41 protein-coding genes (1 of these 41 cut by a window edge) are annotated in these 46,476 nt (G+C 54.2%); 17 read left to right on the forward strand and 24 right to left on the reverse strand.

The genetic code is table 11. The features are described from left to right. Positions 1-418: the end of a helix-turn-helix domain-containing protein gene (locus tag AC2FF7_RS18885; protein WP_170754265.1), read on the forward strand. Its footprint begins 656 nt before the window's first position; the window shows 418 of its 1,074 coding nt (coding positions 657-1,074); its start codon lies beyond the left edge, outside the window; it ends in the stop codon at positions 416-418. On the opposite strand, the gene AC2FF7_RS18890 is transcribed toward AC2FF7_RS18885, so the two are convergent. After that, positions 391-1,281 carry a LysR family transcriptional regulator gene (locus AC2FF7_RS18890; RefSeq protein WP_170754263.1) on the reverse strand — a complete coding sequence of 297 codons (891 nt, stop codon included), beginning with the start codon at positions 1,279-1,281 and terminating at the stop codon, positions 391-393. The two genes, AC2FF7_RS18885 and AC2FF7_RS18890, sit on opposite strands and share 28 nt — an antisense overlap. Before the next feature lie 104 nt (positions 1,282-1,385). Here AC2FF7_RS18890 and AC2FF7_RS18895 point away from each other — a divergent pair, with 104 nt between their 5' ends. Next, positions 1,386-2,270 (forward strand): phytanoyl-CoA dioxygenase family protein, encoded by an 885-nt coding sequence (locus AC2FF7_RS18895; protein ID WP_496906141.1) that lies wholly within the window; start codon positions 1,386-1,388, stop codon positions 2,268-2,270. 8 nt (positions 2,271-2,278) lie between these two features. Here AC2FF7_RS18895 and AC2FF7_RS18900 read toward each other — a convergent pair whose 3' ends face one another. Further along, positions 2,279-3,583, reverse strand: coding sequence for a UDP-glucose dehydrogenase family protein (locus AC2FF7_RS18900; protein WP_170355198.1), 1,305 nt, complete (start codon positions 3,581-3,583; stop codon positions 2,279-2,281). A 158-nt stretch (positions 3,584-3,741) separates the two neighbouring features. Between AC2FF7_RS18900 and gmd the strand changes: the two genes are divergently transcribed. Next, positions 3,742-4,866 carry a GDP-mannose 4,6-dehydratase gene (gmd, locus tag AC2FF7_RS18905; RefSeq protein WP_170754257.1) on the forward strand — a complete coding sequence of 375 codons (1,125 nt, stop codon included), beginning with the start codon at positions 3,742-3,744 and terminating at the stop codon, positions 4,864-4,866. Between the two features lie 10 nt (positions 4,867-4,876). Then, positions 4,877-5,854 carry a GDP-L-fucose synthase gene (fcl, locus tag AC2FF7_RS18910; protein WP_480868429.1) on the forward strand — a complete coding sequence of 326 codons (978 nt, stop codon included), beginning with the start codon at positions 4,877-4,879 and terminating at the stop codon, positions 5,852-5,854. Between the two features lie 23 nt (positions 5,855-5,877). On the opposite strand, the gene AC2FF7_RS18915 is transcribed toward fcl, so the two are convergent. The 7 genes from AC2FF7_RS18915 to AC2FF7_RS18945 all read right to left on the reverse strand — a co-directional run bounded on the left by AC2FF7_RS18915 (position 5,878) and on the right by AC2FF7_RS18945 (position 15,349). Next, positions 5,878-6,954, reverse strand: coding sequence for a DUF2793 domain-containing protein (locus tag AC2FF7_RS18915; protein ID WP_496906142.1), 1,077 nt, complete (start codon positions 6,952-6,954; stop codon positions 5,878-5,880). A gap of 189 nt (positions 6,955-7,143) precedes the next feature. Further along, entirely contained in the window at positions 7,144-8,037 is an 894-nt protein-coding gene (gene galU / locus AC2FF7_RS18920) for a UTP--glucose-1-phosphate uridylyltransferase GalU (RefSeq protein WP_496906143.1), read from the reverse strand. 308 nt (positions 8,038-8,345) lie between these two features. Then, on the reverse strand, positions 8,346-10,151 hold the full coding sequence (locus tag AC2FF7_RS18925) for an ABC transporter ATP-binding protein (protein WP_480868426.1): 1,806 nt from the start codon (positions 10,149-10,151) through the stop codon (positions 8,346-8,348). Between the two features lies 1 nt (position 10,152). Further along, positions 10,153-11,082: an ABC transporter permease subunit gene (locus tag AC2FF7_RS18930; protein WP_170355192.1), complete on the reverse strand. Its 930-nt coding sequence runs from the start codon at positions 11,080-11,082 to the stop codon at positions 10,153-10,155. Between the two features lie 10 nt (positions 11,083-11,092). Beyond that, the gene (gene oppB, locus AC2FF7_RS18935) at positions 11,093-12,016 is read right to left on the reverse strand and encodes an oligopeptide ABC transporter permease OppB (RefSeq protein ID WP_209196323.1); all 924 of its coding nucleotides are present in this window, start codon (positions 12,014-12,016) and stop codon (positions 11,093-11,095) included. A 67-nt stretch (positions 12,017-12,083) separates the two neighbouring features. Continuing rightward, positions 12,084-13,712 (reverse strand): peptide ABC transporter substrate-binding protein, encoded by a 1,629-nt coding sequence (locus AC2FF7_RS18940; RefSeq protein WP_170754247.1) that lies wholly within the window; start codon positions 13,710-13,712, stop codon positions 12,084-12,086. A gap of 401 nt (positions 13,713-14,113) precedes the next feature. Beyond that, positions 14,114-15,349, reverse strand: a complete 1,236-nt coding sequence (locus AC2FF7_RS18945; protein WP_496906144.1) for a lytic murein transglycosylase — start codon at positions 15,347-15,349, stop codon at positions 14,114-14,116. A 171-nt stretch (positions 15,350-15,520) separates the two neighbouring features. On the opposite strand from AC2FF7_RS18945, the gene AC2FF7_RS18950 reads away from it, so the two are divergent. From AC2FF7_RS18950 to AC2FF7_RS18965, 4 genes are read left to right on the forward strand one after another with little or no spacing between them, the layout of a single operon-like run. Further along, positions 15,521-16,483: a cytochrome ubiquinol oxidase subunit II family protein gene (locus tag AC2FF7_RS18950; protein ID WP_496906145.1), complete on the forward strand. Its 963-nt coding sequence runs from the start codon at positions 15,521-15,523 to the stop codon at positions 16,481-16,483. Further along, positions 16,480-18,570: a cbb3-type cytochrome c oxidase subunit I gene (locus tag AC2FF7_RS18955; protein ID WP_496906146.1), complete on the forward strand. Its 2,091-nt coding sequence runs from the start codon at positions 16,480-16,482 to the stop codon at positions 18,568-18,570. Before AC2FF7_RS18950 ends, AC2FF7_RS18955 begins: the two co-directional genes overlap by 4 nt. After that, positions 18,567-19,199, forward strand: coding sequence for a cytochrome c oxidase subunit 3 (locus tag AC2FF7_RS18960; protein WP_170754238.1), 633 nt, complete (start codon positions 18,567-18,569; stop codon positions 19,197-19,199). Before AC2FF7_RS18955 ends, AC2FF7_RS18960 begins: the two co-directional genes overlap by 4 nt. Continuing rightward, positions 19,192-19,518 (forward strand): cytochrome o ubiquinol oxidase subunit IV, encoded by a 327-nt coding sequence (locus tag AC2FF7_RS18965; RefSeq protein ID WP_234899478.1) that lies wholly within the window; start codon positions 19,192-19,194, stop codon positions 19,516-19,518. The genes AC2FF7_RS18960 and AC2FF7_RS18965 overlap by 8 nt, the downstream gene beginning before the upstream one ends. 32 nt (positions 19,519-19,550) lie before the next feature. On the opposite strand, the gene AC2FF7_RS18970 is transcribed toward AC2FF7_RS18965, so the two are convergent. Next, positions 19,551-19,916 carry a fluoride efflux transporter FluC gene (locus AC2FF7_RS18970; protein ID WP_170754236.1) on the reverse strand — a complete coding sequence of 122 codons (366 nt, stop codon included), beginning with the start codon at positions 19,914-19,916 and terminating at the stop codon, positions 19,551-19,553. Next, entirely contained in the window at positions 19,913-20,281 is a 369-nt protein-coding gene (locus AC2FF7_RS18975) for a fluoride efflux transporter FluC (RefSeq protein WP_170754413.1), read from the reverse strand. Before AC2FF7_RS18975 ends, AC2FF7_RS18970 begins: the two co-directional genes overlap by 4 nt. 336 nt (positions 20,282-20,617) lie before the next feature. Between AC2FF7_RS18975 and AC2FF7_RS18980 the strand changes: the two genes are divergently transcribed. The 3 genes from AC2FF7_RS18980 to AC2FF7_RS18990 all read left to right on the forward strand — a co-directional run bounded on the left by AC2FF7_RS18980 (position 20,618) and on the right by AC2FF7_RS18990 (position 24,628). Next, entirely contained in the window at positions 20,618-22,093 is a 1,476-nt protein-coding gene (locus tag AC2FF7_RS18980; RefSeq protein ID WP_480868418.1) for an FMN-binding glutamate synthase family protein, read from the forward strand. Between the two features lie 61 nt (positions 22,094-22,154). Next, complete coding sequence (locus AC2FF7_RS18985; protein ID WP_480868416.1) at positions 22,155-22,694, forward strand: RNA polymerase sigma factor; 540 nt, start codon at positions 22,155-22,157, stop codon at positions 22,692-22,694. Continuing rightward, positions 22,691-24,628 (forward strand): vWA domain-containing protein, encoded by a 1,938-nt coding sequence (locus AC2FF7_RS18990; RefSeq protein ID WP_496906147.1) that lies wholly within the window; start codon positions 22,691-22,693, stop codon positions 24,626-24,628. Before AC2FF7_RS18985 ends, AC2FF7_RS18990 begins: the two co-directional genes overlap by 4 nt. A gap of 41 nt (positions 24,629-24,669) precedes the next feature. Here the strand turns inward: AC2FF7_RS18990 and AC2FF7_RS18995 are convergent, their stop codons facing one another. From AC2FF7_RS18995 to AC2FF7_RS19010, 4 genes are read right to left on the reverse strand one after another with little or no spacing between them, the layout of a single operon-like run. Continuing rightward, positions 24,670-25,320, reverse strand: coding sequence for an ABC-type transport auxiliary lipoprotein family protein (locus AC2FF7_RS18995; protein ID WP_170754228.1), 651 nt, complete (start codon positions 25,318-25,320; stop codon positions 24,670-24,672). Then, positions 25,317-26,633: an MlaD family protein gene (locus tag AC2FF7_RS19000; protein WP_496906148.1), complete on the reverse strand. Its 1,317-nt coding sequence runs from the start codon at positions 26,631-26,633 to the stop codon at positions 25,317-25,319. The genes AC2FF7_RS18995 and AC2FF7_RS19000 overlap by 4 nt, the downstream gene beginning before the upstream one ends. A 4-nt stretch (positions 26,634-26,637) precedes the next feature. Next, a complete protein-coding gene (locus AC2FF7_RS19005) occupies positions 26,638-27,453 on the reverse strand; it encodes an ABC transporter ATP-binding protein (RefSeq protein WP_480868412.1) in 816 nt (271 codons plus the stop codon). 1 nt (position 27,454) lies between these two features. After that, positions 27,455-28,579, reverse strand: a complete 1,125-nt coding sequence (locus AC2FF7_RS19010) for an ABC transporter permease (RefSeq protein WP_480868410.1) — start codon at positions 28,577-28,579, stop codon at positions 27,455-27,457. Positions 28,580-28,820: 241 nt separating this feature from the next. On the opposite strand from AC2FF7_RS19010, the gene AC2FF7_RS19015 reads away from it, so the two are divergent. From AC2FF7_RS19015 to AC2FF7_RS19025, 3 genes are all read left to right on the forward strand, one after another. Beyond that, complete coding sequence (locus AC2FF7_RS19015) at positions 28,821-30,353, forward strand: alkaline phosphatase family protein (protein ID WP_496906149.1); 1,533 nt, start codon at positions 28,821-28,823, stop codon at positions 30,351-30,353. A 114-nt stretch (positions 30,354-30,467) separates the two neighbouring features. Next, on the forward strand, positions 30,468-32,333 hold the full coding sequence (locus tag AC2FF7_RS19020; RefSeq protein ID WP_480868536.1) for a PAS-domain containing protein: 1,866 nt from the start codon (positions 30,468-30,470) through the stop codon (positions 32,331-32,333). Then, the gene (locus AC2FF7_RS19025; protein ID WP_209196309.1) at positions 32,333-33,034 is read left to right on the forward strand and encodes a response regulator transcription factor; all 702 of its coding nucleotides are present in this window, start codon (positions 32,333-32,335) and stop codon (positions 33,032-33,034) included. The genes AC2FF7_RS19020 and AC2FF7_RS19025 overlap by 1 nt, the downstream gene beginning before the upstream one ends. A gap of 86 nt (positions 33,035-33,120) precedes the next feature. Here AC2FF7_RS19025 and AC2FF7_RS19030 read toward each other — a convergent pair whose 3' ends face one another. Genes AC2FF7_RS19030 through AC2FF7_RS19055 form a run of 6 tightly spaced genes read right to left on the reverse strand, consistent with a single transcriptional unit; the run spans position 33,121 to position 39,214 of the window. After that, positions 33,121-34,431 carry an HlyD family type I secretion periplasmic adaptor subunit gene (locus AC2FF7_RS19030; RefSeq protein ID WP_496906150.1) on the reverse strand — a complete coding sequence of 437 codons (1,311 nt, stop codon included), beginning with the start codon at positions 34,429-34,431 and terminating at the stop codon, positions 33,121-33,123. Next, positions 34,415-34,993 carry an ATP-binding cassette domain-containing protein gene (locus AC2FF7_RS19035; protein ID WP_496906151.1) on the reverse strand — a complete coding sequence of 193 codons (579 nt, stop codon included), beginning with the start codon at positions 34,991-34,993 and terminating at the stop codon, positions 34,415-34,417. Before AC2FF7_RS19035 ends, AC2FF7_RS19030 begins: the two co-directional genes overlap by 17 nt. Continuing rightward, positions 34,957-36,561 (reverse strand): ABC transporter transmembrane domain-containing protein, encoded by a 1,605-nt coding sequence (locus tag AC2FF7_RS19040; RefSeq protein ID WP_496906152.1) that lies wholly within the window; start codon positions 36,559-36,561, stop codon positions 34,957-34,959. The genes AC2FF7_RS19035 and AC2FF7_RS19040 overlap by 37 nt, the downstream gene beginning before the upstream one ends. Then, positions 36,558-37,898: a TolC family protein gene (locus AC2FF7_RS19045; protein WP_480868402.1), complete on the reverse strand. Its 1,341-nt coding sequence runs from the start codon at positions 37,896-37,898 to the stop codon at positions 36,558-36,560. The genes AC2FF7_RS19040 and AC2FF7_RS19045 overlap by 4 nt, the downstream gene beginning before the upstream one ends. A gap of 6 nt (positions 37,899-37,904) precedes the next feature. Next, positions 37,905-38,711 (reverse strand): SapC family protein, encoded by an 807-nt coding sequence (locus AC2FF7_RS19050; RefSeq protein WP_480868400.1) that lies wholly within the window; start codon positions 38,709-38,711, stop codon positions 37,905-37,907. 59 nt (positions 38,712-38,770) lie between these two features. Then, entirely contained in the window at positions 38,771-39,214 is a 444-nt protein-coding gene (locus AC2FF7_RS19055; protein ID WP_496906153.1) for a hypothetical protein, read from the reverse strand. 111 nt (positions 39,215-39,325) lie between these two features. Between AC2FF7_RS19055 and AC2FF7_RS19060 the strand changes: the two genes are divergently transcribed. Continuing rightward, positions 39,326-40,204, forward strand: coding sequence for a dockerin type I domain-containing protein (locus AC2FF7_RS19060; RefSeq protein ID WP_496906154.1), 879 nt, complete (start codon positions 39,326-39,328; stop codon positions 40,202-40,204). 13 nt (positions 40,205-40,217) lie between these two features. On the opposite strand, the gene AC2FF7_RS19065 is transcribed toward AC2FF7_RS19060, so the two are convergent. The 3 genes from AC2FF7_RS19065 to AC2FF7_RS19075 form a co-directional block, all read right to left on the reverse strand. Beyond that, positions 40,218-41,534, reverse strand: coding sequence for an HlyD family type I secretion periplasmic adaptor subunit (locus AC2FF7_RS19065; RefSeq protein WP_480868393.1), 1,317 nt, complete (start codon positions 41,532-41,534; stop codon positions 40,218-40,220). After that, positions 41,534-43,300 carry a type I secretion system permease/ATPase gene (locus AC2FF7_RS19070; protein WP_496906155.1) on the reverse strand — a complete coding sequence of 589 codons (1,767 nt, stop codon included), beginning with the start codon at positions 43,298-43,300 and terminating at the stop codon, positions 41,534-41,536. Before AC2FF7_RS19070 ends, AC2FF7_RS19065 begins: the two co-directional genes overlap by 1 nt. 143 nt (positions 43,301-43,443) lie before the next feature. After that, positions 43,444-44,307 carry a LysR substrate-binding domain-containing protein gene (locus AC2FF7_RS19075; protein ID WP_480868389.1) on the reverse strand — a complete coding sequence of 288 codons (864 nt, stop codon included), beginning with the start codon at positions 44,305-44,307 and terminating at the stop codon, positions 43,444-43,446. Positions 44,308-44,556: 249 nt separating this feature from the next. Here AC2FF7_RS19075 and AC2FF7_RS19080 point away from each other — a divergent pair, with 249 nt between their 5' ends. Then, positions 44,557-45,813, forward strand: coding sequence for an SWIM zinc finger family protein (locus tag AC2FF7_RS19080; RefSeq protein WP_496906156.1), 1,257 nt, complete (start codon positions 44,557-44,559; stop codon positions 45,811-45,813). Then, positions 45,810-46,442 (forward strand): hypothetical protein, encoded by a 633-nt coding sequence (locus AC2FF7_RS19085; protein ID WP_496906157.1) that lies wholly within the window; start codon positions 45,810-45,812, stop codon positions 46,440-46,442. Before AC2FF7_RS19080 ends, AC2FF7_RS19085 begins: the two co-directional genes overlap by 4 nt. Positions 46,443-46,476: the final 34 nt, after the last annotated feature.

Raw genomic sequence — 46,476 nt, forward strand, 5'->3', positions numbered from 1 at the left:
GGCTGCGGTCATTGCCGCCCGACACGCGGCAACGATGGGCCGGGGAGGCGCCCTTTTCATGCCGGTTGCACTGTCTGGACCGGGTGCTTTACGTGGGGTTGGAGAGGTCAACGATAAGCTAAGTGCATGGATCAAGGGGTTAGGTCAGGCCGTTTTGGCTGCATTGCTTCACTTGGACCGTGTCAGCGCGTGGGAACTCCGTGCTCGGGATCTGACGTCCGATCTGAGTGGGAAAACCCCGCCAATGCTGGTTGATGTGCTAGCCGCGTGGCCAATGGTTTCGGTTCCTTTGGCTGAAGAATTGACCAAGGCGTCACGAGCGACCGCGCAGCGTAACATTGACCTTTTCACGTCGCGCGGTTTGATCCGCGAGGTGACAGGGCAGGGACGTTACCGTGTCTGGACCGCAGCACTGTAATCCATGATCCAGTTGCGAAAGTCGCGGGCGGGGGGTCGCAAAGCAGATTTGGACGGGTAAATCAGGTGATAGGCTTCTTGCCCCGCAACGTCGATGCCGGGCAGGCAGGGCACAAGGCCCGACAGGGCCATGACCCGGTCAGATGCAGGGGCACGCGCCAAGGCAATACCGCCTCGGTTGGCGGATAGCTCAGCCGCCATTATGGAATTGTCGGCAAAGAAAAACCGGGCCCGCCCAGCTGGAAGGCGCAGTGTTTCGAACAGATGAAGCCAGCTGGCGCGATGGGTTGAAACTTCGATGAGGGTGAACTGAAACAGGTCCTCAGGGCTATGGATGCGATCCGCGATATCTGGCGGAGCGACGGGGTAAAGGCGTTCGCGCAACAATTCGTCGCCCTCAGTGCCGAAAAGTGTCGGGTTTCCGAAAACGATTTGAAGATCGGTAAATCGATTGGCAAAGTCTGCCGTCAGATTACCGGTCGTCAAAGACAGGTTGATCCTGGGGTACAGGTCCTGAAACGTTGGCAACCCGCTGGCCAGAATACCATGCGCAAACAAAAGCACCGACTGAACGTACAAGCGTTGCCCGCGCGTTTCGCCAAAAAGACCCGTGGTCGACGTTTCCAGCATCAAAAGCGATTGCTGGACCGAAGGCAAATAGGCGCGACCTGCCTCGGTCAGTGTCACAGAGTGGGCATGGCGATGGAACAGGGGCGTTCCCAGTTGATTTTCCAGGGCTTTGACTTGCTGACTGACGGCGGCTGAAGACATGTTCAACTGCCCAGCCGCGCGCGCAAAGCTTTCGGTGCGGGCCGCAGCCTCGAAGACACGAAGCCAATTGAGGGATGGGATGCGGGACGACATGAATTCAGGCTAAGCTCAACTTATCCTCACGGGCAAGACACAACATTCTGCCTTACTTCGGATAACGTCTAAGCTTTGAAGACATGCCTGAGAAGGAGACACGCATGTCTGCATTGAATTCCGCGCCGATTGGCAGTCTGACGCCTGAGCAGATAGAAAGCTATTGGGAGGACGGATATCTTTACCCGCTCACTACGTTTTCGGAACAGGAAACGTCCGAGATCAGGGCAGAGTTCGAACAGATCGAGAAAGACTGGCTTGGCGCAGATCTTCCGCTACCCCTGAATACCTATAAACGGGTCAACGCACATCTTGTTATGCCGCTGGCAGCGCGTGTTGCAACGGACCCTCGGGTGCTGGATATCGTTCAGGGTATTCTGGGGCCGGATATCATGGTTTGGTCGGCCGAGTTTTTTGTTAAGGAACCGCACACCCGCCAAACAGTCGGTATGCATCAGGATCTGACCTATTGGGGGATGGGCGAAACGCCGGATCAGGTGACCGCGTGGATCGCGCTGTCTCCTGCAACGTGTGACAGCGGATGTATGGATTTCGTAAGCGCCAGCCACAAGAACCCGATCCTTCCGCATAACGACACCTATTCGGATACGAATTTATTGTCGCGCGGGCAGGAGATCGCGGTAGAGGTCGCGGATGAGGATAAAACCCATATCGAGCTGGCACCGGGTCAGATGTCGCTGCACCACGGGTTGACCATCCACGGCTCCGGACCAAACCGCTCGGATGACCGGCGGATTGGTCTGGCCATCCGCTATCTGAACCCGAATGCAGAGCAATTGGTGGCCGAACGCGATTATGCCCTGTTGGCACGGGGCGAAGATACGCAAAGCAATTTCGTGCCGGTACCTGCGCCAGAAACGCTGTTTTCACCCGAGGCGTTGGCGCTTTACGAGCGGGTACGGCAAGATCAGAGCAAGGCCCTGGCCGAGGGAGCAGACAGTTCTGTGCCGCTGTACGCCAATTCTTAAAGCGGCGGTCAGCGGCCCACACCGATATAGGTTTCGAATCCCGATTTCCGGGCAGCCGATTTCGAATAGATGTTTCGTAGATCCACCATCCGGGGGGACTTCATTGAACGTGCCATGTCCGACAGGTTCAGGGCGCGGAACTCATTCCATTCGGTCAGCAATACGACCGCATCCGCATCGGTGGTTGCGGTATAAGGGTCGTCGCACCATTCCACGCCCGGCAACAAGGCTAATCCTTCGGCCCGACCCTGCGGATCCACAACCCGAACCGTTGCGCCTCCGCCGATCAGTGCGGGGACAATGGTCAACGACGGGGCATCACGCATATCATCTGTGTTGGGTTTGAACGTAACACCCAGAACCGCGATGGTCTTACCGTTGAAGCTGTCATCGCATACGTCGCGAATTTTCTCGATCATGCGGTGTTTGACGCCGTCATTCACGCGCATAACCGTTTCGGTGATCTGCATCGGATAAGCGTGTTCCTGACCAATCCTCGCCAAAGCAGCGGTATCTTTAGGAAAGCATGAGCCACCATAACCCGGACCAGCATGCAGGAACTTGTTGCCGATACGACCATCCAGACCAATGCCGCGCGCGACTTCTTTGACATCACCGCCCACACGTTCGCACAGGCCGGCGATTTCGTTGATGAAAGTAATCTTGGTCGCAAGAAACGCGTTTGCCGCGTATTTTATCATCTCGGCGCTTTCCAGATCCGTCGTCAGGATAGGGAAGTCTCGCAGATAAAGCGGCCGGTAAATCTCGGCCATAACTTCGGCGGCGCGGTCGCTTTCAACGCCAACGACAACGCGATCGGGGCGCATGAAATCGTCAATCGCCGCCCCTTCGCGCAGGAATTCAGGATTTGAAGCGACGTCAAAATCTGCATCCGCATTGGCCTCAAGAACAGCCTCGTGCACCTTTCTGTTGGTGCCGACGGGCACGGTCGATTTGGTGACGATCACGGTGTAGTCGGTGACCGACTGAGCAATCTCTTGCGCGGCGGCCATCACGTAGGTCAGATCAGCGTGCCCGTCGCCGCGCCGGGTTGGGGTTCCAACGGCAATGAAAACTGCGTCTGCACCGTCCACGGCAGCAGCCAGATCGGTCGTGAAACTCAACCGCCCCGCTGCTACATTCTTGGCCATCAGGACATCAAGTCCCGGTTCGTAGATGGGAACTTGGCCGGCTTGCAACATCTCGATTTTCTTTTCGGCTTTGTCGACGCAAATAACGTCATGGCCAAAATCCGAGAAGCAAACGCCCGACACAAGGCCAACATAACCTGTGCCGATCATCGCTATCCGCATTTTTCAATGTCCTTCAACAAAAGACTGTTTAACGCGCGCCAGCATTTCGCAAAGTTCAACGGGTTTCAATGCCGTTTCCTGCCGCCGGGTTGCATTCTGGGTGTTCTTGCTGTTTCTGAGAGTCCTACCAGCCAGATTGAGTTTTGTGGAACGAGACAATGACAAAAACTGCTTTAATAACCGGCATTACAGGGCAAGACGGATCGTATCTGGCCGAGTTTCTCTTGGAGAAAGGGTATGAAGTTCACGGAATCAAGCGCCGCGCCTCGTCGTTTAATACGCAACGCATTGATCATATCTATCAGGATCCGCACGATCCGAACCCTCAACTCCACTTGCACTATGGTGATCTCAGCGACACGTCCAACCTGACTCGAATCATTCAGGAAGTTCAGCCGGATGAGGTCTATAACCTCGGCGCGCAATCCCATGTTGCCGTCAGCTTTGAATCGCCGGAATACACAGCGGATGTCGATGCGATTGGGACGCTGCGATTGCTGGAAGCGATACGGTTTTTAGGCCTGGAAAAGAAGACACGTTTCTATCAGGCGTCCACTTCCGAGTTATATGGCTTGGTGCAGGAAATTCCTCAGAAAGAAACCACACCGTTCCACCCCCGGTCCCCATATGCCGTGGCCAAACTTTATTCATACTGGATTACTGTGAATTACCGTGAGGCGTACGGGATGTATGCGTGCAACGGAATTCTGTTCAACCACGAAAGCCCGCGCCGGGGTGAAACCTTCGTGACGCGGAAAATAACACGGGGTCTTGCGAATATTGCGCAGGGGCTTGAGGAGTGCCTGTACATGGGCAACATCGACAGTCTGCGCGATTGGGGGCACGCGAAAGACTATGTGCGGATGCAATGGCTAATGCTGCAGCAGGATGCGCCAGAAGACTTCGTTATCGCGACAGGCGTACAGTACTCCGTCCGTCAGTTTATCGAGTGGTCGGCTGCGGAACTGGGTGTTACGCTGGAGTTCTCGGGTGAAGGCGTTCAGGAAGTTGCGACTGTCAAAGCGGTCAAGGGCGAAAATGCGCCCGCGCTTAAGCCCGGGGACGTCGTCATGCGTATCGATCCGCAATACTTCCGGCCCGCCGAGGTCGAGACCCTGTTGGGCGACCCTTCGAAGGCCAAAACCAAACTTGGATGGGTGCCGGAACTGACCGTTCAGGAAATGTGTTCTGAAATGGTAAGCGAAGACCTCAAGACCGCCAAACGTCATGCCTTGCTGAAAGAGCACGGCTTCGATTTGCCAGTAAGCCTGGAAAATGGCTGAGGTGGGCGCAATGCGGAAAATCTATGTTGCCGGTCATCGTGGTATGGTCGGTGCGGCCATACTACGGCAGTTGCAAGATCGTGGGGCGGCAGGTGAGGCACTGACCATTGTAACCCGCACTCATGCGGAACTGGATTTGACTGATCAGTCCGCAGTTCGGCACTTCATGGAGACCGAACGGCCCGATGTTGTCGTTTTGGCGGCAGCCAAGGTCGGAGGTATTCACGCGAACAATACATACCCGGCAGATTTCATTTACGAAAACCTGATGATCGAATGCAACGTTATCCATCAGGCGTTTTCAGTGGGAGTCCAGCGCCTGCTGCAACTTGGCAGCTCATGCATCTATCCCAAGGCTGTACCGCAACCGATGCGAGAAGATGCTCTGCTGACTGGAGTGCTTGAGCCGACAAATGAGCCGTACGCAGTTGCCAAGATTGCAGGTATCAAGCTGTGCGAAAGCTACAACCGGCAGCACGGCGTTGACTATCGCTCAGTTATGCCAACCAATCTGTACGGCCCAGGTGATAACTTTCACCCTGAAAACAGCCATGTTCTGCCGGCTTTGATCCGTCGTTTTCACGAAGCCAAGCGGGACGGTCTGGACGAGGTGGTCATCTGGGGAACCGGTAAGCCTCGCCGAGAGTTTCTGCACGTAGACGATATGGCCAAAGCGTCTCTGTTTGTGCTCGATCTGCCACGCGATGTTTATGAAGCCAACACAGAACCCATGCTGAGCCATATCAACGTCGGCTGTGGCGAGGATATCTCGATCGCGGAGCTTGCAACTCTGGTGGCCCGCACGGTGGGTTACACCGGGCGGATCACTCAGGATGTCAGCAAACCAGATGGCACAATGCGTAAGCTCATGGATGTGTCACGATTGGCGGATATGGGTTGGCGTGCGCGGATCACCTTGCAAGACGGCATCCACGAAACCTATGCGTGGTTTCTGGAACAGTCAGATGCTGAATTGCGGGCAAAGTAAAGCTCAGATCACAAAACCTCTGATCAGAACCAGCGTCCTGTGGCGGTTGCGGTCGGAGCGACAGGCGCAGGGTCAGAAACCGTTGATAGTACTTGGTAGGACACATTTGTGGCTGCCGGCGCATCAAACCCGAAAAATCGCGAGACCGATCCACCGCTGCCGCTTAGGGCAGGTTTGGTCCCAGAGGCAAAGGCAATTGGAAAGGTCCAACTGTTTTGCCCGCTTGAAAAAATCGCGCCTTCGCCGATGGTGCAGCCTACTGCGCTCAGATTGACTGTACAGATTTGAGTGCCGTCTGCGAAACGAACAAATTCACCATTTGCGTTCGAGCCCCGCTCGATCACTGCGCCTGTCGGCGTGCCTGATGTTTGTGACACAGATCCCAGCACGTTGCCGGGGCTATAGCCAAAATCCGCCCGCATCAAACGACCCGCAGTTACGTCCGAAGCACTGCTTTGAATCGCTGCACCAGTTGCAATTGCAGTTGTCGGATCGAAAACAAGGGCATCTGTCCATGTGTTCCCATCTGCCGAAACCTTGATTGAAAAACCAGTTGAGCCTGCCAGTCCCATTTCGGCGTGACCGGTCCAGTTGGATTGAAACAAAAGCGAAGCGGTATCCCCCGCGCTTGCCTTGTTGATCTTTAACTGGTGGCTATTGCCCTCATGGCTTAGCAATGTGGCAGAAGAACGAACCGAGAGGCGGTTTGTTGCGTCCCAGGTCGTTGCGACGCCTATCCCGTCCAGATTCTGCGTTGCCCCTGCCGGCACAACCCAATTCGAGCCTGTCCAGACTTTCACACGCCCGGCGCTGATGTCCCACGCTCTCCAGCCAATATCTGGCGCTACAAAGTGCCACGCATTATCCAACCATGCCGCAAGCATGTTTTCCTGACCTGACCATTCACCAATCGGAGCTTCACCTACGGCATGAACTTCACCCTGCGCTGGGGCCACTGGTGGGTTTGATGCATCGGTTGCCACGACGCTTAATTGAACAATCACATCCAGTTGCCTTAAGGCTTCGTTATGAGTGACGTGCTTTTGTGCTTGCGAGGGTTGAATGAATGGTAAATCCAAGCGGGGTGAAACTTGTGGCATTGGGGCGTGTCCTCCTGAAGATGCTGGTCCGACAATTGATTTGCGCGCCAAACTGCCATCAAATGGATGAATTCACGCTAAGCGGGCAGAACGCGTCCAAAAGGAAGTGGTAAGTTTTCTGTCATGTTGCCCGAAAAAGAAAAGGCACCCAAAACCGGGTGCCTTTGTACTGAGATTATGGGGCGGAAATTATTGGGCTGCTTGGTCAGTCGCCATCGTATCGTGCAGATATTCCCGCAGGTCGTCGCGCAGATCGGGTCGGGCCAATGCAAAAGCCACGGTTGCTTGTAGAAATCCAGCCTTCGAGCCGCAGTCGAAACGTTGTCCTTCGAACTTGTGCCCAAATACCGGCACACCATTCCCGATATCCTCGGCAATCGCGTCCGTCAGCTGAATCTCACCACCGCTGCCTTTTTTCTTCTGGTTCAGATTATACAGAACCGATGGGCCCAGAATGTAGCGACCGATCACTGCGAGGTTTGAAGGCGCCTCATCCGGTTTGGGCTTTTCCACCATGCCACGAGCCCGGACAACTTGTCCGATATTCTCACCTACGTCCAAAACACCATAGGAGCTGGTTTTTTCTTGGGGAACCTCCATCGCAGCCACCATGTTTCCGCCGGTTTCCTCATAGGCTTCGACCATTTGCTGCAAGCATGGTTTGTCCGCGGCGATGACGTCATCAGGCAACATGACGGCAAAGGGCTCATCCCCGATCAATCGGCGAGCACACCACACAGCATGGCCCAGCCCCAAGGCTTTGTGCTGCCTGATATACGCGATTGCGCCACTTTCCATGTTGGTTTCATCCAGCACTTCAAGCAGCTCGTCTTTGCCCTTGGCCTTGAGTTCTTGCTCCAGAGTATGGTTGTGATCAAAATAGTCCTCAAGCGCGGATTTGCCGCGCGATGTGACAAAGATGAATTCCTTGATGCCAGCCGCACGCGCTTCGTCAATTGCGTATTGGACCAGCGGACGATCGACCAGAGTCATAATCTCTTTGGGGACGGATTTCGTCGCAGGCAGAAAGCGGGTACCCAGTCCCGCAACCGGGAAAATCGCTTTGGTAACCTTGCGTACCATTGTACCTCTCAGTTTTTAAAATTTGCACCGAAGTCCAGAGGCTTCGGAACGTTGTCTTAGGCCGTGAACCCGGAATGTTCAATGACCTCGCGGAGACCGCTAGGGAAACAGGAGAAATCGTGCCATCCCAATACAGGGAAGTCAAAACGATCCATTGTCACATGCGAATGAAACCTTACCTTTCGTGCTATATTAGGAAACTAATTTATATTTTAGAGTGAGATAGTTTCCAAAAAAGCGCCTAATCGATGGAAAAACAGGCAGGTTGGTTAATACCTCAAAGCCAGAATCTGGCTTTGAGGTTTGTACTATGCATTGGCCACAATGCTTTCTAGTGGATCATGTTCCGCAACGAAGTGATCGGGCTTAATTTCGTTAAGTTGCGGGACATAGTCCTCTTGGCCAGCGAACAGGCGACTGGGGAGAAACCGCAGGGCAGCCTTCGGATCCATCGGCGAGGGAAGCTCACCGGGGATTTTCAGCCTTTGGCGGCTCCGTTCCACATCTGGGTCAGGGATCGGAACAGCCGATATCAGAGACTTGGTATAGGGATGGATCGGATCAGAGCAGATCACCTCGCCATCCCCCAGCTCCACGATCCGACCCAGGTACAACACCATTATCCGGTTCGACACGGCACGTACTACCGACAGATCGTGGCTGATGAAGATCATCGAAAGGCCGAACTCCTGCTGCAACTCGCGCAGCAATTCAACGATCTGCGCCTGAATGGACACGTCCAAGGCAGAGACCGCCTCGTCGCAGATGATCAGCTTGGGTTTGTTGATCATCGCGCGCGCGATGCCGACCCGTTGGTTCTGACCGCCTGACAACTCGTGCGGATAACGGTTGATCATGTTGGCGTTTAAGCCCACACGCTCCATCATTTCGCTGACCATCTGCTTGCGCTCGCGGTCCGTCAGATCAGGGCGGTAGGTCTTGAGCGGCTCGGCGATCGAAGCCGAGATTGTCATGCGCGGATCGAGGCTGGCCAATGGGTCTTGAAAGACGATCTGCAAGTCCTTGCGGTACTTGTTCAGCTCGGCGCGTTTGAGACCCACAATAGGATGGCCCAACCAGCTGACATTTCCGCCACTGGGTTCTATCAGTTGCAACACGGCGCGCGCCAGCGTGGACTTGCCGCAGCCGGATTCGCCCACAACGCCCAGAGTTTCACCCTTGCGGATGTCAAAGCTTACGCCATCGACGGCTTTGAGTGGCACTTTGCGCCCGAACAGCCCGCCTTTGACGTTGATCGGGAAATGCACCTTGACGTCATCGACCTTGAGCAGCGGTTCTTCGACCTTCTCCAACGCCTTGGGCGCATCGCCCGCATCAATGCGTGGCATCGCCTCGAGAAGGGTGCGGGTATAGTCGTGCTGCGGGTTGCGGAAAATTTCGCGGGTGTCTCCGGCCTCAACAAATTCGCCCATGCGCATGACTTGAATGCGGTCGCACATACGAGCGACTACGCCCATATCATGGGTGATCAGGGCAATCGCGGTGCCTTCGTCCTTTTGCAGGCGCACCATCAGGTCAAGAATGTCGGCCTGAACGGTCACATCCAGCGCCGTGGTCGGCTCATCCGCGATCAGCAGTTTGGGGTTGCACAGCATCGACATGGCGATCATCACGCGCTGACGCATCCCGCCCGACAGCTCGTGCGGGTATTGATCCAGCCGCCGCGCGGCTTCGGGGATGCGGACGCGGTTCAGCCAGTCCAGACAGCGAGCCCGCGCTTTGGAACCCTGCAGCCCCTCATGCACCTGAAGAACCTCGCGCATTTGCTGGCCGATGCGCAGATGCGGGGTCAGCGCGGTCAATGGGTCCTGAAAGATCATGCCCACGTCTGAGCCACGGATCTTGTTCAGGCGGTTGATGGGCAGGTTCAGGACTTCGGTGCCGTTCAATTTGGCTGACCCAAGCGCCCGACCAGCAGGTGGCAGCAAGCCCATCGCCGCCATGAAGGTTTGGCTTTTGCCCGACCCGCTTTCACCCACGATGCCAAGGCATTCGCCGGGGTTGATGTCGAAACTGATGCCTTTGACGGCCTCGACCACGCCATCGGGCGTGTCGAACTGGACCTTCAGGTCTTTTACGGAAAACAGACTCATATCAGCGATCCTTTGGGTCCAGAGCGTCACGCAAACCATCCCCGATGAAGAACATCGTGATGATGATGGCGACGTAGAATGTCAGCGGGAACATCAATTGCCACAGGGTGCCATACCCCATGGTTCCCGCCCCTTCCGCGATCAGACGTCCAAGCGAGGTGTAAGGTTCTGAAATCCCCAGCCCAAGGAACGAGATAAAGCTCTCGGTCAGGATCATTTCAGGCACCAGAAGCGAGGCATAGACGATCACCACGCCCAGCAAGTTGGGCAGGATATGGCGGTACATGATCGTGAATTCGCTGACGCCTGCGGCGCGGGCGGCCTCGATAAACTCACGGTTTTTCAGGGTCAGGGTTTGACCCCGTACGATCCGCGCCATGGTCAGCCAGCCGACCGCGCCAAGTGCGATGAACAGCATGAAGAAGGATCGACCTGCCACGACTAGCAGCAGAATAATCACCAGAGTTGCCGGGATCGCCAGCAAGATGTCGACAAAGCGCATCATGACGCTGTCAGTCCGGCCACCGATATAGCCTGCGGCGATACCATAGCAGGTGCCCACGATTAGCGCCGTGGCCGCCCCGATCAGACCGACTAACAGCGATGTGGTGGTGGCCTGTATGACGCGGCTGTACAGATCGCGCCCTAGATCATCGACGCCAAAAAAATGCCCCGTCTCAACCGAGGGCATCCCCATGCCACGAACGTCACCCATGACGTTCCAGTCGATCTCTTCATTGTTCCAGACCGCGAAATAGGGACCGATGATGGTGAACAGAACGATCAGCGCTAGAATGACTAGGCTGGCCATCGCAGCCTTATTGCGCACAAAACGCATCCGCGCGTCCTGCCAAAGTGAACGCCCCTGAATGACCGTGTAATCGGTGATATCTTCGGCCAGGTGGGCGGCTTTTTGAGATTTTCCAAGCATGGTTCGCCCCTTAGTACCGGATTTTCGGATCGAACCAGGCATAGGCCAGGTCGGTCAAAAGGTTCACGACGACGGTCAGCGCGCCATAGAGGATCGTGACCCCCAAAAGTACCGCGTAGTCGCGTGAAAGGGCCGAGCCGACATAGGCTTGCCCCAGACCTCCGGTCGAGAAATAGATGTCCACGAAGACCGAACCGGTCAGAACATAGACGAAGACCGGGCCCAAATAGGAGACGACGGGCAAGAGCGTCGGTTTCAACGCATGGCGCCAGATCACGGTTCTGGTCGGCAGGCCCTTGGCCCGCGCGGTGCGGATGAAGTTCGAGTTCAGAACCTCAAGCATCGACGAGCGTGTGATCCGCGCGATCGAGCCGACATATGAGGTCGCGAGCGCGATGACGGGCATGATCAGGTATGGCCATTGCCCCCCATTCCAGCCACCGCCCGGCAACCAGCCCAACCACAGGGTAAAGGTCAGGATCAGGATCGGGCCCATGATGAAGTTCGGCAGCGCCTGAGCTGCAATGCCCAGACCGACAGCGAAATAGTCGATCCAGCTATTGTGCTTGATGGCTGCCGCAATCCCCAGGCCTACGCCAATCGTGGTAGCAAACAGGAACGACAGCGATCCATAAGTCAGCGAGATCGGGAAACCTTGGGCGATGATGTCGTTTACATCGCGGTCCTTGAACTTGAAGGATGGCCCGAAATCGAAATGCACCACGATGTTATAAAGATAGTCCCAGAGCTGTTTCCACAGCGGCTGGTCCAGCCCATAGCGTGCCTCGATATTGGCCAGAACCGCAGGCGGCAGAGGCCGTTCCGAGGTGAAAGGCCCACCGGGCGCGAAGTGCATCAAAAAGAAACAAGCGACGATCAACAACAAGATCGTCGGAACGGCGACCAACAGCCGCCGGATGATATAGGCAAGCATTTCATGCCCCCAATTATTGGCTGTGCCCCAAAAGCGGTTCTTGGGGCACAGCGGGATCTAAAGGTGATTACTCGGCTGTTTTGTAGAGGTTTTTGGAGTACCAGTTCTGCTCTACGTTATTGACCGGCCAGTTCCCCACATCGCTGTCCATCATGTAGACGCCAGCATAGTGATAGATCGGGATGACGGGGGTCTCTTGCGCGATGATACGCTCGACCTCGGTATAAAGCGGCGCGGCATCGTCCGCGGTTTTGGCAGAGGCCAGCAGTTCATCAACTTTGGCGTTGTTATACTTGCCGTCGTTATAGCCCGAATCCGACTGCAACAGGTCCAGGAAGGTCGAGGCTTCGTTGTAGTCGCCACACCATGCGCCACGGGCCAGATCGAAGTTCTGGTTACCGCGCTCTTCCAAGAACACTTTCCATTCCATGTTGGCCAGCTCGGCGTTCACGCCCAGTTTCTGTTTCCACATCTGGCTCAGCGCCACGGCAACTTTCTTGTGGGCCTCTGACGTGTTGTAGACCATCTCGAAGCTCAGCGGATTGTCTGCGCCATAACCGGCCTCGGCCAGTAGTTCCTTGGCCAGTTCGTCCCGTTCGGCTTGCGACATCGACGCCATTTCGACGTCCGGAACGGTGAAGCCTGCGGTTGCTTCGGGCGCGAAAGTATATGCCTGCGGCTGACCGCCTGCCATGATGTTCTCGGTGATGATCTTACGATCTACGGCAAGCGACAGGGCCTGACGGACATTCGGGTCTTTGAACGCTTCCGGACCACCTTCGGACAGGTTGAACGTGTAGTAATAGTTGCACAGACGCGGGAAGCTGATCGCCTCTTCCGGGTGCTCTTTTTGCAGGCGCGGGAACTGGCCTGCGGGAACTTCCGTGCGGTCCAGTTCACCGGCCAGATAGCGGGTCAGGGCCACGTTTTCATCGTTGATGACCAAGGCCACTACCTTTTCGATGATCGTGTTGTCATTGTCCCAGTACATCTCGTTGCGCTCGCGGACCGAGCGTTCCTGCGGCAGATGCTCGGTAAGAACATAAGCACCGTTCGACACGATGTTGCCGGGCTTGGTCCAGGCGTCGCCGAACTCCTCAATCACTTTCTGCGGGGCAGGGAAGGTGGTCGCATGCGTGGTCATCTGCGGGAAATAGGACAGCGGTGCGCTCAGCTTTACTTCCAGCGTGTGGTCATCGATGGCCTTGACGGCCAGATCGTCAACCGGCTTTTCGCCTGCGATAATTTCAGACGCGTTTTCGATCGACATCAGCTCCATGTACCACGCATAGGGCGAGGATAGAGCGGGATCGACGGCGCGTTTCCAGGCAAAAACGAAATCGCCTGCTGTAACCGGATCGCCGTTGGACCACTTAGCGTTGTCTCGCAGGGTGAAGGTGTAGACATCTTTGGCGTCATTCGTGGTAAAGCCTGTTGCTACACCTGGAACCAGATTTCCGTCTTCGTCCTGGTTCATCAGACCTTCGAACAGATCGCGGACGATCTCGGCGCCCGAAACATCCTCAACTACCTGCGGATCGACCGAGCTGTGCTCGTCCAGAATGCGATATGTGAACGTCTGGTCATCGGCCAGCGCTTCACCCGTGGTCGGGTGGGTCCCGGCGGCAAAAGCCGCGCCGGTGATCATGGTCGAGGTCAACAGACCTGCTAGCGAAGTTCGAATATATTTGTTCATGTTTGTATTCTCCCGTTTTTGGGGGCGACACACGCATAGCCCGTCAGAGCGGTCGCTGACCTCTCTGATTGTCCGGCTCGGATCGAGCTCGGGACGGGTTCACAGTTTGCTTTGTCAGATCGCAATGAACACCGCGTCGCAGTCTTTCGGTTGCAGTCGGAAACGTGGTTGCGAAAGTCGCCCTTCACTGGGGCCGACGTTGGCATTATTTCAAAAAAGGTTAAAGCCTTTGCCTGCAAATTGGGCAATCTAACGTCAATTGTGAATGAAAACGGGTCCTATCCGGCAATAAAATAATTTAGCGCAGGCGCTTCTTGACACTTTTGTGAAGCTGCTTGGAAACACGTTGACGCTTTACGCTTGGTAATGGCTCAAGCATAGCCTGTGAAAACAGCGAATCGCTATTTGGCCAGAGTCGCTTTCATTGAAGCCGCGGGGAAACAGGTCGGGATACGGCCAGTTTGTTCCTGCCACCTACCGATAGAACGGCGCGTCTTGAATCCAGGTAAACCATCCGCTCCGCCCACGTCGTGCCCTTGAGCTTCTAATGATTTCTGCATTGCTACAATGTCTGATCGGTAACGCGGGTCTATCGCACCCCAACGTCCCTTGAAGTCGCCGATTTGGTACTGGATGCGATCGCTTACGTGGCCGACAAACAGTGCATACAGATCGCTGTTGTTGTATCGCTTCAGCACATAGAAATTTGGTGTAACCAGAAATGCTGGTCCGTTTCGACCAGCAGGCATCGTCAGATATCCTTCTTCGGGCAGTTCATGCTGTGGGAATGGTTTCCCCGACACTCTCTGAATGCCCAGTTTAGCCCAATCACGAATAAGTTTACCCTGATCAGGCCCCTCGTTTGCGCAGGACACAGATAGGGGAACCGTGACTTCAAATCCCCAATCGCGGCCCGGCACCCAGCCATGCCGCGCAAGATAGTACCCAATTGACGACAAAGTATCGTCAACCGAGGTCCAGATGTCTGCGCGTCCGTCTCCGTTTCCGTCAACCGCATGTTCAAGATAATTCGAGGGCATGAACTGGGGTTGCCCAAGAGCTCCGGCCCAACTGCTTTTCATCCTACCAGGTGGGGCGTGGCCCGCCTCGGCAATCTCGAGCGCTGCGATCAGTTCTTTGGTGAACAGTTCCGCCCGCATGCTCATAAACGCTTTGGTAGCCAGAACCTGTATGGCGTCATGCCGGATGGGCACTTGACCGTATCCGCTTTCTCGTCCCCAAATAGCCAACAATATGCGGGCAGGGACACCGGTTTCAGTTTCAACTCGGGCAAGCACCGCGCCATGGCGGCGGGCCATCTTACGCCCAACCGAGGTTGCACCTTGCACTGAGCCAGGGTTGAAATAGCGGGCAGGCGCACCGAATTCGGCCTGTTTCTGTTGTGTCGGCTGCACCTTGTGTGTTCCGGGTGGAACCAGGTCGGGAAGATCCCAGTTGAGCATCACACCGTCAAATGCTTGCTGAAAAGTGTGTTTTGAAACGCCCTTGGCTTTTGCGTTCGGCCATATGGTTTCACCAATCCACGCCTGAAATTGGTGTTCGATAGCAGCGCGGTCCTGAGCCCGCGCAACAGTCGTGCAAAGTAGAAGAGCAAGAAAACAAAAAATCCAACGCATTTCCGAATTGTCTCAACCTAGGTGTTCCGCAAGTCAATAGTGTCGTTTGTATAAGGCTGGGGTTGATCGCAAAGGAATACGAACAATTTGGGGTTTTGGAAAACTCTTGAGAAATCGCCCGACTCTGTTGATAGTTCAGCCAGACCATATGCCGTAGGAGGGCGAACAGGCGTGGCCCATTTCAGAGTGTCATCCGCTGTGTTGCCAATCGCCGCATTGGTTCTGACCGCGGGGTTGTTTGCACATGTGGCCCATGCTGCCGACAGTTTTCTGGAGCCGCAAGGCCCCATCGCAGCCGTTCAGAAAACACATCTGGTGCGAGCAACGCTGTTGATCCTGATTGCTGTTGTGCCGGTTTTATGCCTCGTACCTTTGATCGCAATCAGGTATCGCAGGCGCAAACAAAGTCAGTCAGCTTATGCCCCGAACTGGGACTTTTCGGCGCGTCTGGAGTTCTTGATGTGGGGCGTTCCGGTCGTGATCGTCGCGGTCTTGTCTTTCTATCTGTGGAAGGCAACTCACCGGTTGGATCCTTATGCAAACTCATTTGGTGAAGCGCCTGCCATCAATGTGCAGGTCGTAGGCTTAGATTGGAAATGGTTGTTTATCTATCCTGACCACGGCATCGCCACTGTAGGAGAGTTTGGGATACCTGTAGGCCAACAAGTCGCGATAACGTTGACGACTGACACCGTTATGCAGTCTTTCATGATCCCTGCGTTAGCCGGCCAGATTTACGCGATGCCGGGAATGACCACTCAACTGCATCTCGTCGCCAACACGCCAAAGACCATGCTGGGTGAAAACACGCAGTATAATGGCAGGGGCTTTACCAAGCAAAAATTCCTGACACAGGCCATGCGGTTGCAGGATTTCGATGCGTGGGTAAACAGCGTGCGAGCCAACGGCATTCCGCTAACAACCGAGACCTATAAAATACTGGCAATGCGCACCGACAGGGACGAAGTTCAGGCTGCGTTGGGCACCGCGACGATGCCTCTGAACGCCTTGTACTTCACACTGGATGACGGCGACTTGTTCCATTCTATTCTGCACCGTTACCACAGCGGTCAACCTTTGTCGGCAGCGCAACAGCCCGGGACCGTTTCATATGGTCAGGAGGGCGGACAATGACGACTGCGTACAGCGAAACATTCGGCCGCCTGAGTTGGGACTCTTTTCCGATTGCGGGGCTGATCCAGTCTCCGAACGCCAATGAGATAGTCGCCAACGCCGCCGCCGCGATAGTGATCGTCGGAGCAATAGCCGTTGTCGCCTTGCTGACTTGGTTTCGTCTTTGGGGCCCTCTTTGGCGCGATTGGCTGACCAGCGCGGATCACAAGAAAATCGGCATCATGTATATAGTCTTTGCCATCGTCATGTTGGCTCGGGGCGTTCTCGAAGGTGTTGTGATGCGCGCTCAGCAGGCCGCAGGCCCAGGTGAAGGTTTTCTGGAAGCTGAACATTTTGCTGAACTGTTCAGTACCCATGGCACAATCATGATTTTCTTTGTCGCGGTTCCTTTCGTGTTCGGCATTGCGAATTTTTTGGTTCCCCTGATGATCGGTGCACGAGATGTCGCCTTTCCGGTCATGAACCAGATCAGCCTTGGTTTTACGGTCTCCGCAGGCATGATGCTGATGGTGTCATTGGTGGTCGGAGAGTTCTCGACCGGCGGCTGGACGGCCTATCCACCCTATACTGGTGCAGCCTTTAACCCCGGTGTAGGACCGGACTACTGGATCTGGGCCATTGTTGTGTCGGGTATCGGAACAACTCTGACAGGTATAAACTTTGCAGTAACAATCTATAAATTGCGCGCGCCCGGTATGACCTTCATGCGTCTGCCGATGTATTGTTGGACGATCATCTGCAGTTCGATCCTGATCGTTTTCGCAATGCCACCGCTTGGCGTGGCGGCTCTCATGTTGGCGGCGGATCGATATCTGGACTTCCATTTTTTCACCAACGACCTTGGTGGGAACATGATGAACTATGCCAATCTGTTCTGGCTGTTCGGACACCCCGAGGTCTATCTGCTGGTCCTTCCCGCGTATGGGATTTATTCCGAGATTTTCGCAACCTTTTCGGCGAAACGACTGTACGGCTACAACTCGCTTGTCATCGCCACGATGTCGATCGCGGTTATGTCGTTCACGGTTTGGCTGCACCATTTTTTCGCGATGGGTCAAAGCGCGCTGATAAATGCGGTGTTTGGGATTGCGACGATGCTGATCGCTATTCCGACCGGAGTGAAGGTTTATGACTGGATGGCCACACTGTTTCGGGGCCGAATCCGTTTCTCGGTCCCGATGCTGTATGGCCTCGCATTCCTTATGCTGTTTGTGATTGGAGGCCTCAGTGGCGTTCTTCTGGCTAATCCAACGTTGGATTATCAGGTTCACAACACGCTGTTTCTTGTCGCGCATTTCCACAACGTGTTGTTGCCCGGGGTGTTGTTTGGGTTGCTGGCTGGATACAACTACTGGTTCCCCAAGGCCTTTGGGTTTCGTTTGAACGAAGCTTGGGGGCGACTGACGGTTGTTCTGTGGACAGTTGGGTTCATGTTGACCTTTTTGCCGCTGTATTTCGTCGGTCTGATGGGGATGCCCAGACGGTCTTTCAGTTGGGAGGACCCCAGCTTCCACCCCTATATGATCGTTGCGGCGCTTGGATCACTGGTGATCCTGTCAGCGCTGCTGGCGGTCGTTGCGCAGTTATGGATCAGTATCAGAGACCGCGAGAAAACACGCGTGCCGGTTGGCGACCCATGGGATGCCCGCACACTGGAATGGTCGACGCCGGCGCCGCCGCCGCCTTACAACCTCGCTATCATCCCCAACGTGACCGAGCGGGATGATTTTGCTGCGGCCAAGGAACGAAATGAAGCTTACCCGCAGCCTGAGGCTTACGAGGATATTTTGCTGCCGCGCAATACCGCGATCGGTTTCGTTTTGTGTGTTTTCAGTGGTGTTTGGATGTTCGCGCTTGTCTGGTGGATCTGGTGGTTGGCCGCGTTGATGAGCGTCCTTATCGTCGTGGCGTTCATCGCCTGGACGTTCCAAACGGACACCGAAGTGGTCATACCGGCCACCGAGGTGCGCAAACAGCATGAAGCATGGCTTGAGATCGTGCGCAATTCGGACCCTGTCAATCGCGACCATGAATGCGCACCTGAAAACCGTGGTCTCGCGCGACCAGATATGGAGGCCACAACATGAAGCGCGCTCCAACCCACAGTTACCCCGGATTGAATCTGGGCCGCAGGCATCCCGAAGCGGACAAGGCCAGTGAAGTCGTCACATTCGGTTTTTGGGTCTTTCTAATGAGCGACCTTGTCTATTTTGGTCTGATGTTCGCGATCTACATCACCATGATAGATGCGCAGGCCGGTGGACCCGGTCCGCATGAGCTGTTCAACCTTAAGAGCATTTTTGCCCAAACGCTCATCTTGCTTACGAGCAGCTTGACTGTGGGGCTGGCGATGCTGGCCTTGAAGTACAACCTGCCACGCTCACGCATTGTGATGTGGTTTGGCGTCACGCTTGTTTTGGGGTTGAGTTTTCTGGTTCTTGAAATGAGTGATTTTATGGCGATGGCTGAAAAGGGAGGCATTCCCCAACGCAGCGGGTTTCTGTCCGCTTTCTATGGCCTCGTTCCACTGCACGGCCTGCACGTTGCTGCCGGTTGCATCTGGTTGATCGTGCTTGGCATCCAGCTTCGCGTTTTTGGTCTGACAGACCTGCTTATGTCGCGGGTCGTGCGGTTGGCCTTGTTTTGGCATTTCCTTGACCTGATCTGGATCGGGATCATCACGATCGTTTATTTCGGAGGGCTTGCCTATGGATAAGCGCAGCGAAATGCACCGTCGGGAACGCCGCCGTTATCTTATAGGATATGGCGGTTCACTGCTTCTGACCATTTCTGTCTTCTTGGCAGCGTTTGTCTTCGGTATTGCGACCAAGGGCGTTTATTTGACGATTGGATTGCTGGGGCTTGCGCAATTGATTTTACAGCTGGTCTACTTCCTTCACATTGATCGCAGGCGCAGTAGCCGTGAAGATTTGGATCTTGTGTTGTTTTCAACGCTGGTTTTGCTGATCATCATAGTCGGTACAATCTGGATCATGGGAAATTTGGCGGTGCGCATGCACACGTTTCCAATGTAGTGACCAAGTTAGAAACGCGAACTCTTCGGCACTCAAAGCCTCGTCAATAAAAGACCAAATCCAAGCGCTATCCAGCATAAGGCAAGGCTGAGGCATATGTTGCCCGCAGCCAGGGCAAATGTGTTCCTGCGCCGCAACTCCAGCGACTGATAAGCAAAGCTTGAAAAGGTCGTGAAGCCACCGCAGAACCCGAAAACAAGGTGTTTCTGTTCTTCGCTTATCTCAGTTACCCCGCCGAGGTACCCGATCCAGAGGCCCAGAATGAAACTTCCTGCAACATTTACGATCAACGTCGCAAAAGGCAGATCGTGATTGATTTTCAAAGCCACCCATTGGCGCAGGACCGCACCTAGACCTCCGCCTAAACCAAACATTATATGCTGGTAAAATTCGCTCAACACCCGGACCTCGTGTTGAAAACGCGGCGACCTATTGCTTCGCCCGCGAGGGCGGCAATCAGGCCACATGCGATCTCAAGTACAGCAGCCATTGCGGCGTACCAGGGGTTTATAGCGGCCAACATGTCTAAGTCTGCAACAAAAGAGGAAAAGGTAGATAGCCCGCCGCAAAACCCGACAGCGCCAAGGTGCAGGACATGGGCATGTACGCGGTGTCTTATGGAATATAGCCAGCCCAAGACAAAACAGGCGGCAATATTAATCCCGAAGGTTGTTGTTAGGATCCGAATGCCGGGGATCTCTATAGAAAAAGCCTCTCGAAACAACGACCCTGCTGCGCCACCCACGAAAACAGCCAAAAACATCCACGCTGTGGCTGAAACCTTCGGGTGGGTAGATTTTTGGGCCAATGGTTTCGTCCGTTTCAAGCGTGCGAGTTGGATACCGTGTGACTAAAGTAGGATCAACTATGAGCCGACCGTGAAGCCCTGCCCTCAAAATCACCGTCATCTAAATGCACTGATACAATTGCTTGCAATCAAACGCCAAATGCCCCCACGATTTGATCGACCCGCCATCTGATTTGGAGAGCTAGGATGATCGTCCGCAGACTATTTTATTTTCTCAGTTATGTGTGTCTGCCGCTGACGGTTGTTTGGGGACTCTTTTGGCCTCCTGCGCATTGGTTGTTGATATTCTTGGTGCCATATTCAGTGATCGGGCTTTATGACGTTCTGACCACCAAGCACAATGTGCTCAACAACTATCCGGTTCTAGGTCACTTCCGATATATGTTGGAGTTCGTCAGCCCCGAGATACGTCAGTATTTCGTTGAGACCAACGAAAGTGGCCGACCTTTTAATCGTATCATCCGTGGGTTGGTCTATGCGCGCGCCAAGGGGCAGGTGGATACGCAGGCGTTTGGTACGCAATACGATATCCTGACCGTTGGGTATCACCGCGCCAACCACTCGCTCGCGCCCAAACATGTGGATGAAAGCGAAAAGCGTGTCTTGCTGGGTGGCCCCCAGTGCAGCCAGCCCTACAACGCCTCGCGATTGAATGTATCTGCCATGAGTTTTGGTGCCTTGAGCGCAAACGCGATCAGAGCTTTGAATGGTGGCGCTAAAGATGGTGGATTCGCCCATAATACTGGTGAAGGCGGATTGTCTCCGCACCATTTGGCCGAGGGCGGAGACATCATATGGCAGATTGGAACCGGTTACTTTGGGTGTCGGACGGCCGATGGCGGTTTTGACAAGGACAAATTTGCCGAAAAAGCCGGCACAGAAGTTGTCAAGGCGATTGAAATCAAGCTGTCGCAAGGGGCCAAGCCATCTCATGGCGGTGTGCTGCCTGCCGCAAAAGTTGACCAAGAAATCGCTCAAATCCGGGGTGTGCCGGTGCATCAGGACGTTATTTCTCCGCCGGTGCACTCTGCGTTTGAGGGGCCAACGGGCCTGATGCATTTCGTGCAGCATCTGCGCGAAATATCAGGTGGTAAGCCGGTCGGGTTTAAACTGTGTATTGGACGCCCGTCTGAGTTCATGGCAATCTGCAAAGCGATGCTTGCAACAGGGATTGTGCCGGACTTCATCACCATTGACGGTGCCGAAGGTGGCACCGGCGCGGCCCCGGTCGAATTTACCAATCGACTGGGGATGCCTCTGAACGAGTCTCTGATCTTCGTCAACAACTGCCTGTGCGGCGTAGGGTTGCGGGATCAGATCAGGATCATTTGCTCGGGCAAAGTGGCGACGGGATATGACATGATCGAGAAATTCGCGTTGGGTGCCGATATGTGCAACTCGGCCCGGGCGATGATGTTCGCGATAGGTTGTATTCAGGCCTTGCACTGCAACACAAACAGATGCCCATCCGGCGTGGCGACCCAAGACCCGATCAGGGGGAGAGCGGTGAACGTACCGCAAAAACGCAAGCGTGTTCAGCGCTACCATGACGCGACCGTGGATAGCTTTGTAGAAATTCTGGGGGCTATGGGCAAAGAAACCACCGCCGAGTTGCACCCATCAGATATCCGGCGCCGTACCGCAGATGAGCGTGAGAATTCCTATGCTGATCAATACACGCTGGTGGCTTCCGGTGCCTTCCTTTCAGGTTCCATTCCGGATGAGTATGCGGCTGATTGGGAACAAGCCACATCCGAACATTTCTGATTTTTTTACGAATGCCGCCAAGGATTGACCTTTCAGATGCGTCTTACTCATCGTGATGCGCATGGAAACGTCGGATGAAGACTTGGCTCAAGCCGCGATTGAAGGGGACGCTGAGGCGTTTGCTGCCCTTCTGGAGCGTCACTACGATCGAATTTTCCGTCTGGCCTATCGATTGACCGGCCGCGAGGAACAGGCCGAGGATATTACTCAGGATATCTGTGCCGGTTTGCCGTCCAGGATTGCCGGGTTTCAAGCGCGGTCGAAATTTACCACTTGGTTGTATCGCGTTGTGGTGAACGCCGTCGAGGACACACGCCGCAGGCAGGCGACGCGCAGCAGAGCCGCGCTTGGGTGGGGCGACGTTGAGCAGATGCGCCGCGCCGAAGCAGCCGAGGTAGCGGAAGCCGTCGAGTGGCTGCAAACAGCGATGCGGTTGTTGCCGCTCGACTTGCAGGAGACGCTGGCCCTGACCCTTGAAGATGAGATGACGCATGCGCAGGCGGGTGAAGTATTGGGAGTGTCCGAAGGTACCGTGTCATGGCGTCTTGCTGAAATTCGAAAGCGTCTGCGTGCAATGCGACAAGAGGAGTTGGCGCAATGACCGATGATCTTGAGCAGTTGAAGAAAGTAATGGACGTCTCGACCCCCGGTCCAGACGCATCCCGTCGAGCCGCCAATATGAAACTGGCGCAAAAAAACTTTGCGGCGCTCCAAGGATCGTCCGCCCTGGACCGTCCCAATGTCAGGCGAGGCCTATTGGCCCGCGTGACAAAAGGAGCGAAATCCATGTTGAATGCCCTCTCACACCGTGGTCTGCTGACGGCCACGACAGCCGTTGCAGCCGTTGCTCTGGTTGTGATCCTGCCGCAGACTCGTGACTATGTGCCGAAGCCGACGTCTTGGAAACAAGTCCAATCCGATGTCCCACAAAATGTGGTGGCAGAGGCTGAAGACGCTCTCGGTAACAGTGAGCCAGGGTTTGAAGCCCCAGTGTTGGCCGAACTCGCCGCCCCATTGTCCGAGCCGAGAAACCAGCGGGCTACAGGCCAGAAATCCGTCGTAGACGGTAATGCCCTGACTGCGGATGAGGGCGGCAGCACGCCACCTGAGCTGTCGCGCCTGCATGGCTTGTCCCTCGAAAGGGATACTGAGGCATTTGCCACTGCCGAAACAAACCCGCTGAAAATTACAGCAGACGATCCCGTGTCCACATTTTCGATCGACGTCGATACGGCCTCATATTCAATCGTTCGGTCGTCGTTGCTGAATGGCAAATTGCCCCCGCGTGATGCGGTGCGTATCGAGGAAATGATAAACTACTTCCCCTACGCCTATCCTCTGCCCGACGGTCAAGCGCCTTTCCGACCTTCGATCACTGTAAGCCCAACCCCTTGGAACGATGGGACTCAGCTTGTCCATGTCGCAATTCAAGGTACGACGCCGGTTGTCGAGGAACGCCCGCCGCTTAACCTTGTCTTTCTGATCGATACGTCGGGTTCGATGCAGGACGCCAATAAACTGCCGCTGCTCAAGAAGTCCTTCCGCTTAATGCTGGCTGAGTTGCGGCCCGAGGATCAGGTGTCCATCGTCACCTATGCAGGCAGCGCTGGACAAGTTTTGGAGCCGACATTTGCCTCTGATCAAGGTAAGATCCTAGCTGCTCTTCAGCGCCTTGAAGCCGGTGGTTCGACTGCAGGGCAGGCCGGCTTACAGCAAGCATATGAAGTGGCGGAAACTATGTCTGCTGAAGGTGAGGTTACCCGAGTCCTTTTGGCGACAGATGGTGACTTCAATGTTGGGATGGCTGATCCCGAAGCGCTGCGGGACTTTATTGCTCACAAGCGAGACAGCGGAACATATCTCAGCGTTCTGGGGTTTGGGCGCGGCAATCTTGACGATGAGGTCATGCAGACGCTGGCTCAGAATGGGAACGGTCAGGCCTCATACATCGACACCTTGAGCGAGGCGCGTAAAATTCTGGTCGACCAACTGACAGGTGCATTGTTCCCGATCGCAAATGACGTGAAGATTCAGGTAGAGTTCAATCCCGCTCAGATCGCTGAATACCGCCTGATCGGTTATGAAACCCGAAGCCTCCGACGCGAGGACTTTGCAAACGACAAGGTCGATGCCGGAGATATCGGGGCAGGGCATTCGGTCACGGCGATATACGAAGTGACGCCGGTGGGGTCTGAAGCCATTAGGAACCAACCTCTTCGCTATGCCGACAGCGTGGTGTCCGACGCGTCTGAAGAGATTGGCTACTTGAAGCTGCGCTTCAAAGCACCGGGCTCAGAAGAAAGCCAATTGATCCAGGAACCGATTTTCTCCGGGCAGGGCGACGTGACCGAAGATATTGGTTTCTCATATGCCATTGCAGGGTTCGGCCAGTTGCTACGCCGAGGTGAATATCTAAATGGCTGGTCTTATGATGAAGCCATCGCATTGGCCAGCACATCCCGTGGCGATGATACGTTTGGGTATCGATCAGAAGCTGTGACGCTGATGCGCCTCGCGCAATCGCTTGAACGTTAGTCACAACGGGTGCCGTCCTACGCGGCACCCAATAACCTCTATCAGAAAGACCTAGGGTTGTTGCTGGCGTGGGTGTGTATTCTCCGAATACTCCATTCGACAGCGTCGCGCATGGTCTTGCCCAATGCGACGTCAAAGGCATTGACCAGATCGGGTGTCTGGTCGCTTTCTGAAATGACATATTCTTGAAACGAGTCCGACGCGATGATCTTGTCCTCGAACTCATCGATGATTTTGATATTCATTCTGACTTCGACCCGTACAATTGATGAGCCGTCGGGCTGTTCTACGACGATTCCCTGAAATTCGCGTAGGTCTGGGACTATGACATAGTCCGCGCGCAAACCCACAATGGACCGTCCGACTGCAGCGACTTTTCCGCTGTTTTCATAGCTTTCGACCAGCAGGGATTGAACAATCAAAGGTGCCCGGTCCACCCAACGCGCCCGCGGTAGGTATTGCACCTGAAGCGGTGTAGGTTGCACCGCGATCTGATCCGTATTGACCGCCGCGGTTGCGGTCGGTTCTTCCACTACAATCTGTCGTTGGATTCGTGGCAAGGACGTTGAAAATGTGCTTTTGGGCGTGAGCAAGTAGAGATCGTTCGGTTTAGACGCCTGCGTAAGCGTTCCCAGCCCTGTACAGCCCGCGATGGCCGCAACCGCCAGTAAAGCAAGGAATATCCTGATCATTGGCGAAACTCCGATGCTTGGGTTCCCAGCAAAAAGCGTGCAGGATCGCGTTCGACCTTGTCGACCAACCGATCGAGGCTAACGACAAGCCGTTGGGATTCTTCGATAAAGCGAGTGAATTGGGGCAAGCCAACTCGCATGAAATCAGAAAGTTGACGGCGGTTCTCCTGAACGATGCCGTCAATCGTGCCTAGCAATTCAGAAGCGGACTTTGAAGCACTGAGAACATCAGCTGATATCTCGTCCAGCCGGTCGGTTACCCGTGTGACCGTGTTCGCCACCTGATTGGCTGCGTTACGAATGTCTGCAACCACCTCTCCCACGTCTTCGTTAATCACTCGGTTCGCCGAGTCAAAGGCACGCTCGGCCGAGGTGAGGGTTCCCTTGGCCGCTTCCATCGCACCTGTGATCGTACCAAGGGTTTTGTTTGCATTCAGGAAAGTCTCGGAAACGGTTGCCAGCGCGACGCTGCCTTCATCCGACAGGCCCGACAAGTTCTCAGCCAAAGACGAGGCTTGCTCAATGAATGGTTTGAGATCCTGTTGGATGACCTGATCCGCTGTTTCAAAAGTAACCTTTGCACTGTCCAAGGCAGCAGCGGCGGATTCGGACGCTGTTTTAACGCTTTTTAAAGTGTCCGTACCAGTTTCCAGCGTTGTTTCCGCCGTGTCGGCCAGATTATCAAGCCGTTTTGAGAAAGCAGAAATCTCACGCGCTGCTCCACCCAGATCAGACGACAGGCCTTCAAAGTCTGACAGTGTCTTATCTAGGCGACCAGTGGCCGAGGCGACGTTTTCCAGAATATCCGAAACTGCCTGCCGGTTCTTGTCGTCGACGACCTCATTGATGTCTTCTAGCAACGTTATTGCCTTTTCCATCAGCAGCGGAGCGCCTTCGAATAAGGATTGTATCGCGCTGCGTTTACTTTTGATGAGGCTATCTTGCGGTAGACGCTCGGCTGTGGGCGAACCACCGGTCAGCTCGACATAGCTGACACCTGTTACACCAAGCGATTGTAACTGAGCGATTGTCTCTGTCGTAACCGGGATTTCTGCGTCAACTTCCAGACGAACGCGTACTTTTGAAGGGTCATTTTCATCGAGATTCAGAGAAATCACCTGACCTACCGGCAGGCCATTGTAGCTGACTCCACCAGCAGCGGATAGGCCCGAGACATTGTCGAACAACACATCATAGTAAGCGTATTGCCGCGAGATTTCGAATTTGGCGAGCCACAGAAAGAACCCGAAAGCACCAAGTATGCCCGCAAGGGTGAAGGCGCCGATCAAGATATAATTCGCTCGGGTTTCCATGGTTCTACCTGCTTTGCCCTTTCTCTTGCGCTGCGCGCGCCCGAGGGCCGGTGAAATATTCTTGCACCCAAGGATGATCGACTTTGGTCATTTCTTCAATCGGCCCTTCAACCAAAACGCGTTTTTCCGCGAGAACGGCAATACGGTCACAAATGGCATACAGGCTGTCCAGATCGTGCGTGACCATGAAAACAGTTAATCCCAGCGCATTTTGCAGTTCTCCGATCAGATCGTCATAAGCGGCGGCTCCGATCGGGTCCAACCCGGCCGTGGGCTCATCCAAGAAAACGATTTCGGGATCCATTGCCAACGCACGGGCCAGCGCAGCCCGCTTGCGCATCCCGCCTGAAAGTTCCGAAGGAAATTTGCCGCAACTGAGCTGCGGCAAACCGACTAGGCTGATTTTCAAACTGCCAAGTGCGCACATTAGGCTTTCACTCATACCAGTATGTTCCCGCAGAGGAGCGATGACATTCTGCAAAACGGTTAGTGACGAAAACAGCGCCCCATCCTGGAATGCAACACCCCAACGCTGTTCAATCCTTCGACGCTCCTGTTCGGGACCGTTCAACACGTCGACGCCCAGAACTTCGATACTGCCAGCAGCAGGTTTGTTCAGCCCGACAATTGTCCTTAGCAGAACGGACTTACCAGTACCTGACCCGCCGACGATGCCCAGTACCTCACCGCGCCAGACGTCCAGATCAAGGTGCTGGTGAACCACCTGCGGCCCAAACTGGTTGGTCAGGTTACGTACCCTAATGACGGCCTCGCGCTGGGTGTCGGCCTGGGTTGTTTTCTGCGGCACGGTTCCGTCCATGTCAGACTCCCATAACCGAGAAGAAGATCGAGAACAAAGCGTCCAGTGCAATAACCATAAAAATGGATTGAACCACAGACGAGGTTGTCCTCTGCCCGACGCTTTGAGCAGACCCCTTGACCTGCAACGCTTGCCAACAGGCGATAACACCGATGACCAGCGCAAAGAACGGCGCTTTGATCATGCCGATCGCAAATTGCCAGATGCCTGTGTTTTCCTTCAACCGCGTCGCGAACATTCCGGGGCTGACGTCGAGGTCGATCCAGCTCATAAGTCCACCGCCGATCAGGGCGGAGACATCGGAAATGAAGCCAAGGATCGGCAACATAATCAGCAAGGCGACCACCCGCGGGATGACCAGAACCTCAATCGGGTCCAGGCCCAAGGTGCGCATGGCATCAATCTCTTCCTGCACTTTCATCGAGCCTATGGACGCCGTGAAAGCCGAACCGGACCTACCTGCCACAATAATAGCCGTCAAAAGGATGCCCAATTCCCGCAAAACCGAGATCGAGATCAGTTCGACTACGAAAATCTCGGCGCCGAACTGTTTCAACTGGGTTGCACCTTGGAATGCCAAAACGACGCCAATCAGAAAACCCATCAAGGCAACGATCGGAATGGCTTTGAAACCGACCTCTTCCATCTGCGAGACCAGAGCCGCCCGCCGTAGCCTGCGTGGGTTCAGAAGGGTCCGACCTAGTCGGTGCAGCGTCAGGCCAAGAAAGTCCAGCATCGACAGGGTGTCTTTCCACCCGCCCGCCGTCCGTTTGCCGACGCTTTCCACCCAGTCTCCAAAGCTGCGATGGTGAATTTCAGTTACTGGGTCATCGGGGATGCTTTTGGATACAGTCGCAATCAGGTCGGAATAGGCAGGTGACGCACCATGAAGATCAATCTCACCCCCTGCCTTTTGTACCCGGCGCGTCAGATCGGCGACCAGCCATGCGCCGCTTGTATCCATTGCCTGAACGTCTGACAGGTCCACAACGACCTTGTTCCCCGTAGGCGTGAAGGATGTGAATGCGGCTTCTATACTGCTTAGGGTTTGGGTTAGAAGTTCACCCGACACTAGAATGCTGATGCCTTCAGCATCATGGTTCAAATTTACGGTTGGTCGGGTCATGAGCGTATGTGATTTAAAACACGCGTGCGCTGCAACGTATTTTTCGAAAGATTCGGGTTATTCTCTCCTCTCAATAGCGCATGTGTGACAGTTTCAGACGCAGGATTGATCGATCAAGCCGACAAACACGTTTCAAGTCTGATCTTAACTAAGGCCAAGTGTGACGAATCTGTTGCTGCTTGGGTAGAACCCGGACAATGTCCGCATCAAAAGCCAAGCCAGCAGGATCAGAGGAATCGGGATGCAACGCGCCGGGAATGTCCTTTTTATCATTATTGACCAGCTTAGGGCCGATTGTCTGAACGGCGCACTGGCGGGACATGTCGACCTGCCCAACATGCGCGCCTTCATGCAAGAGGCGGTGACGTTTGACAGGCATTTTTCAGTGACCAACCCTTGTGGCCCGTCGCGCGCCTCTATCCTGACCGGGCAATACGCGATGAACCATCGGTCCGTGCGAAACGGGACACCTTTGCGCCACGACACCCCGACCATAGCAAGTGAAATGCGAAAGGCTGGCTATTCGCCTTTGTTGTTTGGCTATACCGACACGACGGCCGACCCTAGGATACACGACCCAAACGACCCTGTTCTTCGGTCTTATGAACGACCCATGGCCGGGTTCGAGGAAGTGGTCGAGATGCGACTAGAAGAGTCTTATCCATGGCGGTCGTACTTGATGAAACAAGGCTATTCCTTTGACAGCTATTGGGATGTCCATTCACCGGTCTCTGAATCCGGTGGTCCGGCCAAGCTGAATGATCCAGCGTTGTACGCGGCCAAAGACAGTGACACCGCGTTTTTGACGGATGTATTCCTTAATAGTATGGCGCCGCTTGTTGGGCAGAATTGGTTTGCGCATCTCACCTATATCCGCCCGCATCCACCCCTTGTGGCACCTGCCCCCTACAACAACATGTATGACCCAACGTCGCTCCCTCTGCCTGCCGGGCTTGGGGGCGCGAACAGCGAGGCCGAAGTTCATCCATTCTTTGCACCTACTATGCAAAAACAGACTGCTGCTGACTTCGTCCTGGGTTTTAAGAACGTTGATCCGACGCCTGAGAACATCCAAATTCTGCGATCTGTTTATCTGGGGTTGGCGACGGAAGTCGACCACCATATCGGACGGGTCGTCCAGTTCCTGAAGGACAGTGGCCAGTATGAAGACACTTTGATCATTATCACTGCTGATCACGGAGAGATGCTCGGAGATCGAAACAGCTGGGGTAAAATGACCGTCTATGATGCGGCCTATCACACGCCCCTTTTGATCCGGTTGCCTGGCAATCGAGACCAAGCGGGTTCCGTCATTTTTGCTCCGACCGAATCCATCGATGTTACCCCGACCATTCTCGACTGGATTGGGCAATCCATTCCAAATTCGATGGATGGGCGGTCTCTGCTGCCTTTGCTGCGTGGGAACCTGCCCGAGGACTGGCGCAGCTATTCCTTTAGTGAGCTGGACTTTTCCGAACCATTGAACCCCACGATCTGGCAGGAACAGCTAGGGACTGATCCCAGCGATTCATCCCTTGGAATATTGCGGGATGACCGCTTTACTCTGGTCGAGTTCGCTGCGGACCTGCCTCCCATGCTTTTTGACCACACGGGCCGTGGAGAGTTTGAAAACGTGGCGTCAAACCCCGACTACGCACCCGAACTGGCCCGGCTTACGCGCCAAATGTTGCGGCACCGAATGCGCAATATGGACCACACGTTGTCATTATGTGCGATTACATCCGACGGCCCAAAGTCTCGCTCTAGGCATTGATCGAATTCTGCGTGGCCTTGGGCGCTAACGCCTCTACACCTGCGAGATTTCCGATGTTACGGATATAACTCGGGGAGGGTGGAATTGGACATCACCGAAGAACAGATCAAAGCGATGACGTCGGCCGGGTTGAATCTGATTGGTCAGGCGTTGTCGATCTATGACAATCAGCTGCGACTGGTTGTAAGCAATCGACCGTTTCAGGTGATGTTTGACCTGCCCGATGACCTCGTAAAACCCGGTGCGCTGTTTCGGGATACCATCCACTATCTGGCGACACATGGTGAGTATGGCGATGATGCGGATGCTGACCAGATCGTCGAACGCCGAATCCGACAGGCTTTGACTTTTGAACCCCACTACCTTGAACGCGTTCGAGCCAACGGTCAGGTTATCTCGGTCGAGGGCGCGCCATTGCCGAAGGGGGGGTGGGTTGCAGTTTATACAGATATCACAAACACCAAACAGGCTGAGGCCCTGCTGCGCGCCCGTTCGGTAGAACTGTCCGGGCAACTTTTGGACAGGGCCGAGGAACTTTCGGCAGCGAACCGAAAGCTCGCTTCTACAAATTCGGCATTGGAAGAAGCCAAGCGGCAGTTGACCGAAACCGAAGCCCGCACGCGCATGACGACTGAAATGATGCCCGCTCATATAGCGCATTTGGATATTGAAGGAAGATATGACTATTCCAATCGACGTCTGAATTCAGTGATGCCAGGCCGTCCGTCCGATATAATCGGGATGCATATTTCTGAGGCATTGGGTGCTGCGGCCTATGACAAAGTCGAGCCGCACCTTCAGAAAGCGTATGACGGGGAAACATCCGTTTTCGAGTTCACTGAAAACCAGGGTTCGCGACGTATTCGTGTTTCTTTCACGCCAGACAAAGAAGGCGGGGTTTATGTCATGTCAGTCGATATCACCGAAGAAACACAAGCCCGGGTCGCCTTGCAGCAAACGCGCCGTCGGGCCATGGCGGCCCAGATGACCAGCGGCCTTGCCCATGATTTCTCGAACCTCTTGACGATCATTCTTGGAATGCAATCCCGACTGCAAAAGATGGACTTGCCGGAATATGCCCGTGAGTTGGTCACCGCCACGCAACAGACCGCCCGCCGCGGGGGCCAATTGCTGAACAGAATAGCGGATATGACGGGCAATCGTACTCCTCAACCCAAGGCAACCGATATGCGTGGGTTACTTGAAGACCTGCGCATTCTGGCCTCGCCGTCGTTGCCGCGCGGTGTTGGGCTATCGGTGGTCAATACACTGCCAGACGTCGCCTTGATGCTGGATTCAGGCATGGTGCAGGATGCCCTGCTGAACCTTGTGTTAAATGCGCGCGATGCCTGTGGTGAAACAGGTCAGATTACCATCAGCGCTCATAAGGTGGGTAGCATCTGGGCGGAAATCGCGGTTTCCGATACTGGCCCCGGCTTTTCGCCTGAAGCATTGGACAAAGCACTCAACCCGTTTTTTACCACCAAGGGGAATAAGGGGTCTGGGCTGGGTTTGCCAATGGTTTATGACACGGTCAAACTGGCTGGCGGCGATTTGGATCTGCGCAACACACCGTCTGGCGCCTCTGTGGTGCTGCGTTTGCCGTACAGACCGGCTCCGCCCGTGCAAGAGGGGCTTGTTCTGTTGGTCGAAGACAGCGACGCGCTCAGAAGCCAATTCCGCGACATGCTGGTCGAACTGGGATTTTCCGTGATCGAGGCAACTTCGAAATCCGAGGCTTTGGCTTTGGTTCAAAATTTACAGGACATAGTCTTGGTGCTGTCGGATATCCGCCTGGAGGGAGAGGAGACCGGGTTGAATCTTTTGGACGACATAAACGCATCGGTGCCCTGCATTCTAATGACTTCGCTGCCTTATTCCGATCCATTGCACAAACAAGCGCTTGTACGAGCACCAGTTTTACGCAAGCCATTCACCCGCGCTCAACTTTGCGCCCTGATCAGAACCGAGGCCGCCTGATGACCCAACCACTGGTCACGATTGTTGATGACGAACCTGAAATTCGACGGATATTGACCGATGCTTTGGAGGAGGCAGGCTTCCGGACCCAGAGTTTCTCTCGTGCGCGCGAGTTTGAAGCCTCGTTGAAACGTGTTACTCCAGACGTGTGCCTAGTGGATCTTTCATTGCCTGACACAGATGGTCTGGCGCTGGTGCATCGCTTGGCGCTAGAGCAAGGCGCAGCGGTCATAATCATCTCGGGCCGAGCGCAGGTACAGGACCGGGTTACCGGTTTGGAATTGGGTGCTGATGATTATATCACCAAGCCCTTTGATCCTGCCGAAGTTGTCGCGCGTATACGGGCCCGGTTGCGAGCGCCGCGGGTGCGACCAACTCATTCTGATGTGGCACATTTTAACGGTTGGACTGCCTATTTCGATCGCTACATTCTGGATGATGGCGCAGGGACCGAGACCCCATTCAGCCACGCCGAAGGGGAAGTTTTGCGGCTGTTTCTGGAAAGCCCAAAAAGGTTGATCAGTCGCGCACATATGCAAGAGACTTTGGGCGGTGCCGCAGGGGATAGTTTTGATCGGGCGATGGATGTCAGAATATCCCGACTGCGTACCAAATTGGGTGAAGACCCCAAAAACCCCAGATTAATCAAAACGATTTATGGTGCAGGCTACATTTTTCTGGGAGATGTCGTTTGGCAATAAGCGAGCGGCATTATGAGTTTTTCAGTCCATGGCCGCCAAGTGATTTCAGGTTATTTGTTCGGTTGGCCCGCCTTAAGAACCTCTTTCTATTCCCGCAGAGCTTGCTCCTTGACTTTGACGACGGGTCTTATCAGGTATTCCATCACAGTTTTTCGTCCCGCTAGAATATCGACTTCAGCGATCATGCCGGGAATGATCTCAACTGCCACTCCGTTGGCATCCAGAAAAGACTGTTGGGTTTGAATCTCAACGACAAAAACTTCTTCGTCATTTCGCTCTGATCGCGTTATGGTGTTTGCACCGATCCGGACTATTTCCCCATTCAGCGCACCGTATCGCGCGAAGTCATAAGCGGTGATTTTGACCTTTACCGGCTGTCCGGCGTGCAAAAACGCGATATCGTCTGGACGCACGTAAGCTTCGACAAGCAAATTGTCCCCGAGTGGCACTAACTCGATCAATTCCTCTCCGCTGCGGGCCAACCCACCAATCGTGGTTCTGTGAATCCGGTTGACCACGCCTCGAACCGGAGATCTAACTTGCGCACGACTTGCGCGATCCTGCAAAGCCGGCAAAACGGGTTTTAGCGCTGCCAATTCCGCCGTTGTAATAGCAAGGTCAGTCAAAGCTGCAGTGTGAAACCGACTGCGCGTCGCACGAATTCGGTCGTCAATCTCTGCGAGGCCAGTCTGCAGCCTGTTGGTCACAGCTTGCGCACGTGTTCTGCGCCCATGCCACTCGGCTTCATTACGGCGCAGAGTCAACAGCGTCGTGGCGGGTTCCATCCGTTTTTCTACAAGCGGCGTCATGATGGCGCGCTCTTCAGCTAGGATCTTAAGAGTTTCGTCGGCTGTTATCTTGTCTACCAGCCCTTCTTCATACTCCCTTTGTTTCTGCTCCCGTTGACGCTCGAGGATCGCGATTTCAGCGATGAGCTCTGACTGACGACCTTGGTACAAAGCAGTTTCCGATCGAACCACGTCCGGCGCCCCTTCCATCAGTTCCTTGGAAAAAAAGAGCTCACGGTCTTCAATTTCGGCCATCAGCCGTTCCGCCCGCGCCATTAATCCGAAAGCGCGCTGTTGTTCCTGACTGAATTGACTATCGATTTGCGTCGTGTCGAACTCCATCAGCAACGCGCCTTTATCCACGAATTGACCTTCGTTCACGTGCAGATGCTGCAGCACACCAGTTTCTGTTGCTTCGATCAGCTGGACGTCCGCCAATGGAACCACCCTGCCGTCTACACGTGTTACGTCGTCCAGTTCCGTAAGATAGGCCCACAAACCCGCGCTGATAAGACACGCCAATATGACCAATAACAGGATCGAGCCCTTAAGAGGTGACCGTCCGCGCATTTCCCGTGCCAATGACGCAAAATCATGATGCTGCGACATTCAGATGCCTCCGCTGAGTAGGGGTGTGGTTAGTTAGGATACTCTTGGGACCATCGGCGCTGACCTGTCCATTTTCGATAACAATGACACGGTCCACTAATGACAGCAGGCTGGTTCTATGGGTAACGATGACCATCGTAGTGTCTGTCGTCGCTTTTTTGAGGCGGTCTATTACTTTCGCTTCAGTTTTGACGTCCATCGCACTGGTCGGCTCATCCAACAACAATATTGGAGGTCGAGTTACTAGAGCCCTGGCTAGGGCAATGGACTGCCGCTGCCCACCTGATAGACCCTCGCCACGTTCTGACAGCATTAAGTCATACCCCCCGGATCGGTCGGCGATAAAATCTTCTACACCTGCAGTTTTACCGGCCTCGATAATGTCCCGGTCGCGAGGCCTGGTGCTGCCACTTGCAATATTGTCCCGTATCGACCCTGGGAAGAGCCAGATATCCTGTAGAACAGTCCCGATGTTTCGACGCAGATCCCCGGGGTCCAACTGGCGAATGTCCACTCCGTCAAGCATCACAGACCCGGACTGGGGTTGGTACAGCCCAAGCAACAGCCGTGTGACTGTGCTTTTCCCCGAGCCGATTGGGCCGAGAATTGCGACTTTTCTCCGGGTTTGATATCAAAGGAAAGGCCAGACAAAGTAGCATCCGCCTGCTCTGGATAAGTGAACTCCACGTTTCTGAATGTTATTTGGCCTTGGCATTCAGGTCGACGTATCCACTTTTGACCTTGAGGTCGTTCATTCGTGGCGTTCATCAGTGCGTTAAGGTTCTTAAAGGCACTTCGGGCCTGATTGATCCGTGTAAGTGTCTGGGCCAGTTGCCCAAGCGGCGCCAATGCCCGTCCTGTCAACATAACCGAAGCTATAAGCGCACCCATACTTCCATGACCATCGGCAATTAGAAAAACTCCGTAGAACACGATCAACACTTGGGCCGCCTGTTGCGTGAAACCCGTCAAATTTAGTGCAAATTGCGTAACTGCACGACTTCTCACGCCGTGGGAAGACTGCCGTTCCAATGCATCTTCCCAACGGGCAAGCATTTGTTGTGCCGCCGCCGTTGTTTTGATGGTTTCCAACCCTGACACAGTTTCGACCAGTACGGATTGCTTGGATTGCCCGTCTGAAAAATTCTGCTCGGCCAGCCGTGACAGAATTGGTTGTGCAATCAGACCCGTCATCAGAACAACCGGCACTGCCAAAGCGGGCACAAGTGCTAAAGGGCCCCCGACCAAGTAAATTACAAATATGAACAAGCCAATGAACGGCAAATCCACTAAGGCGACGAGGGTTGCCGAAGTAAAGAACTCTCGCAGAGTTTCGAATTCCCCAACTGTGCTCGCCATAGCGCCGGTTGAACCGGTACGAGAAGTCATGCGCAGATCAACCAATTGATTGAAAATCCGACGCCCGATGATCAAGTCGGCTTTCTGCCCAGCCTGATCAATGAACCCTGCCCGCAACAACTTGAGGGCGAAGTCGAACAGCAAAGCCAACCCAACGCCTATTGTCAGCGCAATTAGTGACTCCTTGGCTTCGTTAGGTAAAACACGGTCATAGACGACCATGATGAAAACAGAGGTTGACAAACCTAGCAGGTTGGCAATCGAGGTCGCCAGGACAACCTGAAAATAGGACCAACGGTTTGCTGCCATCGCGGACCAGAACCAGTGGCCCGCAGTGGGGTTCCCGCTGTTTTTTGTATCTTCGGATTGAGACCGGCGAAATACGATCGCATAACCGGTATAAACATCTTGGAGATTGTTTTCGAAGACTTCACCAATCTCATCACCCAGACTTGGATCATAAATTAAGACCCTGCCACTGGTCGAGCGCCCATGAAAAACCACGACGCGATCGTCTTTTAAAAATAACAGGGCAGGAGCCAACGTATTGTCGAAACTCGAGAGCGTCCAAGCGCCATAACCAGCTTGGAGTCCAGTATTTTGCGCAACTTGAATCGCGTGGGGAATGGTTAAGTTCCCCGATACCCCGGACCTTGCAGCGTGCAAACTGGCTACTGAAATCGATCTTTCCAAAGATGAAGCCACGTGAATCAAACACGTTTCGAGATCAGGTAAATCTGTCCTTTTGGTTAGGGAACGCAGGTCGATCATTGATTTGCTCCATGTTCAAACGTCTGGATTCCCAACAGATCAAGGATGTCCCCTGTCAAACTGAGCACCGCATAGTTTGTCAGAAAGAAACTCTGTTCGGCGAGGATTAGCCGTTCCTGCGCGTTGACAAAGTCGCGTTGTGCGTCGAGGATTTCGATCAGGCTGCGCCGTCCTATGGTGAACTGAGCGCGAGCAGCTTTAACGCTGTCAGCATTAACGGTGGCTGCAATCCGAGCTGCCTGTAGTCTTTCCGCTCCCGCCATTTGGTCAGAGCGCACGAATTCTAACTCACGGCGAAGTTGACGAACCAGATCTTCTTTTGCAAATTCTGCCTCTTTGACCTGAGCTTCTGCTGAGGCAATCGCCGCTTTTCGTTGGCCTGTGCTGTCAAGTTCGTAGTTGAACGATAGATCAACGCCGAAATTCGCATCATTGTCGTCATCGCGATCCGTGAAGGCCGCAATTTCTATGTCGGGTTGACGTCTTGCAATCGCCGCTGACTGTTGTGATTTAGCCGCCAGCAAAGAAGCATCAGCGCGGCGAACCTGAGGGCTTTCGGCAATGATCTGTGCATCTGTTCTTGGCACGCTTGGAGCTTCTATCGCTGGTGATAAGGTGCCAGGTTCGTGGCCAAACACTTCATGAAACTGAGCTTCAGCTCGATCTGTGCGGGCTCTGGCATCTGCGAACCGTGTTCGCGCGTCTGCCATGCGGGACTGCGCGGTCAATACATCGGCATTTGAACCGGCACCCTGTTCAAAACGCTCTGTAATTTGGCGCGTTATTTCCTCATGGACGCCCACGTTTTCAAGGGAAATTCTTTGAATCGCTCTTTGATTAGTAACTGAGACATATGCCTCAATTGCAGTTAGGGCGATGGCAGCGGCAGTTTGCAGTTGATCGCCGCGACTTTCAAGAACTCGGGCTTTCGCGGCAGTCAATTCTCCGGACGCAGCGCCGCCGTCATATACTAGTTGCGATATCCGAACGAAGGGCGTTACACCTGCAATATCGCTGTCCACGCGTTCGGATCTGGCGTTAATCCCCATTGAAACGCGTGGCAGAAATGCGCCCCGGGCGGAATCGCGATCTGCAATTGCAAGGTCATATCTGCTTGCGCTACGTGTGTTGGAGGGACTATTTTGAACGGCCGAACGCACGAGTTGACCGAACTCACTTTTTGCCAATTCAAGTGAAGGCGCGGTTGCGCCAACGCCGACCGATCCGCGCTCAAAAGACTTTTCAACAAACGCCAGGTCAGGTGCGGAAGCACATCCTGATAAGCAACAAAGAACAAAGAGCAGTTTTGTGATGGGGGTGAATCTGAGATTTGACATTACAGTTCACATTTCACCGGTTTCTATCATTTCATCCGACTGGGCGCACGCTAATGCTTGAATGAAATCAGAGACTTCTGAATTTTCTGTGAATGGTTTTGCGAAGCGATCATAAGTCAATTTTTCTTGAGCGCGCGAAATCCAGGTGCAGTGAGCCATAGAAACCTTATGTGCATGGATCAAAAGCAGAGCACCGCTTTCGTATAAAAACGCCAAGGTCTCTGATGGCATTTCTCGTACTTTTGGAAGCGATGCACCAAAGCAACCCTTAGGTAGTGAAACGTTTTCGAAAGTTTCTATGGGCTTAAGAAAACCGAGATCAGAGATCATCTGGCATAGCTTGCGTGTTTTGTTGGTCTCGATCGCGCAGGCTTTTAGAAAGACTAGAACGCGGCGTAATTCTTGCGACAGTTCACCGTTGTCATCGAAAAAAGGTTCCCCGTCGGATTTTTGTCCAATCAACTCGGAACGCTCGTTGACCATTAGTCTGTAGTCTTCGGTTTTCGGGTCTGTTACTTCCACCTCAAAAGGGGGGCAGCGCAATGCAGCTGGCACATAGCTTGCAAGCCAGCGACCATCCGGCGCAATAAAAGGTGAAGTCTGTGTTTCGCTCACTGAAAGCAGAGCCACCGGCATGATGTGTTGACCAATTTGTCTGAAAACAATTGGATATGCTGACGCTGCCTGAAAAATTTCCTGAAGAACAATAGGGCAGTGCCTAAGGTTTTCTGCGAAGTGGTAGCTCTCGAACCGAGACCAACCTTTGTCTTTGTGGCGACAGTAGGTCACTGGTGCCAAGTTAGTTTTTGACATGTGCGGACTTCCGTTCTGGAGTCGCTGCCAGCAATAATTGCCGGCAGCGTGGCAGGAATTTAAACCGACGCGCCGGTTGGGTCGGTATGTAGGATGTTGTCCGCGCTCAGTCCGCTTAGATCATTCAATCCCGTGAACTGAGCGACAGTATCGACCGTTGCCGATCCCGGAGCCGAATAATCAACCTTGACCAGTACGCTGTCCGTGCCGTCGGTGGCGAGTACGAAGATCTCGTCCCCATTCTGTACGCCAGTCAGGCTTTCAACTGCCGTTTCGATGGTGCCAGATGTCAGATCTGACAATACAGTCGTGAAGCCCACAACGCCGGTATTCGCGCCTAAAGCGTCTCCTGCGCCGAGGGTCTCAACTCCGGTTCCATTGCCGCGCAAAGAACTTACGCTGAGACCGCTGAACATCAATGCGTCGGTGACGTCGGCAACCGGACCCAAAGTGAAACCTGTAATCGTGTCCACCCCGTTTTCCGCTGGGTCGGCTTCAAACACTACAAGGTCTCGTCCCGTACTGGTCAAGTCGATCGTATCGTTGCCTCCCTGACCACGCAAAACGTTGTCGACTTCGGTTGCCGTGAGGGTTTCGTCACCGTCCGTGCCTAAGTGATCCTGATTGCGGGCACCGGAGCGACAACAATGACGGGCGGGGCTGGTGCAGACATTTTCGTTGCCCAATACGGAAGTGACCCAATCACGATCACCGATTTTCAGGTCGGAGTCGATCGGTTGGACGTGTTTGATTACCCTCTACTCAGAACGCCCGAACAATTGACCTTCACGTCCACGGCAACAGGTGCGGTAATCGAGTACCTGAATGAAACGATCGAGGTAAATTCGAACACGGGTAGCCCGTTGTCGCTTGTACAGGTGTTCGGGGCGGGATTTAGAGGGCCGGACCACATTCCCGTCGATTTTGGCGACTTCGGTGGGCTTGATCCCGGCAGCTCGGACGGCATTCAGGGCGACATTACGATTGATTCTACGTCTACAAATGCGGGGTTAAGCGACGCTGAGATCCGCTTTTCGATAGATGGAGGCGGGACAGTGAGCGTGCGGGCTGACGACGATGGGGTGTTCGACTTGGGCCTGCCATCAGGAACCTTCACGGGTGAGTTGGATATCGTGAAAGGGTATTCAACGGCGTCAGGAGACATTACAGCCCTTGATGCTCTTCAGGTTCTTCGTATTGCGGTTGGGCTTGACCCAACATGGGGGCCGGCTACCGCGGAAAATCTGATTGCGGCAGATATCAACAGGGACGGTGCAGTGAACGCGTTGGATGCGCTTGCGGTCTTGCAAGTGGCAGTTGGGCAATCTTCTTCACACCAGGCGGAATGGGTTTTTATCGACGCCGATGCCGACCTTTCAGCTGTCACCAGAACCAATGTCAGTTACGAGACGGGCACAGATATCGTTGTGGTCGACAATGTTCTGGCTGCTGACATGACTTCAATTCTGCTAGGTAACCTCGAGTCAGTTTAAGCCCGTTCCCAGGTCATTCTCGGAATGCTCGATTGAAATAGTCTGATAGCGGTTTGACGAGGAAGGAAAGGGGCGTTCTTTCGTCCGTCTTGATCATAGTCTCAACAGGCATACCCGGTAGCAGTTCCTGGCCATTCAGACGTTCGACCTGGCCGTCATCGGGTGTTACTTCAGCGCGGTAAAAGGTTTGACCTGTTGCCTCGTCAGTGAAGGTGTCTGCCGACACATTGATCACCTTGCCCGCAATTTCCGGCGTTTCACGTTGGTTAAAGGCTGTGAAGCGCAGCAGAACGGGTTGCCCGACATGCAGCTGATCCACATGGATTGCATCCACTCTTGCTGCAACCAGTAACGGTGTGTCTTGTGGCACAATATACATCATAGGCTCACCTGCCTGGATCACCGATTGCAATGCAAATACCTCGCTCCCATAAACGGTGCCGGTGACCGGAGACCGAATATCCAGTCGCGACAAGCGAACGGTCAACGACAATCTCCTTTCCGCAAGTTCTGCGATCTGGGCCTGAATGTCCCTCAGGGTTGCGATGGCTTCCTCTCGCCGTGTCGCGGTCAACTCGACGATTTCGATTTCCGTCGAAGCGATCTGCCCCCGAAGTCGCGCGATGGATGCCTCAAGACGTCCGATTTCCCCGGTCAGGCTAGCCTGTTCACGCTGCAGGGCTAGAACGCGGCTTGCAGGGGTTAAACCACGTTTAAACAGGCTTTGCTGGTCTTCCAGTTCTTCGTTAATCAGCTCCATCTGACGGCGCAGGGAAGCCAGTTGAGAATCGTTGCCTTTGATCTCACTTTCAATCTGAACAAGCTGGTTGCGCAATTGTCCGGTCTGTTGAGTCAACGTTTCTAGGCGCGCTTCGAACAGACGCTGTTGTCCGTAGACAAGGTCATCGGCCAAACCTTCTTGCATTTGAAGCTCTTGCAACTGCGCCGCAAGGTTGTCGATAGAAACACCGTCGCGTTCGGCTTCCAAACGGGCTCTGCGCGCCAGAAGCTCGAACAGCTGCGCTTCGACAATGGTTTTTTCAGAGGTGAGGAAAGTATCATCAAGCCGCACCAGCAAGTCGCCGCTATCCACCGCATCTCCGTCGCGGGCAAAAAGCTCTCCGACGACGCCGCCGTCAGGATGTTCAACGACCTGACGATTGCTTTCTACTTCGATGGTACCCTGGGACACGATGGCACCGGCAAGCCGTGTACGAACCGACCATATACCCAACCCTCCAACTAGGATCGCCAAGGCAACAAACCCGACGATAGCAGGGAAAGTTATGCGCCAGACAGGCCGTATATTATTAGCGTCCTGGTCCGGCATCAGTCGTTCGCCTTTTCTCGGGTTACCTTGACAGTCGTTTTGCTAAGGTCGCGTTTGATCACGTTGGCATTTTGTACCATAGCTCCTAAAACCTCGTCCCGATTTCCGGACTTCACGACCTGCCCTTTTTCAATAACGACCAGGTCGTCGCATTCTGAAATTGCCTGCGGGCGGTGGGTCATTATGATGGCGGATTTTCCTTCGGATTTGAGACCGCGAATTGCCGCGTTCAGTGCCTCGGTTCCATCGGCATCCAAGGCCGAGTTCGGCTCATCCAATATAAGCAGAACCGGATTTCCATAGAGCGCGCGTGCTAGAGCTATACGCTGCTTCTGGCCGCCTGATAGCTGGCTGTCATTGCCATCAAGAAACGTGTCATAGCCTTTGGGCAACGTTAAAATCAGATCATGAGCATTTGCCTTTTTGGCGGCGTCTACCACGGCCTGAGCATCCGGGTTCTCGGACATGCGCGCGATGTTTTCCGAGACGGTTCCGTTGAACAGCGTCACATCCTGCGGCAGGTATCCAATGTGCTGTCCCAACTCGCCGGAATCGTATTGATCCAAGGTTGCCCCGCCCAAGCGGACCTCTCCATTTACGGGACGCCAAAGGCCCAAAAGCGCCTTTGCCAGTGTTGACTTTCCTGACCCGCTTTTCCCGATCACGCCGAGCGCTTTTCCCGGCTCCAAAGACAAGGACACATTGCGCAATGTCGGACTTTCCGCGCCAGGCGGAATGAGCGTGACCGTCTTGGCCGTTAAATTGGCCTCGGGTGTGGGCAGTTTTGTGCGCAGAGCGTCGGGCGGCGTAGATTGCAGGAACTCATTCAATGAGCCCCATGCAGTTCTGGCGCGCTGAACCATCGACCACTGTCCTATAGCCTGTTCAACCGGGGCCAAAGCTCGGCCCAGTAGGATCGACGCGGCGATCATAGCACCTGGCGTCACTTCGTTGCGCAACACCAGCAACGCGCCAAGGGCCAACATGGCAGATTGCAAAAACAGACGGAGGGACTTTGTCAGAGATGAAAAGCTGCCTGTCCAATCACTGGCGGAAATCGTTTGCCGCAAAGCGTCCGTCCGCTGTCGTTGCCAGCGGTTGGTGATGTCGGTTTGCATACCCTGAGCGCGCACAATCTCAGCGGCTTGGCGGGCATGTTCCGAAAATGAGTTGGCCTTGGCCGAAGCAGATTGTGCGGCAGCGGTTTTGCGATGCGTCAGTTGTTGGTTCATCAGAGCGATGACGACCAAAACCGCACCTCCTGCGATGGCTAACCACCCTAGCAGCGGATGAAAAAGGAAAATGGCCGCCAGAAAAACGGGTGTCCACGGGATATCCATCACAGCAAGCAATACCGGTGATGAGCATAGGTTTTGAATGGATTCCAGATCCCGCAGGGCCGTTGCCGGAGCTGCACGGATTTGTGGATGCAAAGATCTGCGCATAGTGGCGTCAAACACCCGTTCATCCAACTGGGATTGGAACCGTGCACCAAACCGCGCAACAATCCGACCGCGGGCATAGTCTAACATGGCCATCAGGGCATATAGCAGAGCGACCAACAAAAAAAGCGCTGCCAAGGTTTCTACCGCGCGTGAACCAAGCACCCGGTCGTAGACCTGCAACATAAAAAGAGGGCCGGTGAGCATCAAAAGGTTGACAAACACACTGAACAGGAAAGCAAGCGCCAAAAATTTTGCACCCTGATTGCGCGCGGCTCTTAGCTCCTCGCGAGGGGCAGGTGGTGGTACTAAGTCATTTTTCACGAACGGAACCCTGGGTCCTGAGAGCTTTGACACATCTTAGACTGATGGTCAGAAAGAGAAAATGCCAGTCTAGGCTGAAGCCAGAAAACAGCGTGGTGTTCGCAACAAATGAGCCAGCCGAAATGGTTTGGAAGCAGCCAGCGTCACTTGGCTTCTAATGCTGTTTTAAAGAAGGATTGGACAAGTCGAGAGTCTCCGCGCTCTTTCAAATGTGCCAGATAATAGCGGGTCTCAACCTTTACATCTCTAAGCGGAATTGCGCGCAGATTGGGGTGAGAAACGAATTCGAAATCGGCGACGAAGCCGATTCCGATACCCTGTTCTACAGCTTTCCAAATAGCTTCCCTGCTTCCCAACTCCAGAATTGGATCCAGAACGACTCCTCGTTTTTCCGTTTCGGTTTCGATGGCCAGCCGCGTGGTGGAACCGACCTCGCGTCGGACTACTCGTTGTCGGTGAAGGTCGGCAATTGAGATACTTTCCTTATGGTAAAAAGGGTGGTCGGAATTTACGAACGCCACTACCTGGTGTTTGCTATAGAGCTGAGTTGTCACTCGGGGGTCAGATTGAACTTCGGCCAGGATGGCGACATCAGCGTCGTAGGACAGAATCCGATCAAAACACCTTTGCGAATTGCCAAACCAAACCTCAATGTCGATCGCCGGGTATTTGGATTTGAAGGCAACGATCATATCCGTTGCATGAAAAGGACCGACCGCGGCAATACTGAGGCGACCGGCGTGAAATCCCCGAAACGACTCCAGCAGCGTTTCGGCGTCAATCTCGGCCTGGTGCAATCGCGATGTAATGGCTAACAATTCTTCGCCTGCGTTGGTCAGATGTACTTCACGCCCAACGCGGTTGAAAAGTTGAATATTATAGCGGCTTTCGAGGTCTTTTACCTGTGTCGAGAGCGTAGGTTGCGTGATGTTGAGCTCCCTCGCGGCAGCCGAGAACCCTCGGAATGTCGCAACCGCATGGAAAGATCTGAGCTCGGATTTAAGCATTGAGAAAACCTGAATTTACATCCGCATTTATTAGAAAAGTATATATATCGAGCTCGGGTTATTTGAAAGAAAAGACCAAATCCCGAGTTGCGATGGTTGCAAAGATTTCATTCAGCTAGCTACCATTGCTCAGAGTATTTACATCCTTTGACAGGTTTTTAGGGCTCCGGAATGAGCGGAATTGATTATATCTATAGCTATGATGGCCGCTCGTCCTTGGCGGGTTCCGGACAAGCCAAGTTTCTGCGATTGGCTTCGGACAAAGGCCAGCCAGAAAGCGCGCAAACTTATCTGAAAGCGAAAGCCATTCAGCCGGACCTGACCGCAAAAGCTCTGCGCGCGATATCTGAAATTGTTGGTTCACGATTCTATGTTCCGCCCGCCATGCTGGCGCGAATCCTGCGTGAAGCTGACCCGGTTGCGACTGTCGGGCGAGAATGTGTCCGGTTTGAAGGGTTTTCCGCCTGTTGCAGTGTGTATGCGCGACTGGACCTCGAGCAGGAGTCGCTTGAGGTGGAAAAGCGGAGAACTGGCACGACGAATGTGGATTTTGGGCCTGAATTGCGTGCTCTGTTGGCGCAGGTGAAACCGAGCGGCGAACTAACAATCGGAATCGGTTCATCCTTTGTAGATATTGCGCATGAAAAAGGCTGCGTAACAGAACGCAAAGTTCCGCTGCCGTTGCGCTGGCTGAAAGGGTTCGCCGAAGTGCAAGGGCATCTTGCAAGCATGGAGAAGGTTTTTTCCCTTCCGTCCGTACCGGCACAAAGGTTTTTGCGTACGTTGCCGCGTTCAAAAGCCGATCATTTGCTCTGGGTTTCTGCCGCGGGAAACCGAGTGCGAACGATGACGCGTAAAAGCGCTGATAGTGTACCTTTGCGTGGGGCGCATCGTTTACGTGTTTTGGAGACTCTGGCGAGTAAAGCGCGATATTTGAATGTTTATGGAAACCCGTCACTTGGAAGTTCTGCCTGGGAGTTGGATTTCGGCTCTCAGAGATTCACGTTGGTATTGAACGCAGAGCCTTGGCGCGGCTTTTCGGGGGATGGGCGGTTGCTGTCTGATTTGGTTCATCCGAACAGCTACGTTCCGATCATTCGCGCCCATTTGAATTGGCAAGATAGTCTCGACCTAGCGTTTTTGGGGCATGAACCTGGTGTATCAGGCGCAGACATTCGTCAGGCGATCTCACATCTGGCGGCAATTGGCCAAGTTGGTTTTGACCTTTCTCGAAACGCCTGGTTCCACCGGCAGCTCCCGTTTGGTCTGGAGCGTCTGCAGGCGCTCAACCCTCGTCTCAAGTCCGCGCGGGCGCTTTTTGACAGCAAGGCTGTGACGTTGTCGCAAACTGGCGCCGACGTAGTCAGTGAAAACGTCACTCACCGCGTGCGTCTCTCTCAAGACGGATACAGTTGTACTTGTCCGTGGTACGCCAAACATCAGACGACGCGGGGGCCCTGCAAGCATGTTCTTGCAGTAGAGATGGAGTTGGAGCGTTTGCATTGAACGAAACGGATTTCATCCGGTTGGTTACGACAAAGTCGGCCAAGCGTGTCCTGAAGGCACTGGCCGATCTTTCCGAAGAAGACCGCCGTAAACTTGCTCCAACTGCGCTGAAAGTTCAAAAGCGTCAGCAGAAAGCAGCCTGGGACGTTCGGTTTAACGGTCTCAAACCTCCAGTTGATCTCGCCAAGGATTTGGAGGCTTTAGGCGTGGCTGTCTTGGCAACGGCGCGCCCGTCCGAATATAGCTGCGGCGATTGGCGCATTCTGCCAAGTTCGATCCCGCTGGAGGAGGTTTTTGCCGTACTGAACCCAAGCTGGATGAACGCGTGGGCCGAAGCTGCGGTCGAAGACAACCCTAGATTGATCACCACAATCCACGCCCTTGTTAACAAGGGGCTTTGCACCATCCCCAAAACTGATGCTTACATACTTGGATATTATGCTGGACAGGCCGGCATACCGGAATTGGCCCGCACACAATTTCTTGCCGAGGATGTCTGGCGGTTATTTGAGGTCGAAGGCGGCGGCGACCTCAGCCTAGCCGCAAGCGATAAGTACTGTGGGCGAAATGTTTCATGGGCCAACTTACGGTGTTGTCACGTTAACTTCCGACCCACCAAGGAATGCTGATGCCCGGACTTCAAGCAGCTCGAGTGGCGGCATT

It is taken from the genome of Ruegeria sp. YTSC325 (assembly GCF_059609525.1).

What these genes read in the sequence shown, in the direction of transcription:
- AC2FF7_RS19010 (WP_480868410.1), bottom strand. Translation starts at nt 28,579, where the DNA reads ATGACCCGACCAACCGTAAATTTGAACCATGATGCTGAAGGCATCAGC.
- AC2FF7_RS18925 (WP_480868426.1), bottom strand. Translation starts at nt 10,151, where the DNA reads ATGAGTCTGTTTTCCGTAAAAGACCTGAAGGTCCAGTTCGACACGCCC.
- AC2FF7_RS18960 (WP_170754238.1), top strand. Translation starts at nt 18,567, where the DNA reads ATGAAGCGCGCTCCAACCCACAGTTACCCCGGATTGAATCTGGGCCGC.
- AC2FF7_RS19000 (WP_496906148.1), bottom strand. Translation starts at nt 26,633, where the DNA reads ATGGAAACCCGAGCGAATTATATCTTGATCGGCGCCTTCACCCTTGCG.
- AC2FF7_RS19025 (WP_209196309.1), top strand. Translation starts at nt 32,333, where the DNA reads ATGACCCAACCACTGGTCACGATTGTTGATGACGAACCTGAAATTCGA.
- AC2FF7_RS18890 (WP_170754263.1), bottom strand. Translation starts at nt 1,281, where the DNA reads ATGTCGTCCCGCATCCCATCCCTCAATTGGCTTCGTGTCTTCGAGGCT.
- AC2FF7_RS18940 (WP_170754247.1), bottom strand. Translation starts at nt 13,712, where the DNA reads ATGAACAAATATATTCGAACTTCGCTAGCAGGTCTGTTGACCTCGACC.
- AC2FF7_RS18915 (WP_496906142.1), bottom strand. Translation starts at nt 6,954, where the DNA reads ATGCCACAAGTTTCACCCCGCTTGGATTTACCATTCATTCAACCCTCG.
- AC2FF7_RS19040 (WP_496906152.1), bottom strand. Translation starts at nt 36,561, where the DNA reads ATGATCGACCTGCGTTCCCTAACCAAAAGGACAGATTTACCTGATCTC.
- AC2FF7_RS18995 (WP_170754228.1), bottom strand. Translation starts at nt 25,320, where the DNA reads ATGATCAGGATATTCCTTGCTTTACTGGCGGTTGCGGCCATCGCGGGC.
- AC2FF7_RS18945 (WP_496906144.1), bottom strand. Translation starts at nt 15,349, where the DNA reads ATGCGTTGGATTTTTTGTTTTCTTGCTCTTCTACTTTGCACGACTGTT.
- AC2FF7_RS18895 (WP_496906141.1), top strand. Translation starts at nt 1,386, where the DNA reads ATGTCTGCATTGAATTCCGCGCCGATTGGCAGTCTGACGCCTGAGCAG.
- AC2FF7_RS19015 (WP_496906149.1), top strand. Translation starts at nt 28,821, where the DNA reads ATGCAACGCGCCGGGAATGTCCTTTTTATCATTATTGACCAGCTTAGG.
- AC2FF7_RS18990 (WP_496906147.1), top strand. Translation starts at nt 22,691, where the DNA reads ATGACCGATGATCTTGAGCAGTTGAAGAAAGTAATGGACGTCTCGACC.
- AC2FF7_RS19065 (WP_480868393.1), bottom strand. Translation starts at nt 41,534, where the DNA reads ATGCCGGACCAGGACGCTAATAATATACGGCCTGTCTGGCGCATAACT.
- AC2FF7_RS18975 (WP_170754413.1), bottom strand. Translation starts at nt 20,281, where the DNA reads ATGTTTTTGGCTGTTTTCGTGGGTGGCGCAGCAGGGTCGTTGTTTCGA.
- AC2FF7_RS19075 (WP_480868389.1), bottom strand. Translation starts at nt 44,307, where the DNA reads ATGCTTAAATCCGAGCTCAGATCTTTCCATGCGGTTGCGACATTCCGA.
- AC2FF7_RS18965 (WP_234899478.1), top strand. Translation starts at nt 19,192, where the DNA reads ATGGATAAGCGCAGCGAAATGCACCGTCGGGAACGCCGCCGTTATCTT.
- AC2FF7_RS18955 (WP_496906146.1), top strand. Translation starts at nt 16,480, where the DNA reads ATGACGACTGCGTACAGCGAAACATTCGGCCGCCTGAGTTGGGACTCT.
- AC2FF7_RS19005 (WP_480868412.1), bottom strand. Translation starts at nt 27,453, where the DNA reads ATGGACGGAACCGTGCCGCAGAAAACAACCCAGGCCGACACCCAGCGC.
- galU (WP_496906143.1), bottom strand. Translation starts at nt 8,037, where the DNA reads ATGGTACGCAAGGTTACCAAAGCGATTTTCCCGGTTGCGGGACTGGGT.
- AC2FF7_RS18985 (WP_480868416.1), top strand. Translation starts at nt 22,155, where the DNA reads ATGGAAACGTCGGATGAAGACTTGGCTCAAGCCGCGATTGAAGGGGAC.
- oppB (WP_209196323.1), bottom strand. Translation starts at nt 12,016, where the DNA reads ATGCTTGCCTATATCATCCGGCGGCTGTTGGTCGCCGTTCCGACGATC.
- AC2FF7_RS19020 (WP_480868536.1), top strand. Translation starts at nt 30,468, where the DNA reads ATGACGTCGGCCGGGTTGAATCTGATTGGTCAGGCGTTGTCGATCTAT.
- gmd (WP_170754257.1), top strand. Translation starts at nt 3,742, where the DNA reads ATGACAAAAACTGCTTTAATAACCGGCATTACAGGGCAAGACGGATCG.
- AC2FF7_RS19030 (WP_496906150.1), bottom strand. Translation starts at nt 34,431, where the DNA reads ATGTCGCAGCATCATGATTTTGCGTCATTGGCACGGGAAATGCGCGGA.
- AC2FF7_RS19045 (WP_480868402.1), bottom strand. Translation starts at nt 37,898, where the DNA reads ATGTCAAATCTCAGATTCACCCCCATCACAAAACTGCTCTTTGTTCTT.
- AC2FF7_RS19050 (WP_480868400.1), bottom strand. Translation starts at nt 38,711, where the DNA reads ATGTCAAAAACTAACTTGGCACCAGTGACCTACTGTCGCCACAAAGAC.
- fcl (WP_480868429.1), top strand. Translation starts at nt 4,877, where the DNA reads ATGCGGAAAATCTATGTTGCCGGTCATCGTGGTATGGTCGGTGCGGCC.
- AC2FF7_RS18900 (WP_170355198.1), bottom strand. Translation starts at nt 3,583, where the DNA reads ATGCGGATAGCGATGATCGGCACAGGTTATGTTGGCCTTGTGTCGGGC.
- AC2FF7_RS18930 (WP_170355192.1), bottom strand. Translation starts at nt 11,082, where the DNA reads ATGCTTGGAAAATCTCAAAAAGCCGCCCACCTGGCCGAAGATATCACC.